Origin of the sequence: Schaalia sp. ORNL0103 (assembly GCF_019429565.1) — a bacterium.
Lineage (GTDB): Bacteria > Actinomycetota > Actinomycetes > Actinomycetales > Actinomycetaceae > Pauljensenia.
The window spans coordinates 56576-112365 of sequence record NZ_JAHXSA010000001.1 but is presented as its reverse complement, the minus strand read 5'-3'; the positions used below and the strand labels follow the sequence as shown (position 1 = coordinate 112365).

60 protein-coding genes (1 of these 60 cut by a window edge) are annotated in these 55790 nt (G+C 65.4%); 4 read left to right on the top strand and 56 right to left on the bottom strand.

Annotated features, from left to right (window positions below):
- From JJJ16_RS00585 to JJJ16_RS00510, 16 genes are all read right to left on the bottom strand, one after another.
- Positions 1-1181 carry the 5' portion of an alcohol dehydrogenase catalytic domain-containing protein gene (locus tag JJJ16_RS00585; RefSeq protein ID WP_219750969.1) on the bottom strand. The gene continues 421 nt to the left of window position 1, outside the view, so only the first 1181 of its 1602 coding nucleotides appear in the window; its start codon is at positions 1179-1181; its stop codon lies beyond the left edge, outside the window.
- Between the two features lie 99 nt (positions 1182-1280).
- On the bottom strand, positions 1281-2303 hold the full coding sequence (locus JJJ16_RS00580; RefSeq protein ID WP_219750968.1) for an SDR family NAD(P)-dependent oxidoreductase: 1023 nt from the start codon (positions 2301-2303) through the stop codon (positions 1281-1283).
- 27 nt (positions 2304-2330) lie between these two features.
- Positions 2331-3650 (bottom strand): PHP domain-containing protein, encoded by a 1320-nt coding sequence (locus JJJ16_RS00575; protein WP_219750967.1) that lies wholly within the window; start codon positions 3648-3650, stop codon positions 2331-2333.
- A 159-nt stretch (positions 3651-3809) separates the two neighbouring features.
- Positions 3810-6263, bottom strand: a complete 2454-nt coding sequence (locus JJJ16_RS00570) for a thiamine pyrophosphate-dependent enzyme (RefSeq protein ID WP_007587381.1) — start codon at positions 6261-6263, stop codon at positions 3810-3812.
- A 33-nt stretch (positions 6264-6296) separates the two neighbouring features.
- Positions 6297-7664, bottom strand: a complete 1368-nt coding sequence (gene lpdA, locus JJJ16_RS00565) for a dihydrolipoyl dehydrogenase (RefSeq protein WP_219750966.1) — start codon at positions 7662-7664, stop codon at positions 6297-6299.
- Positions 7665-7680: 16 nt separating this feature from the next.
- The gene (locus JJJ16_RS00560) at positions 7681-9024 is read right to left on the bottom strand and encodes a dihydrolipoamide acetyltransferase family protein (RefSeq protein ID WP_219750965.1); all 1344 of its coding nucleotides are present in this window, start codon (positions 9022-9024) and stop codon (positions 7681-7683) included.
- A 10-nt stretch (positions 9025-9034) separates the two neighbouring features.
- The gene (locus tag JJJ16_RS00555) at positions 9035-9784 is read right to left on the bottom strand and encodes a DeoR/GlpR family DNA-binding transcription regulator (RefSeq protein WP_007590149.1); all 750 of its coding nucleotides are present in this window, start codon (positions 9782-9784) and stop codon (positions 9035-9037) included.
- Between the two features lie 332 nt (positions 9785-10116).
- Positions 10117-10548, bottom strand: a complete 432-nt coding sequence (locus JJJ16_RS00550; RefSeq protein WP_034467793.1) for an RbsD/FucU family protein — start codon at positions 10546-10548, stop codon at positions 10117-10119.
- 13 nt (positions 10549-10561) lie between these two features.
- Positions 10562-11557 (bottom strand): LacI family DNA-binding transcriptional regulator, encoded by a 996-nt coding sequence (locus tag JJJ16_RS00545; RefSeq protein WP_219750964.1) that lies wholly within the window; start codon positions 11555-11557, stop codon positions 10562-10564.
- Complete coding sequence (locus JJJ16_RS00540; RefSeq protein WP_219750963.1) at positions 11532-12941, bottom strand: rhamnulokinase; 1410 nt, start codon at positions 12939-12941, stop codon at positions 11532-11534. The genes JJJ16_RS00545 and JJJ16_RS00540 overlap by 26 nt, the downstream gene beginning before the upstream one ends.
- 171 nt (positions 12942-13112) lie before the next feature.
- Positions 13113-14876, bottom strand: a complete 1764-nt coding sequence (locus JJJ16_RS00535; RefSeq protein WP_219750962.1) for an L-fucose isomerase — start codon at positions 14874-14876, stop codon at positions 13113-13115.
- 188 nt (positions 14877-15064) lie between these two features.
- Positions 15065-16132: an ABC transporter substrate-binding protein gene (locus tag JJJ16_RS00530; protein WP_219750961.1), complete on the bottom strand. Its 1068-nt coding sequence runs from the start codon at positions 16130-16132 to the stop codon at positions 15065-15067.
- 92 nt (positions 16133-16224) lie between these two features.
- The gene (locus JJJ16_RS00525) at positions 16225-17238 is read right to left on the bottom strand and encodes an ABC transporter permease (protein ID WP_413243677.1); all 1014 of its coding nucleotides are present in this window, start codon (positions 17236-17238) and stop codon (positions 16225-16227) included.
- Positions 17235-18752, bottom strand: coding sequence for a sugar ABC transporter ATP-binding protein (locus JJJ16_RS00520; protein WP_219750960.1), 1518 nt, complete (start codon positions 18750-18752; stop codon positions 17235-17237). Before JJJ16_RS00520 ends, JJJ16_RS00525 begins: the two co-directional genes overlap by 4 nt.
- A gap of 189 nt (positions 18753-18941) precedes the next feature.
- Positions 18942-19298 (bottom strand): MGMT family protein, encoded by a 357-nt coding sequence (locus JJJ16_RS00515; RefSeq protein ID WP_219750959.1) that lies wholly within the window; start codon positions 19296-19298, stop codon positions 18942-18944.
- Positions 19295-20470, bottom strand: a complete 1176-nt coding sequence (locus JJJ16_RS00510) for a hypothetical protein (RefSeq protein WP_318836532.1) — start codon at positions 20468-20470, stop codon at positions 19295-19297. Before JJJ16_RS00510 ends, JJJ16_RS00515 begins: the two co-directional genes overlap by 4 nt.
- A gap of 333 nt (positions 20471-20803) precedes the next feature.
- On the opposite strand from JJJ16_RS00510, the gene JJJ16_RS00505 reads away from it, so the two are divergent.
- The gene (locus JJJ16_RS00505) at positions 20804-21601 is read left to right on the top strand and encodes a tyrosine-type recombinase/integrase (RefSeq protein ID WP_219750957.1); all 798 of its coding nucleotides are present in this window, start codon (positions 20804-20806) and stop codon (positions 21599-21601) included.
- A gap of 54 nt (positions 21602-21655) precedes the next feature.
- On the opposite strand, the gene JJJ16_RS00500 is transcribed toward JJJ16_RS00505, so the two are convergent.
- The 26 genes from JJJ16_RS00500 to JJJ16_RS00375 all read right to left on the bottom strand — a co-directional run bounded on the left by JJJ16_RS00500 (position 21656) and on the right by JJJ16_RS00375 (position 44269).
- Positions 21656-22519, bottom strand: a complete 864-nt coding sequence (locus JJJ16_RS00500; protein ID WP_219750956.1) for a glycerophosphodiester phosphodiesterase — start codon at positions 22517-22519, stop codon at positions 21656-21658.
- Entirely contained in the window at positions 22512-23645 is a 1134-nt protein-coding gene (locus JJJ16_RS00495; RefSeq protein ID WP_219750955.1) for a hypothetical protein, read from the bottom strand. The genes JJJ16_RS00500 and JJJ16_RS00495 overlap by 8 nt, the downstream gene beginning before the upstream one ends.
- Before the next feature lie 2 nt (positions 23646-23647).
- The gene (locus JJJ16_RS00490; protein WP_219750954.1) at positions 23648-24049 is read right to left on the bottom strand and encodes a hypothetical protein; all 402 of its coding nucleotides are present in this window, start codon (positions 24047-24049) and stop codon (positions 23648-23650) included.
- The gene (locus tag JJJ16_RS00485; protein WP_219750953.1) at positions 24046-24597 is read right to left on the bottom strand and encodes a hypothetical protein; all 552 of its coding nucleotides are present in this window, start codon (positions 24595-24597) and stop codon (positions 24046-24048) included. Before JJJ16_RS00485 ends, JJJ16_RS00490 begins: the two co-directional genes overlap by 4 nt.
- Positions 24590-24958: a hypothetical protein gene (locus tag JJJ16_RS00480; RefSeq protein WP_219750952.1), complete on the bottom strand. Its 369-nt coding sequence runs from the start codon at positions 24956-24958 to the stop codon at positions 24590-24592. The genes JJJ16_RS00485 and JJJ16_RS00480 overlap by 8 nt, the downstream gene beginning before the upstream one ends.
- 1 nt (position 24959) lies before the next feature.
- Positions 24960-25790, bottom strand: coding sequence for a CHAP domain-containing protein (locus tag JJJ16_RS00475; RefSeq protein ID WP_219750951.1), 831 nt, complete (start codon positions 25788-25790; stop codon positions 24960-24962).
- Between the two features lie 189 nt (positions 25791-25979).
- On the bottom strand, positions 25980-26579 hold the full coding sequence (locus JJJ16_RS00470; RefSeq protein WP_219750950.1) for a hypothetical protein: 600 nt from the start codon (positions 26577-26579) through the stop codon (positions 25980-25982).
- Between the two features lie 7 nt (positions 26580-26586).
- On the bottom strand, positions 26587-27342 hold the full coding sequence (locus JJJ16_RS00465) for a hypothetical protein (RefSeq protein ID WP_219750949.1): 756 nt from the start codon (positions 27340-27342) through the stop codon (positions 26587-26589).
- Positions 27339-28463, bottom strand: a complete 1125-nt coding sequence (locus tag JJJ16_RS00460; protein ID WP_219750948.1) for a hypothetical protein — start codon at positions 28461-28463, stop codon at positions 27339-27341. The genes JJJ16_RS00465 and JJJ16_RS00460 overlap by 4 nt, the downstream gene beginning before the upstream one ends.
- The gene (locus tag JJJ16_RS00455; protein WP_219750947.1) at positions 28460-29908 is read right to left on the bottom strand and encodes a hypothetical protein; all 1449 of its coding nucleotides are present in this window, start codon (positions 29906-29908) and stop codon (positions 28460-28462) included. The genes JJJ16_RS00460 and JJJ16_RS00455 overlap by 4 nt, the downstream gene beginning before the upstream one ends.
- Complete coding sequence (locus tag JJJ16_RS00450) at positions 29908-33852, bottom strand: tape measure protein (protein WP_219750946.1); 3945 nt, start codon at positions 33850-33852, stop codon at positions 29908-29910. The genes JJJ16_RS00455 and JJJ16_RS00450 overlap by 1 nt, the downstream gene beginning before the upstream one ends.
- Positions 33853-33875: 23 nt before the next feature.
- Positions 33876-34124 carry a hypothetical protein gene (locus tag JJJ16_RS00445; protein WP_219750945.1) on the bottom strand — a complete coding sequence of 83 codons (249 nt, stop codon included), beginning with the start codon at positions 34122-34124 and terminating at the stop codon, positions 33876-33878.
- Positions 34125-34297: 173 nt separating this feature from the next.
- Positions 34298-34639 (bottom strand): hypothetical protein, encoded by a 342-nt coding sequence (locus JJJ16_RS00440; protein WP_219750944.1) that lies wholly within the window; start codon positions 34637-34639, stop codon positions 34298-34300.
- Between the two features lie 24 nt (positions 34640-34663).
- Positions 34664-34861 carry a hypothetical protein gene (locus JJJ16_RS00435; protein WP_219750943.1) on the bottom strand — a complete coding sequence of 66 codons (198 nt, stop codon included), beginning with the start codon at positions 34859-34861 and terminating at the stop codon, positions 34664-34666.
- Positions 34862-34948: 87 nt separating this feature from the next.
- Complete coding sequence (locus JJJ16_RS00430; RefSeq protein ID WP_219750942.1) at positions 34949-35614, bottom strand: hypothetical protein; 666 nt, start codon at positions 35612-35614, stop codon at positions 34949-34951.
- A 28-nt stretch (positions 35615-35642) separates the two neighbouring features.
- The gene (locus JJJ16_RS00425; protein ID WP_219750941.1) at positions 35643-36038 is read right to left on the bottom strand and encodes a hypothetical protein; all 396 of its coding nucleotides are present in this window, start codon (positions 36036-36038) and stop codon (positions 35643-35645) included.
- A complete protein-coding gene (locus tag JJJ16_RS00420) occupies positions 36035-36391 on the bottom strand; it encodes a hypothetical protein (RefSeq protein ID WP_219750940.1) in 357 nt (118 codons plus the stop codon). Before JJJ16_RS00420 ends, JJJ16_RS00425 begins: the two co-directional genes overlap by 4 nt.
- A gap of 3 nt (positions 36392-36394) precedes the next feature.
- Complete coding sequence (locus JJJ16_RS00415; RefSeq protein WP_219750939.1) at positions 36395-36721, bottom strand: hypothetical protein; 327 nt, start codon at positions 36719-36721, stop codon at positions 36395-36397.
- Between the two features lies 1 nt (position 36722).
- Complete coding sequence (locus JJJ16_RS00410; protein WP_219750938.1) at positions 36723-37301, bottom strand: hypothetical protein; 579 nt, start codon at positions 37299-37301, stop codon at positions 36723-36725.
- 9 nt (positions 37302-37310) lie between these two features.
- A complete protein-coding gene (locus JJJ16_RS00405; RefSeq protein ID WP_219750937.1) occupies positions 37311-37493 on the bottom strand; it encodes a hypothetical protein in 183 nt (60 codons plus the stop codon).
- Positions 37490-38335, bottom strand: coding sequence for a hypothetical protein (locus tag JJJ16_RS00400; RefSeq protein ID WP_219750936.1), 846 nt, complete (start codon positions 38333-38335; stop codon positions 37490-37492). The genes JJJ16_RS00405 and JJJ16_RS00400 overlap by 4 nt, the downstream gene beginning before the upstream one ends.
- 22 nt (positions 38336-38357) lie before the next feature.
- Positions 38358-38945, bottom strand: a complete 588-nt coding sequence (locus tag JJJ16_RS00395) for a hypothetical protein (RefSeq protein ID WP_219750935.1) — start codon at positions 38943-38945, stop codon at positions 38358-38360.
- A 183-nt stretch (positions 38946-39128) separates the two neighbouring features.
- Positions 39129-40496, bottom strand: coding sequence for a hypothetical protein (locus JJJ16_RS00390; RefSeq protein WP_219750934.1), 1368 nt, complete (start codon positions 40494-40496; stop codon positions 39129-39131).
- A gap of 2 nt (positions 40497-40498) precedes the next feature.
- Complete coding sequence (locus JJJ16_RS00385) at positions 40499-42070, bottom strand: phage portal protein (RefSeq protein WP_219750933.1); 1572 nt, start codon at positions 42068-42070, stop codon at positions 40499-40501.
- Positions 42071-42096: 26 nt separating this feature from the next.
- Positions 42097-43779, bottom strand: a complete 1683-nt coding sequence (locus tag JJJ16_RS00380) for a hypothetical protein (protein WP_219750932.1) — start codon at positions 43777-43779, stop codon at positions 42097-42099.
- Position 43780: 1 nt separating this feature from the next.
- Positions 43781-44269 carry a hypothetical protein gene (locus JJJ16_RS00375; protein WP_219750931.1) on the bottom strand — a complete coding sequence of 163 codons (489 nt, stop codon included), beginning with the start codon at positions 44267-44269 and terminating at the stop codon, positions 43781-43783.
- A 55-nt stretch (positions 44270-44324) separates the two neighbouring features.
- Between JJJ16_RS00375 and JJJ16_RS00370 the strand changes: the two genes are divergently transcribed.
- Positions 44325-44876, top strand: coding sequence for a hypothetical protein (locus tag JJJ16_RS00370; protein WP_219750930.1), 552 nt, complete (start codon positions 44325-44327; stop codon positions 44874-44876).
- 581 nt (positions 44877-45457) lie between these two features.
- On the opposite strand, the gene JJJ16_RS00365 is transcribed toward JJJ16_RS00370, so the two are convergent.
- The 13 genes from JJJ16_RS00365 to JJJ16_RS00305 all read right to left on the bottom strand — a co-directional run bounded on the left by JJJ16_RS00365 (position 45458) and on the right by JJJ16_RS00305 (position 52956).
- Positions 45458-45679: a hypothetical protein gene (locus JJJ16_RS00365; protein WP_219750929.1), complete on the bottom strand. Its 222-nt coding sequence runs from the start codon at positions 45677-45679 to the stop codon at positions 45458-45460.
- Positions 45676-46323: a hypothetical protein gene (locus tag JJJ16_RS00360; protein WP_219750928.1), complete on the bottom strand. Its 648-nt coding sequence runs from the start codon at positions 46321-46323 to the stop codon at positions 45676-45678. The genes JJJ16_RS00365 and JJJ16_RS00360 overlap by 4 nt, the downstream gene beginning before the upstream one ends.
- A gap of 140 nt (positions 46324-46463) precedes the next feature.
- Positions 46464-47891: an HNH endonuclease gene (locus tag JJJ16_RS00355; RefSeq protein ID WP_219750927.1), complete on the bottom strand. Its 1428-nt coding sequence runs from the start codon at positions 47889-47891 to the stop codon at positions 46464-46466.
- 346 nt (positions 47892-48237) lie between these two features.
- On the bottom strand, positions 48238-48777 hold the full coding sequence (locus JJJ16_RS00350; protein WP_219750926.1) for a single-stranded DNA-binding protein: 540 nt from the start codon (positions 48775-48777) through the stop codon (positions 48238-48240).
- Complete coding sequence (locus JJJ16_RS00345) at positions 48774-49199, bottom strand: hypothetical protein (RefSeq protein WP_219750925.1); 426 nt, start codon at positions 49197-49199, stop codon at positions 48774-48776. The genes JJJ16_RS00350 and JJJ16_RS00345 overlap by 4 nt, the downstream gene beginning before the upstream one ends.
- Positions 49192-49440 carry a hypothetical protein gene (locus JJJ16_RS00340; protein ID WP_219750924.1) on the bottom strand — a complete coding sequence of 83 codons (249 nt, stop codon included), beginning with the start codon at positions 49438-49440 and terminating at the stop codon, positions 49192-49194. The genes JJJ16_RS00345 and JJJ16_RS00340 overlap by 8 nt, the downstream gene beginning before the upstream one ends.
- Positions 49433-49681, bottom strand: coding sequence for a hypothetical protein (locus JJJ16_RS00335; RefSeq protein ID WP_219750923.1), 249 nt, complete (start codon positions 49679-49681; stop codon positions 49433-49435). Before JJJ16_RS00335 ends, JJJ16_RS00340 begins: the two co-directional genes overlap by 8 nt.
- On the bottom strand, positions 49678-50463 hold the full coding sequence (locus JJJ16_RS00330) for a hypothetical protein (RefSeq protein WP_219750922.1): 786 nt from the start codon (positions 50461-50463) through the stop codon (positions 49678-49680). The genes JJJ16_RS00335 and JJJ16_RS00330 overlap by 4 nt, the downstream gene beginning before the upstream one ends.
- The gene (locus JJJ16_RS00325; RefSeq protein ID WP_219750921.1) at positions 50463-52172 is read right to left on the bottom strand and encodes a ParB N-terminal domain-containing protein; all 1710 of its coding nucleotides are present in this window, start codon (positions 52170-52172) and stop codon (positions 50463-50465) included. The genes JJJ16_RS00330 and JJJ16_RS00325 overlap by 1 nt, the downstream gene beginning before the upstream one ends.
- Complete coding sequence (locus JJJ16_RS00320) at positions 52165-52326, bottom strand: hypothetical protein (protein ID WP_219750920.1); 162 nt, start codon at positions 52324-52326, stop codon at positions 52165-52167. The genes JJJ16_RS00325 and JJJ16_RS00320 overlap by 8 nt, the downstream gene beginning before the upstream one ends.
- Complete coding sequence (locus JJJ16_RS00315; protein WP_219750919.1) at positions 52323-52625, bottom strand: hypothetical protein; 303 nt, start codon at positions 52623-52625, stop codon at positions 52323-52325. The genes JJJ16_RS00320 and JJJ16_RS00315 overlap by 4 nt, the downstream gene beginning before the upstream one ends.
- A complete protein-coding gene (locus JJJ16_RS00310) occupies positions 52622-52792 on the bottom strand; it encodes a hypothetical protein (protein WP_219750918.1) in 171 nt (56 codons plus the stop codon). The genes JJJ16_RS00315 and JJJ16_RS00310 overlap by 4 nt, the downstream gene beginning before the upstream one ends.
- Complete coding sequence (locus JJJ16_RS00305; protein WP_176748692.1) at positions 52789-52956, bottom strand: hypothetical protein; 168 nt, start codon at positions 52954-52956, stop codon at positions 52789-52791. Before JJJ16_RS00305 ends, JJJ16_RS00310 begins: the two co-directional genes overlap by 4 nt.
- A gap of 387 nt (positions 52957-53343) precedes the next feature.
- On the opposite strand from JJJ16_RS00305, the gene JJJ16_RS00300 reads away from it, so the two are divergent.
- Together JJJ16_RS00300 and JJJ16_RS00295 are read left to right on the top strand one after the other, a co-directional pair.
- Positions 53344-54456 carry an IS1249 family transposase gene (locus tag JJJ16_RS00300; RefSeq protein ID WP_219750917.1) on the top strand — a complete coding sequence of 371 codons (1113 nt, stop codon included), beginning with the start codon at positions 53344-53346 and terminating at the stop codon, positions 54454-54456.
- Between the two features lie 222 nt (positions 54457-54678).
- A complete protein-coding gene (locus JJJ16_RS00295) occupies positions 54679-55167 on the top strand; it encodes a hypothetical protein (protein WP_219750916.1) in 489 nt (162 codons plus the stop codon).
- On the opposite strand, the gene JJJ16_RS00290 is transcribed toward JJJ16_RS00295, so the two are convergent.
- Entirely contained in the window at positions 55097-55687 is a 591-nt protein-coding gene (locus JJJ16_RS00290; protein WP_219750915.1) for a hypothetical protein, read from the bottom strand. The two genes, JJJ16_RS00295 and JJJ16_RS00290, sit on opposite strands and share 71 nt — an antisense overlap.
- Positions 55688-55790 lie beyond the last annotated feature (103 nt).

Here is a 55790-nt window from a genome sequence, read left to right as displayed (position 1 = left end):
ACCAGCGCCGGGACGGGCACGAGGCACGTCGCGTAGGTGTAGCCGTACTCCAGGGGCGTCGAGGAGGTGTTGACGATGTCCAGCGGCACGCCGTTCTTCTCGGCGGTCGGGCCAACAACCTTCGTCAGGTTGGCCAGGCGCTCATCCGATAGATCCGTGCCCACGACGCTGAGGCCGGGAACACCCGAGGTGACGGCGCGCATCGTGTGCATGACGCCCATCGGGCCGGCGGCGCCGACGAAGACGCAACGGTCGTTCTCGCGCAGATCGCCGTTGGCGGGGATCCAGGCGTAGCCCTGGCGCGGATCCGAGCCGGTCGTGCCGCAGAAGCGGGTGAAGTCGTAGTGGACGCGGCCGATGTCCAGGGACACCTTGCGCGAGATCTTCTCGCCGCCCAGGACGACACACATGGTGCCGCGGGTGCCAATCAGCAGAGCAGCCTTCTCGATCGCGTCGGCGTCCGCACCGAAAAACACGATGTCGTCGAACTCGCCCTCCACGCCCTCGATGGCGTCGGCGGCAACGCGCACGACCTCGGCGGGCTTGTGCTCGGCGGTCAGAGCGTCGATATCGCCCTCGCCGACAACCAGCAGGCGACCACCGTCAGCGACGTGGTTGCGCTCGGCCCACGCGTAGGAGCCCTCGACGGTCGCCCAGGGCTCGATGAGGCCGACGGCCGCGGCCGACGGGCCCTCCGACACGTGGATGAGGAACTCTTCCCCATCCGGGGACACGACGCAGCGCTCATCGACGACGACGAACTCCTCGAGGGCGCCATCGAAGTTGTAGCCGAAGGCACCGTTCGACTTCGCGGTACGCAGGTGCTTCCAGTCGGCCTGGACCAGCAGGCGGTCGCCAACCTTGAAGTGTGTGACCTTCTCGCCGACCTGCACGACGCGGACGACGGGCTCGTGACCGGGCGTCACGGCCTCCTGGTTGGGGTGGTAGGACGGGATGTCCTTGAGAGCATCCAGGTCGATACCCGCCACCACGTCCGACTTGCGCGGGTGGCCATCAAACTGGTGAAGCAGCTTCGTATCAGAGAAGCAAATGCCGCAGGCTTCGACCTCGAGCATGATCTGCGTCGGGCCAACGGGGTCAACGGGCTTCGCCGGGTTAACGACGAACTCTTCCTTGCCGACGATCTGAATCGCGTACTGGGTGGAGGGAATCTGGGTCATGACTGACTCTTTCACTGGAAAACTACTGGACGTGGGAAGAAAGGACGAGGCCGGGGAGCTCCGGAGAAACCCGCATGTGTCCCCGGCCTCGTGACAATGTCAGGAGAGCATCACCTGGCCGCCCGTGACGGGCACGGCCTGGCCGGTCTCGTATTCCTGCTCAACGATGTAGAAGATCGCGCGTAGAACGTCGATGCCCTGGGCGCCGCGACGCATGGGGACCTTCGCCTCGTAGAACTCCTTGACGTCGGCGACCGTCTTGGCGCCGGGGACCTTGCCGGAGTTCAGGTACTGGACGAAGAGGCCGCGGTCCGGGTCGGACCAGAGCGGGCCGTCGTAGAAGTTGCCGGGGCAGATCGCGTTGACCTTCACGCCGTGAGCAACCATCTCGAGGGCGAAGGACTGGACCAGGCCGATGCCGCCGAACTTCGAGCCCGCGTAGGCAGCGTTCTTGTTCGAGCCGACGAGGCCGGACTTGGAGTTGATCTGGATGATGTCGGTCAGCCACTCGGGTGCGGTCGAGTGCTGGCGGGCCAGGAGCTGGCCCAGGTGCTTGGTGACCAGGAAGAAGGCCACATAGTTGATGTCCGTGGACAGGCGGAACGCGGAGGCGTCCTGCTCGAGGACGGAGCCGGCGCGCACGATGCCCGCGTTGGAGACGACCAGGTCGAGGCCGCCGGTGACGCGCTCGATCTCGGCGGCCATCGCGGCGACGGATTCCTCGTCGGCAACGTTGACCGTGATCGGGTGGGCGACGCCTTCGCCGCCGAGTTCGGCCGCCTTGGCGGCCGCGCCCTCGCCGTTCAGGTCGGCGACGTACACGAAGCAGCCGGCGTCCACCAGGCCGCGCGCGATCTCCGCGCCGAAGCCCTGGGCGCCACCCGTCACGAGGGCGATGCGGCCGTTGATGGCGCGCTCACCCGTGGCGGTGGCGCGGACCTCGAAGGTCTCCTCACCGGCGCGCACGACGACGGGAAGCTCCGTCTCCTTCAGGGAGCAGGGGCACACCTCGGTGAGCGGGCCGTCGAAGGTGACGGTCGGCTCGGCCGAACTGGGGGCCACGATAACCGGGCGGCCGAGGGCCTTAAGGAAAAGCCCGCGTACCTCGGGGGCGTTACTCATGATGTCTCTCTTTCTCGACGAAACTCGTCAGTTAATCGATGTGGCTCGGGCGGCAACAGCGGCGGCGTCCTCGCCGTCGGCAATCGCGCGTCCCAGGGGTGCGTACTGGCTGATGCGCTCGGCGAGGGCCTCGGGGGTCAGGCGACCCGTGCGGCCCAGCAGGTGCAGGGAGGGATCCACGGAGGACAGGGCCTCGTGCGCAACGAGGGCCCACGTGGCCTCGTTGAGGTCCGCGAACTCGGGGCGGCGCAGCTCCTCGCAGGTGAAGCGCTGGCGCGGCTGGTTGATGTCGACGCCCGAGATTTCGAGCATGCCGTGGGCGGCCGCGAGCGCGTGGATGCGCTCGAGCTGCTCGGGGGTGTTGCGCGGGGGCATGTAGGTGACGGCGCGCAGGCCGATCGACTCCATGTACTCGAAGAGCTCGTCGAGGAAGTCATCCTCGAACTTCTCGGCCTTCTTGTCGCCGGTCGGCGAGGCCGACACGTCACCCAGGTAGGCGTAGGTGGCAATCGCGCCGACCGAGTCGGCGAACTCGACGACCTCGGCGGCGCTGGGCAGCTCGTCGGTGGGCTGGATGTAGATGCGATCCAGGTAGTTGGCCTTCAGGACGCCCAGCAGGTCGTACATGAGGTGCGGGTTGTCAGCGTCGGACAGGACGCGCGCAAGGGATTCGGGAATCTCGACGCCCATCGAGTCCAGGCCCTGGACCAGGGCGGGACCACGGCCGAAACCACGGATGAGGGCCGAGGCCATGGCGGCCAGCAGGTGGCGCTCGGTGATCCCACCGCCGTTGGCATACTGGGAGATACCGACCATGTCCGCCTGCGGGTCGAAGGGCTTCAGGCCCAGGTCGGTGAGGATCTTGTTGGCGCGCTCGGCCATGGCGAGGGTGCGCTCCAGGCGTGCGGCGCGCTTGGGGGCGAGCCACTCGGTGACCTTCTCGCGGGCCGGGGCGGGCACGCCCTGGACCGTCATGTAGGCGACGCCCTCGGAATCGGGGTTGTTGAGCTTGCGCTGCGCGAGCGGCGTGCCCTCGCCGAAGCGGGCGCGGATCTCGAAGCCGGTGACGGAACCCATGCCCAGGATGCGGGTCGCCTCGCTCATCTCAGCGGCAGCGCCGATCGAGTCATGGTCGACCGAGCCAACGACGCGCAGGCCGTTGCGGCGCGCCAGCAGGGCGGCGTGCGTGGGCGTGTAGGGGCTGAACGAGAAGCACGTGTGGATGTGGTTGTTCGACTCGGGCACCCAGCTGGGGAAGTGCTCGTCGGCCACGCCCGCGCGCAGCGCCTCGATGCGCTGGGCCGGGGTTACTGCCGGGTCGTTGGTGATGTCCATGGGTTCTGCCATCTCTTCGTTGGGTGGAGAAAAACGGTATTGAAACAAGTATGTGGGCGAGGCCGGGGCACGGTGAGGAGGAGTGTAGCCCCGGCCTCGCGGGCTCGCGTCAGGGAATGCGAGCCGAGGACGGGGGCGGGCCGGAAAGGGGAACGGCCCGCCCCCAGCGCCTCAGAGTCCCGCGCGGTTCAGGCGCGCGATCTCGGCCTCGGTCGCGTGCTTCGTGGTGGGCACGTGGCCGGGCAGCGGGAGGATGCGCTCGTGAATCGCGTCGAGGATCCAGGAGACCTGCGGGAAGAAGTACGACTCCATCTCGGGTCCGGGCGTGATGCCGTTGCGCGAGGCCACGACCGCGATCGGCGCGTCGAGCGCGTCGAAGGCCAGGGTCTGCACGTTGGCGGCGACCGTGTTGAGGAAGGAGCCACGCTCGACGGCGTCCGAGGTGAGGACCAGGCGACCGGTCTTCTTCACGGAGGCGATGAGCTTGTCGTAGTTGAGCGGTGCGACGAAGCGCAGGTCGATGACCTCGGCGCTCAGGCCGTACTTCTCAGCCAGGACGTCAGCGGCCTCGAGGGCCTTGTACACGGTCGCACCGTAGGCAGCGATCGTGATGTCGGTGCCCTCGCGGCGGATCGCCGGCTCACCCTCTTCGGTCTCGTAGTAGCCCTCGGGCACGCCGCCGGGCTCGAAGTCCTCGCCCTTGTCGTAGAGCTTCTGGCTTTCGAGGAACACGACCGGGTCGGTTCCGGCGAGTGCCAGGTTGAGCATGCCCTTGGCGTCGGTCGGGGTGGTCGGGAAGTAGACCTTCAGGCCCGGGATGTGAGCGACGAGCGCGCTCCAGTCCTGGGAGTGCTGAGCGCCGTACTTCGCGCCCACGGACACGCGCAGGACGAGAGGCATCTTGAGCAGGCCGGCGCTCATCGACTGCCACTTGGCCATCTGGTTGAAGACCTCGTCACCGGAGCGGCCCAGGAAGTCGCAGTACATGAGCTCGACGACCGCGCGGCCACCGGCCATCGCGTAGCCGACGCCGGCGCCCACGATCGAGGCCTCGGCGATGGGCGAGTTGAACAGGCGACGGTAAGGCAGGGCCTCGGTCAGGCCACGGTAGACGGCGAAGGCGCCGCCCCAGTCGCGGTTTTCCTCGCCCCAAGCGGCCATCGTCGGGTCGGTCTTGAAGCGGTGCAGCATGGCCTCGAACAGGCCGTCACGGAACTGGTACATGCGCATCTTGGAGACGGGCTTGCCGTTCTCGTCGACGGAGGTGCGCACCTTCTTGGCCAGCGCCTTGACGCGCGGGTTGTCCTCGAGGTCAATCTCGGGGGTCGCGTCATCGAAGGCCTCGACCTTCTCGTTGGAGAACATGACGGAGTCGATGTAGCCGTCGGCGACACGCGGCGTGGCCTCGTCGTCGATCGAGAGCTTGAGGACCTTGACGAGCTTCTCGGTCAGCGAAGCCGTGTAGCCGTCGATCTCGTCCTGCGTGGTCAGGCCGTTGGAGATGAGCAGGTTGCTGTACTCCTTGATGCAGTCCACCTGCTCCCACAGCTCGACCTCTTCCTTCGTGCGGTACGAGGAGGCGTCCGACGGCGAGTGGCCGGAGAAGCGGTAGGTGATGGTGTCCATGAGGACGGGGCCGCGGCCCTCCTCGAGGATCTTCTTCTTGCGGGTGGTCGCATCCGCGACGGCCAGCGGGTTGAGGCCGTCGACGCGCTCGGCGTGCATGGCCTCGGGGTTGAGGGCCGCACCCACGCGGGCGAGGATCTCGTAGCCCATGGTCTCGCCGAAGGTCTGGCCGCCCATGCCGTAGAAGTTGTTGAAGAAGTTGAACAGGATCGGCGGGTTGCCACCGTCCTCTTCGCGCCACAGCGAGCGGAACTGGTCCATGGCCGCGAAGTTCATGGCCTCCCACACGGGGCCACAGGCCATGGCGGCGTCACCGATGTTGGAGATGACGATGCCGGGCTTGCGGTTGATGCGCTTGAAGAGGGCCGCACCATTGGCGATGGGGGCGGAGCCACCGACGATCGCGTTGTTCGGGTAGGAACCGAAGGGCAGGAAGAAGGTGTGCATCGAGCCGCCCAGGCCGCGGTTGAAGCCGGACTTGCGGGCGAAGATCTCGGCGAGGGCGCCGAAGAGGATGAAGTTCTCGGTGAGGTCCTTCGTGTCCTTGTAGTCGATCTTCTCGGCGTAGGACAGGGTCTCGCCGCCGAGGAAGCCCTTCATGATGCCCTCGAGCTGGCTCTCGTCCATCTGGTGCATGGCCGAGTAGCACTTGGCGAGGATCTCGCCGTGGGAGCGGTGCGAGCCGAAGATGAAGTCATCGGGCGACAGCACGTAGCTCTGGCCGACGTAGGCGCTCTCCTGGCCGATGCCCAGGTGGGCGGGGCCGGGGTGGTTGTACTCGACGCCTTCCCAGGCGCCGGTCTTCTTGATGGAGTCCAGCATCGACTCGAAGGTGCGCACGACGATCATGTCGTGGAGCATCTGGACCATGCCCTTTTCGCCGTAGCGGGCGATCTCGGTGTCACGGTCGAAGGTGTACTGGTTGACGGGGACCTCGGGGAACTTCACGTACCCGGGGCGACGCACCTCATTGGGGTCGATGATAAGAGACTGAGTCATTTTTCTACTCTTCCTTGACGTAGGGGATGTTCGTTAGAGCTTGACGGCCCACGCGGCTTCGCGGATGACCTCGGAGACCGTGGGGTGCGGGAAGACGACCTGGCGCAGGTCCTCGACGGTCAGTTCCATCTCGAGGACGGCCTGAGCGCCCCAGATCATCTCGGCTGCGTACGCACCCAGGACGTGGATGCCCAGCACCTGGTGGGTCTTGGGATCGACGAGGATCTTCGCCTCGCCGGGGGCCTTGAAGCCGTTCTCCGCGATGAAGCGGCCGGACATGAGGGCGGGCACCTTGGCGACGAGGACCTCGCGGCCTTCGCGCTTGGCGGCGGACTCGGTCAGACCGACGCCGGCGGCCTCGGGGATCGAGAAGACGGCCCACGGGACGGTGTGCCAGCGCATGACCTCGCCGCGCTTCTTAGCGGTCGGGTCGAGGATGTTCGCCGAGGCGATCTCCGCCATGCGGTAGGCGGCGTGCGCCAGGAGGGAACGTCCGGTGACGTCGCCGATGGCCCACACGTTGGGCAGGTTGGTGCGCATCGTGTCGTCGACGACGATGCCGCGGTTGATCTCGAGGCCAGCCTCTTCGGCGCCCCAGCCCACCGTCGCGGGACGGCGGCCAACGGCCATGAGGACCACGTCGGCCTCGACGCTCAGCTTCTCCTCGCCCTTGGAGTAGTGGACGGTGCCTCCGTCGAGGGACTCGACGCGGCAGCCCAGCTCGAAGGTCACGTCCTTCATGGCGGCGCGGGCCTTGGCGGCCAGGTCGTCGTCCATGAAGGGCAGGATCTCGGGGGCCATCTCGATGACGGTCACCTGGGAGCCGAGGGTGGAGTACAGGGAGGCGAACTCGACACCGATGACGCCGCCGCCGATGATCGCGAGGCGAGCCGGGACCTCGGGCAGCGAGAGGATGCCCGTGGAGTCGACCAGCGCGGGGTTATCCTGGGTGCCGGGCAGCGGGGGCATGGCCGGCACGGAGCCCGTGGCGATGATGACGTGATCCGAGGTGTAGGTCGTGCCCTCGACGGTCACGCGACCGGGGGCGTCGAGGTGACCTCGTCCGTTGATGACGGTCACGCCCGCCTTGCGCTCGGTCGCTGCGACGCCGGCGACCAGGCCCTTGACAACCTGATCCTTCCAGGCCTGCATCTGCGTCCAGTTGACGGCCACGCCCTGGGCGTCCACGCCGAACTGACTGGCTTCCTTGGCGTGCAGGTAGTTCTTCGCGCCGTTGAGCAGGGTCTTGGTGGGGATGCAGCCCACGTTCAGGCAGGTGCCGCCCAGGTACTGCTCCTCAACGAGGGCGACCTTCTTGCCCGCGTGTCCGAGGCGCTCGGCAGCCAGGTAGCCACCGGGGCCCGCACCGAGGACGATGACGTCAAAATGCGTGTCACTCATGAGTATTCCTCTTTCCTCAGGCCAGAACGGTCACGTCGATGTTTTCGATGGCGGCGACCAGGTCGCGCAGGAAGCGCGCGCCGTCCGCGCCGTCGATGACCTGGTGGTCGATCGTCAGCGACAGGTTGAGGCGCTGCTCCACGCCGATCGAGCCATCAGCGGCCACGGTCGGGCGCGGGGTGATCGCACCGACGCCCAGGATGGCCGTCTGGGGCAGGTTGATGACGGGGGTGAAGGTCTCGATACCGAAGGAGCCGATGTTGGAGACCGTGAAGGTGCCGCCGCTCAGGAACTCGGGCGACAGAGAGCCGTCGATCGCTCCGCCGGCGAGGCGCTTGGCCTCGTCGGAGAACGCCTTGAGGCCCAGGGCCTGCGCGGAGCGGATGACGGGGACGAGGAGGCCGCGCGGGGTGTCGCACGCGAAGCCGAGGTGGACCTGCTCGAACTCGGTGAGGACGCCGTCCTCCAGGTGAGCGTTGAACACGGGGTACTTGAGCAGGGTGCGCGACACCGCGAAGCAGACCAGGTCGTTGAGCGTGATCTTGTTCAGGCCCAGGGCCTCGTCGGCGTTCTTAACCTTCTTGCGCATCGCGAGGATGCCGGCGGCGTTCGCGGTGGTGTTGAGGGTCAGCTGCGCGGTGGAGGTCAGGGACTCCATCATGCGCTTGGCGACGACCTTGCGCACGCCCTTGAGCGGGGCGGAGGTCGAGGCACCGGGGAAGTCGGCGGCCGCGGCGGGGGCGGCGACAGCGGCGGCGGGGGCAGCCTCGGCAGTGCGGCCAGCGTCGGCGACGGACACGCGTCCACCGATGCCGGTGCCTTCGGTGGCGCTCACGCCGGCGGCGCGCGCGGCGGAGGTCAGGACCGGGCCGGCGGCGATCGCGGCGGCGACGTCACGCTCGATGACGCGGCCGTGGGGGCCGGAGCCCTCGGTGATGGCCGAGGCGTCGACACCGTTCGAAGCGGCGAGGGCGCGGGCGCGCGGGGAGACGGCACCGGTGGCGCGCTCGGTCGCGAAGGCGGGGGCGGCAGCCTCGGGGGCAGCGGCGGCCTGCTCGGCGGGAGCGTCGGCTTCGGCGGGGGCAGCGTCGCCACCGGGAACGAGGCCGGAGATGTCCTCTCCGGGCTCACCGACGATGATGAGCGGATCCTTCACGGGGACCTCGTCGCCTTCCTCCCACAGGAGCTTCAGGACGGTACCCTCGGCGGTCGAGGGCACCTCCATGGTCGACTTGTCGGTCTCGATGGACGCGAGCGTCTGGTCGACGGAGACGGTGTCGCCTTCTGCGATCATCCACTCGACGATGATGCATGACTCAACAGAGTTGCCCAGCTGGGGCATCACCACGATGGTGGCCATGTAATTCCTCCTAGACGATGCGCAGCTTCGTGCGCTCGGCCAATTCCTTGATGGATTCTTCGGGGATCTCATCGTCGGTGATGATTCCGGTGACCTCGTCGATCCCCATGAAGCTGACAAAGCCGGCTTCCCCATACTTGGAGGAGTCAGCGAGCAGCCACGTCTCTTGTGCGCGGGTACGCATAATGGAGCCGACCTGTCCACCTTCTACAAGCTGGGTGGTCAGGCCCCGATCAACGCTGAACCCGTCGGTCCCGAGGAACGCGACGCGTGCGTTGAAGTCATTGATGGCGCGCTCGGCGACCGGCCCTACGAGGGACTCGGACTCGGCGCGGAAGTGCCCACCCGTCAGCGTGATGTTGAGGTTCGGGTTGGAGCGGGCGTTAGCGAAGACAAGCACGGAGTTGGTGAGAACCTGAACCCCGCGCTTGCCGGTGAGGTACTTGACGATGAGGGCGCAGGTGGTGCCGGCCTCGATCATGATGCGATCGTCGTCGTGGATCATGTCGGCGGCAGCGCGAGCGATGCGCTCCTTGATCTCAACACGATCGTTCTGGCGCAGGTGAATGTTGCGGAAGGTGGTGGGACGCGCCCCTCCGTGCGTGCGCACGAGGTAGCCCTGCTCGTCGAGAGACTTCAGCGATGCGCGCACGGTGACGGGTGAAACTCCCAAATCGGAAGCAAGCTGCGCCACGCTCACCTCACCCTCCCGGGCGAGGCGATCCAGGATGTAGTTCGTGCGTTCTTCTGCACGTCCCATGGGGCACCTCTTCGCGGAATCAGCGACTATCTTTGTCGCTTTCTCTTTCGTTAAGAACAGAATAGTCACTAAAACGAAAGTATGCAACATCACGAGAAGAAGATTCACGCAGGTGCACACTGGGCGCACAAACGTTCAGAGCAACGCTGCCCATCCTTCACTATTCCGTGATATCGCAGGGATAAATGCGCTGGTGGGCGGCTCTCTCGAGCCGCCCACCAGCTATAAAACTACCTCACCCACCCCGGAGTCATCATCCAGTTGAAACGAAAACGAAACGAAAGTGTTCGTCACCGATGCAACAAGGCATGCCCTGGGGCGGCAAACGGGTTTTACTCCCCGGGCTGGCGCACGCCGACCGTCAGGAGCAGGTTGCCGTACAGGCGCTGCTCGCCCGTCGCAACGATGATGCCGACGTTCTCGTCGCGCGCGGCATCGTAGAAGTCCCAGCGGGAAATCTCGCCGAACTCCACACCGGGCAGAGCCGCGCGGAACTCGTCGTGGATCGGGATCTCCACCGGATCGGCGTCGGGGGCGGGGGTCATGATCTCTGCGCGCTCGATCGGAATCGTGCGCTTGAGGACGTCGAGGACCTGGCTGACATCCAGGAGACCCGGGGCAAGGTTGAGCGAAATGAGTTCGCAACGCGGGTTCACACCCGTCGTGTGCGGGTAGTTCGCATCCGCCAGCAGAATCTTCGAGCCGTGGCCGGCGGCCGCGAGCGCGCGCAGGAACTGCGGGTGCGTCATAGGTCCATAGAGCATGAACGTGCCTTTCTTACAGGTGTGAACTGGCCCGGATGACCAGCTCGGGGTCGAGGACGATGTCCTGTGAGGGACCGCCGCCCATGAGCGAACGCACGAGGCGCACGGCCGTGCGTCCCAGGCGATCGAAGGGCTGGTGGATGGTCGTGAGTGGAGGTGCGTAGGAGTCCGCGCCGTCGATGTCGTCGAAGCCGACGACCCGCACGTCGCGCGGAACCACTCCCCCGCGCTCGTAGATGTAGCGCATGGCGCCGAGGGCCAGCTGGTCGTTCGCGGTCTGGATGCCCTCGGGCAGACGGCCGGCCGCGCGCATGACGTCGTAGCCATCGCGCGAGTCCCACGAGTCGGGCTGAAGCACGACGGGCTCGATGTCGTAGGACGCGCACGCCTGCTCGTAGCCAAGCCGGCGCATCTGGGCGTCCGACCAGCCGGCGGGACCCGAGACATGAACGACGTCGGTGAGCCCCTGGGCGAGCAGGTGCTCGGTGGCCAGGCGTGCCCCGCGCACATTGTCGACGGCGACGGTCGAGATACCGTCGAGGCCCTTTTCGCTCGTCAGAACGAGGACGGTCGGGAAGCGCTTACCCGATTCAATCGCAACGTCGATCGTCGGGTCTTGGCCTCCCAGGATGATGACGCCGTCGACGTCGAAGGGAGCGAAATCGTTGCGCAGCTGCCCGTCCGGCCCGTACGCGTAGGACATGGACACGTGGTACCCGGCCTGCGCCGAGGCGTTAAGGATCGACAGCAGCACGCGCCCGTGTCCGTGGAACATGGGGGCGGCCAGGACGACCTGCAGGACGTTGGTGCGCTTGGCCGCGAGCGCTCGCGCCGCGTAGTTGGGCACGTAGCCCAACTCCTCGACGAGCTTCGCAATGCGCGCGCGAGTCTTTTCCGACACCTCGGGATCCCCGCGCACGACGCGCGAGACCGTGTTGGTCGAGACGCCTGCCCGCCGCGCGATGTCGGCGAGCGAGACCTTCTTAGCTGCGGGTCGGGACGTGGACATGGGTTGCTGCACTGGCTGCGATGACGGTGGCACGGTCTTCCTCGGCGAGAGCACCGATGGTTTCGAGCTGGGCGAGGAGGGAACCGAATGTCGATGCCTCGATGGGGCCTCGCACGACGGTCACTCCCGAGATCTGGGCGGTCAGGTCGCACAGGAGTCGGTTGCGTGCGCCGCCGCCCACGAGATTGAGCTGGTCGGGGGCCTTCCCCGTGGCCTCGGTCAGCTCGCCGATCGCACGAGCGTATCGGCGCGCGAAGGACTCGATGATGACGCGCACGTAGCCGGCCATGGAGTCGGGACGTGCCGCGCCCTGGGCGTCCAGGGCCTCGTCGATCTTGCGCTGCATGTCACCGGGGGTGGCGAATGCTTCCTCGTCGGGGTCGAAAACGCCGGAGGCTGCGGGCAGTTCGCGAGCCTGGGCGACCAGCTCATCGGTGTCGGTGGGCGTGCCCTCGCGCTCCCACTGGCGCTGAATCTCCTGGAGGATCCACATGCCGGTGATGTTGAAGAGGGGGCGCACTCCCCCGTCGGTGCGGCCCTCGTTCGTGATGCCCAGGTCAAAGGCCGCGTCGCTCATGAGGGGCTGGTCCTCGATGGCGCCGAGGACGGACCAGGAGCCGCAGGACAGGAAGTAGGCGCGCTTACCTTCCTCAATGGGCAGGCCGTGGACGGCGCACGCAGAATCGTGGGCACCGCCGCGCACGACGGTGAGGGTTTCGAGGCCGGGGACAGTGCAGGTGCCGACGACGGTACGGTCTGCGGCGAGTTCACCGAACCAGCCGCGCGGGATACCGAGACGGTTGAAGACCTCGTCGTTGAAGTCGCCGCCGCCCGGGGTGAGCAGGCCGGAGGTCGAGGCGATCGTACGCGACCAGCCGACGACGCCGGTGAGGCGGTACGCAAAGTAGTCGGGCAGGAAGAGGGCGGCAGCGACGCGCTGTGCGTCGGCGGGGTTTTCCTGCAGGTAGGCGAACAGCTGGTTCGCCGTGTTGATGGTGGCCGGCTGGTTGCCGGTCAGGTCGAAGAACTCGCGGTCGCCGATGCGATCGCGGAAAGCATCGAGGGTGCGGGAGGTGCGCTCGTCGCGGTAGGCAATAACGTCGCCAACGAGCTCACCGTTCTCGTCGAGGGGAGCCCAGTCCACGCCCCATGTGTCAATGGAGACAGCGCGGGCGTCCGGGAACTGTTCGAGGGCCTTCTTCAGGCCGGTAATCGTCTCGGCCTCCATCGTTGCCACATCCCACGTGAGGGTGCCATCTTCGCGGCGGCGGGCCTCGTGCTTAAAGCGGTGGATGTCCGTGACGTCGAGGCGTCCGTCGTGCAGCGTTCCGGCGAGGACTCGTCCGGATGCGGATCCAAGGTCAACAGCAAGTACGGTGGTCATTGAAGGTCTCCTGCTCAAAACGCCCTCGCGCGGCGCGTCCCGTCGTTGGGTTCTCGTGCGGCTTTCCTCATCGGCGAGGCCGGGGCCGGATCCCGGTATTGGTGCCCCGCGTGGGGGCGAGCCCGGCCGGGCTCGGGGAGAGAGGACACCCGAGCCCGACCGGTGGTTGCATCAGCGGTACATCGGACCGAAGGTCTCGCAGGCGCGGAAGTCCGCAGCCTCGAGGGACTCGGTGCCGAACAGCGACCACGCCTTGGGGCGGAACACGCGCTCCTCGGGGACGTTGTGCATGTTGACCGGGATGCGCAGCATCGACGCCAGCGTGATGAGCTGGCCGCCGATGTGGCCGTAGGAGATCGCACCGTGGTTGGCGCCCCACGCGTTCATGACGTCGTAGACGCTCTTGAAGGCGCCCTCACCCGTCAGGTTCGGCACGAACCAGGTGGTGGGCCACTCAATGTTGGTGCGCTCTTCGATGGTGAAGGCCACCTCGTCGGGCAGCTCGACCGTGTAGCCCTCGGCGATCTGCATGACCGGTCCGAGGCCGCGCACCAGGTTGATGCGGCACATCGTCACGGGCATCTCGCCGGAGGTACGGAAGTGGGTCGAGAAGCCGCCACCACGGAAGTAGCCGGTCGAGGCCGGGTGGAAGGTCGTGGCCTCGAGCGTGGCCTCGCGGTCCTCCTCGGTGAACTCGTACCAGGGCTTGATAACGTTCTCGCCGTCGCGCACGGCCTTGCCGGCGCCGTCCAGCGTGGTCGAACCGGAGTTACGCAGGTCGAGCAGACCCGCGGCCGCGCGGCCCTCGGGCTTCCAACCGGTGGCCTTCTCGATGGACTCGGGGCTCCAGTAGGTACGCACGTCGGAGAAGATCTGCGGCGTGTTGGTCAGCAGGTAGCCGAACAGCATCGAGGCACCGTTAAGCGAGTCGTTCTCGGTGGCCACGACGGAGGGCTGGCGGATGCCGGTCCAGTCGAAGTTCGTGTTGAGGATGGTCTCCAGAACGTCGCCATTGGGGAAGTGGTCGGTCCACTGACGCTGACCCTGGAAGCCGGCCGCGATGGCGCCGTGGCCGCCGGCCTCTTCCTCGAAGCCCAGCTCGGCCAGGCGCGGGTTGCCGTGCATGAGGTCGCGGGCGATGATCGTCATCTTGGTGACGAACTTCCACCAGTCCTCGTGCTTCTCGGGGTACTGCCACTCCGGCGGGTTCCAGTCCTTGCCCTGCTTGAAGTTCTCGCGGATCCACTGGTAGGCCTGCTCGTACTCTTCGGGATCGTAGATGCCCTCTTCGATGCGGCGGGTGAACTCGGTCATGTCGATGTACTCGTTGCGCATGCCGAGGTAGGAGCCGAAGAAGTCGGGGTCGACGACGGAGCCTGCGATACCCATGGAGACGGAGCCCATGGACAGGTAGGCCTCACCCTTCATCTGCGCGACGGCCAGGCCGGCGGTCGCGTAGTCGAGGAGGCGGGTGCGCACGTCCTCGGGGATGGAGGTGTCGTCAGCGTCCTGCACGTGCTCGCCGTAGATGCCGAAGGCGGGGATGCCGATCTGGGCGTGGCCGGCCAGGGCGGCGGCGAGGTACACGGCGCCGGGACGCTCGGTGCCGTTGAAGCCCCAGATGGCGTGCGGCATCGCGGGGTCCATGTCGGTGGTCTCGGTGCCGTAGCACCAGCAGGGGGTGACCGTCAGGGTCAGGCCGACGTTGTTCGCGCGGAACTTCGCGGCGCAGGCCTGGGCCTCGTGGACACGGCCGATCGTGGTGTCAGCGATGACGACCTCGACGGGGCTGCCGTCCGGGTAGCGCAGGTTGGAGGTGAAAAGCTCGGCGACGGACTTCGCCATGTTCATGGTCTGCTCTTCGAGCGACTCACGAACGCCCTTGCGGCGGCCGTCAATAGTGGGGCGGATTCCGATGCGGGGGTGGTTTGTCATTATTCCTTCATCCCTCATGGTGACGTCGATGTCGGAGCGCGGGGGCGCTCGCCCCCTCGGATCCTTTGAACAAAAAGTGCCGGGTCCGCAGGTCCCACCCCACTAGTGCGGAGTGGGACCCACGGCGGGCCACCGGGTCAGTTTGTCACTTCCCCAGCCCCGGCCTCGTGCCCGATGGAGCTATCGGCTCACTCGTACAGGTTCGCCTTGATCTCAGCGTTGTCGATGTTGGTCTTGTCGTACCAGGCGAAGCCCGAGTCGATGACCTTGGGCAGCTCGCCCTTGTTGATGGCGACGACAGCGGCCTTCACCGTGTAGTAGCCGATCTTGACGGGCGACTGGGTCACGGCGCCTGCCTCGGAGCCGGCCTTGATGGCGTCGATCTGGGTCTTGCCCGAGTCGAAACCGACGACGGTGACGTCCTTACCGGACTCAGCAACACCCTGGACGATGCCCGAGGCGGCAGCCTCGTTGGAGCCGTACATGCCGACGATGTCGGAGTTGGCCTGGATGATGGACAGCGAGGTGTCGGCGGCCTTGGTGACCTCACCGGCAATCTGCTCGTCGAGGAGCTTCAGGTCCGCGGGAGCGTTGGCCTTGAAGTACTCCTTGAAGCCCTCGCAGCGCTGCTTGCCCGTGGTGGAGGTCGAGTCGTGGCAGACCATGCCGACCGAGCCCTTCTTGCCCTTGAGCAGCTCGATCATGTGCTTGGCGGCTTCCTCGGCGGCCTTCTTGTTGTCCGTCTGGACGGTGGTCACCGGGATGTCGGACTCAACACCGGAGTCGAAGGCGACGACCGGGATGCCCTTGCCCTGGATCTCGGTGAGCAGGTCGGCGGCAGCCTTCGAGTCGAGGGCGGCGAAGCCGATGGCAGCCGGGCCGGAGTCCAGAGCGGACTTCAGCTGGTCGGTCTGCTCGGTCACCTTGGTCTCGTCCTGCGGGCCGACGAAGTTCACCTTGTAGCCCAGCTCCTCGCCAGCCTGCTCGGCGCCTTCCTTGACGGCCTGCCAGAAGCGGTGCTGGAAGCCCTTGGAGACCAGGTAGATGGTCTTGGTGCCGTCGCCCTTGACCGCGGCCTTCTCCCAATCCTGGGCGTCGCCGGAGGTGTCAACCTTGGCGGAGCCGGAGGACGCGCTGGGCTTGGCGTCGGAGGAAGAGGATGAGGAGGAGGAGTCCGTTGAGGTCGTGCAGGCAGCCAGGCCCAGGGCCATGGAGCCGACGGCGGCGGCGGCGAAGATACGTCCGATGGGGCGCATTGGTTTTCCTTTCGTGGGGGGCGGGAGTGTTCCCGCCTTTCTGGGGGGTGAACCAGCGTTGGTTCACGGGTGTAATTGGGATGGATGAAGGATCAGGCTGCGTTTTCGCGGATGCGACGCAGGTTGTCGATAACGACCGCCAGGAGCAGGACGATACCGGTGACGACGAACTGCCATTCGGCGGCGATACCCATCATCGTCAGGCCCTTCTTCAAGGTCTCCATGAGGATCGCGCCGACCAGAGCGCCGGGGATCGAGGCGCGGCCACCCGACAGGGAGGTACCGCCGATGACGGCCGCGGCGATGACGTTGAGCTCCATGCCCACGCCCTCAGCGGGCTGGACGAGGCCACCACGGGCCGAGTAGAGGACCGCACCGATGGCCATGAAGGCACCCGCGACGACGTAGATGATGATCTTCCACAGACGCACGTTGACGCCCGAGAGACGCGTGGCCTCCTCGTTGGAGCCGATCGCGAGGGCGTAACGGCCCAGCAGCGTCTTGTTCATGAGGAAGGTAGCCAGGATCGTGAGGATCACGAAGATCAGGACAGCGTTGGCGACGTAGGGGATGATCGTGCCGCTAGCGATGAACTTGTAGCCCGGGTTGGCGATCGAGATCGACGCCTTGTCGGAGATGATCAGCGCGAGGCCTCGGGCAACCATCATCATGGCGAGCGTTGCGATGAAGGGCGGCAGGCCAAGGATAGAAATATTGAGGCCGTTCACGAGGCCGATCGCCATACCGACCAGCAGCGTCAGGATCAGGCCAGCGCCCAGGGGCAGGTTCATCTTGTCGCCCGCCAGGAAGACACCGGCCATGACGGCCACGAGGCTCAGACCCGTACCGACGGAAAGGTCGATACCGGAAGTAGCGATGACGAAGGTGGCGCCCAGGGCCATGACGCCCGTGTAGGCAGACTGCAGGACGATACCCAGGTACACGTCACGATTCACGAACGCGAAGTTGGGCACTGCAAAGCTAAAGAATGCCAGAACGACCAGCAGCGCCAGCGTCACGAGCAGCAGCTGCATGTTGTTCTTCATGAAGGTCTTGAAAGGCGACGGCGCCTCCAGGCCCTTGTTATCGACGACGGCGGTGCTCACGCGTGTACTCCGTTCGCTTCCTCCTGGCCGACGGTGGCCAGTTCCATGATGTTTTCTTGGGTGGCTTCCTCGTTGTCGAGGGTGCCGATGATGCGGCCGTGGGCCATGACGGCGATGCGGTTCGCCAGACGCAGGACCTCGGGTAGCTCCGAGGAGATGACGATGATCGCCTTACCCTGCTGTGCCAGGTTTTCGAGCAGCGTGTAGATCTCGTCCTTCGCGCCCACGTCGATGCCGCGCGTCGGCTCGTCGAAGATCAGGATGTCGGTGTCACGCTCCAGCCACTTGGCCACGACGACCTTCTGCTGGTTGCCGCCCGAGAGGCTACGGACCTCGACGTCGACGCTGGGGGTACGCGTGCGCAGCTTCTCCACGTACTGCTGGGCAACCGCACGCAGCTTCCTGGTCGCGACGACCGAAGCGTTCGTGAAGTGATCCATGGCTGCCATGCCCGTGTTGAAGGACAGGTCCTTGTCGAGGAGCAGGCCGTACTGCTTGCGGTCCTCGGACAGATAGCCGATGCCGTTCTTCACAGCGTCCGTCGCGCTCTTGATCGTGACCTTCTTGCCATGGACGTAGATATCACCCGCGGTATGGGGGTCAGCTCCGAACAGCGCGCGTGCGACCTCGGTGCGGCCGGCGCCAACCAGGCCCGCGAATCCGAAGATCTCGCCCTTTTTGACCTCGAAGGAGACGTCGTGGACGGCCTTGACGGTCGAGAGGTGCTCGACGCGCAAGACGGCCTCGTCGGAGAGCGGCTTGGTGGTGGGACGCGCGTCCGCGGGGACCTCGCGGCCGACCATCATCTTGACGACCTCACTCATGGGGGTCGAGGCCGTGTCCACCGTGCCGATGTACTTGCCATCGCGCAGGACCGAGATGCGGTTGGTGAGCTCGGTAAGCTCGGGCATACGGTGCGTGATGAAGATCAGGCCGGTCGTCGGGCACACGAAGTCGCGCACCAGCTCAAACAGGGACTCCGTCTCGGTCGTGGTCAGAGGAGCCGTAGGCTCATCCATGACCAGGATCTTCGAGTCGAAGGACAGCGCACGCGCAATTTCCACCATCTGCAGACGCGCGACCGGCAGGTCGCGGCAGTAGGCGGTGGGATCGATGTCCATGTTGAGGCGCTCGAACAGCTCGCGCGCGTCACGAACCATCTTGCGGTCGTCGACGTATCCAAACTTGGACGTGCCGGGTCGACCGATGTACAGGTTCTGGGCGACGGTCAGGTCAGGAACGATGTTAAGTTCCTGGTGGATGATCGACAGGCCGAGGTCACGCGCGTGCTCCGGCGACTGAATGTCGACCTTCTCTCCCTGCAGCCAGATCTCGCCGCCCGGGTCGGACTTGTGGATACCGGTGAGCACCTTCATGAGCGTGGACTTGCCCGCTCCGTTCTCACCGCAGAGACCCAAGACTTCACCGGGTCGAAGGTCGAGGTCCACGTCGGACAGCGCCTTCACACCGGGGAACGTCTTTGAGATCCCCTTTAGCTCTAGTAAGTTCGTCACTTCTCACCCCTTGGGTACCAGTAACTTCTCTGTTTCTGGAGTTTGCTCCCCCGGCTTCGTTAACGCTAACGGTCACCGTTCCGGAGAATCGCCCTCTTCGGCGTCCCCTTAAGAGTAGAGCATCACAGTGATCTGCGCGAGCTAAATTCACTCACGCGTAACCAAATCGTAATCGAATTTCGAGAGGGTTCAGTCTGACAATTCCGCATTATTCTGCAGGTTTTCAATGACGGAGTGCGCGACACTATCCAGCCACTCCTGCTCCACCACGCACTCTTTGATCAGCACTTTCCCGCGTGTCGGATCGTGAGGTATCCCCTCTCGTTCCCACTCAAAAAATCCCTCACCTCGTACAGTTGTTGGAAAAGTTCCGTGAACGTTCACGACGCGCCACCACGGGACCCCACCGCCCCAGTCGTGCATAATCCGCCCGACGACGCGCGGACCGGTACCAACCGCACGCGCGATCATGCCGTACGTGGCCACACACCCCTCGGGGATTTCCTCCACGACCCGCAGGACAGCCTCGACGAGTTCTTCCCTCACAGCTCGATCATCTTTTCCACGGCCCACAGAACCTCTCGCGGATCAATCGGGACCACCGCGAGATCCGTGTCCGACAGCGGCTCGGGTTCGCGGTCGGGCAACTCAGAGAACTCCGGTTCTGCAACCTGCTGCTCATCACAGCCGGTCACAACCGTCTCCTCGGCCGCGCTACGCCTCCTCCTCAAACTGCGGCGCCTGGTCGGGCGGCCACGGCCTCGTCGAGAGGCTCCAGCTTCACGCCCATCGCCCGCCCACGGCGAGGACACACCCCCCTCTCCAGGAGGCACCCACCGCGCATCATCTTCCTCCTGCAAGAAAGCATCACCGACCTGATAGGTCACGCCGGAACAATCCAGAACGCGCAAGTGGGCACAGGGCTCTTTCCACGCGCTCTCAGCACGGAAGGCCACGAAGGCAAAGGCATGGAAGTCCGCAGCATTCAGGGCATCGGCGACGGTCGCCCCCTTCGGAGCGACGCAGGAGATGTCGCGCATCACGCGGAACGTGTGCCACAGGGGCTTGTCCCCCAACTCCATCGTCTCGGCGGGTAGCCAGCGCAGGCCATCCACCGTGCCGGTGCGCGGGCCCAGTCGGGTAAACCCGCGAACGAAGCCGACGACCTCGCTGGGGAGAATCTCGTCAACCTGGACAACGCGCGTGCGGTGCAGCTCCACGAGCGCACGATCCCTACTGAGCCACACGCGCATGAGACGGGGCTTCTGGGCAGCCTTAGAGTGCAAGGCCCACACGTCGAGACGCATTGTCGCCCACGACGTCGGGGCCAGCTCGTGCCTCGGTTGGACGGCGTCGACGGGCGCGTCCAGCATCGCCAGGTAGCTGCGCTTATCGACCGTGACCTTGCCGAGCTGACTGTCATGGAAGCGCCGAGGGAAAGGAGCCCGTGCATCCGGGCACCCCCAGAGGCTCGCGGCCGTCACGAGGCGATCCTCATCGCCTTGCCCGCGCGGCTGCGCGCTCCATTCCTGCCAGCGCGTCCCAAACTCGGCGTAGCGCCGCCGCATACGCTCCTCGCGCTCGACCGCGCTCTCTCTGGGGGCGCGCGGGCGGGGCTTCGGCTTACGAGGCGTGCGCACAGCCTCAACGATCCCCGAGACAACGAAGAAAGCGACGACGGCGATAAGCAACGCGACATAGGGATGCCCTGCGATCACTCCCAATGAGGTCCCCTTCTCCGTTCAACAAAAAGCCCCGAGTCCGTGAGAACTCGGGGCATCTGCTCCTGCGACTGGATTCGAACCAGTAACCGTCCGGTTATCGGCTTGGTCACAATGTTACCTTTTTATTTCCTTCGCGCCCGAGCTGGGATAACACCGACGATCTTCCTTCCATCGCCTAGATTACGGCATCTTTCCGGTGGACACGCTCGCACCGTCGCGAGACAGTGAATCACCCACCAATACTTACCCCGCAATGGTCGCAACAGGGGGCCTGCTCATCCCCCCTCCCGCGAGCGCGGGGCGCTGCGAGAGAACTAGGACACACAGATGACACCCCTCTGGGACTGGGACACGGCCGTCGCAGACTGGACGACCGCTATGCAAGCTGCTGGCCGTTCACCCCGGACGATTCGTCTTTACACCTGCCACCTTCGCAAGGTCATCCGCGAATGCCCCGATGGGCCTGCCTCCGTGACCTCGACTGACCTGCGCTACGTGCTCTCCGCGGGGTCGTGGAAGCCGGAGACACGCAAGAGCGTGCGCGGTTCTGTCACGGCGTTTTTCCGATGGGCTCACGGAGCGGGCTTCATCCCCGTCGACCCCGCGCATGGGCTGGCGGCCGTGCGCGTGCCCGCCGGTGTCGCTCGGCCCGTCCCTGACGACGTGCTCCACGACGCGCTCGCACGGGCTGATGAGCGCGACCGCACGATGATTCTCCTCGGCGCTTACGCGGGCCTACGCTGCATGGAGATCGCGCGCGTCCACTCCCGTGACTGGGACGGGACCGGCCTGTACGTGACGGGCAAGGGCGGGAAGACCCGATATGTTCCGGTTATCCGCATGGACCTGCGACGTGCCCTAACCGCCTGCCACGGCTACCTGTTCCCGGGGCAAGACGGCGGGCACCTCTCGGCTGGGTACGTATCGAAGCGACTCGCTCGGGCGCTCCCTGCTGGCTGGACCGGGCACACCCTCCGGCACCGCTGCGGCACCGCCATGTATGCAGGTACCCGTGACCTCCTGGCCGTCGGAGCCGTCCTTGGACACGCAAGGCCAGAGACAACCCGGCGTTACGTGCGTCTGCCCGACGACGCACTCATTAGCGCCGTGAAAGCCGCCGCATAAACACGAAAGACAGCCCCACACCCTCAAATTTGGGTGCGGGGCTGCCTTCATCTTCTACGGATGGACGAGGGAGGGATACGAGGCCATCAGCCCCGTCGCTCCCTTCGCGAGCGCTTGGCGCGCCTGCGAGTCGTTGACAATGATGTGCGCGATCGTCGGCTTGCCTGATGCGTTCAGGCGGTTCCATACGTCCGCGCCGGCGCTCCATTCCATCCCGATGACATCCCACTGGGACAGGTCCGAGGTCGCGACCTCGTTCGGGTAGAGCATCGCCATGACCTTGTAGCCACGGGTCTTCGCGCGCTTCGCGCCGGTGCCCTTCGCGAAGACCTTCCACAAGACCCTGCGCTCAGGGTGCCCACCGAACGTCGTGTCCAAGTAATCGAACAGCTGCTCTTCGGCCGCCAGGTCACCCGGATTGCGCTGGTCCTCCGAAGACGTGGTCTTGTGGTCGATCGCGAGCACGATGTCATCCGGCACCTGATCGATAATATCCGTCAGCCGCATGAAGCCACCCGAGGCCTGGCGGAGCGTGCGCAGCGTCGACCACGGGGTGTTCCAAATCTGGTAGTCGGTGCCCGGCACCGTCCTCGACGTCTTCCAATCGTGGATAGCGACGAACTCGCCCGAGGAACATCTCCTCACGGACAGCTCGAGCGCTTTAAACCCGGCACGCAACGAGGCAGTGAGGCCTGCCTGCGTGAACTCCGGGAATTCGGTCCCGCCCATCCGATGACTGATGTAGAACGGGCGCCGCGACAGGAAGGCCGTCACCACGTCTTCGCCTGCAGGAATCACCGGCGTCGCCGGCGCACGCCTCGATAGGCTCACATCCCCGCCTGCGCGCCGGCGCACGCGCACGACGCCCGCCCTGTCACCGCCTGCGCGCCGGCGCTCGTAAACGACGAGGTCAGGCATGCGCAATCACCTGCACTGCAAGACCGTTAGAGCCCTGCGGGTTCGGATACGTGACAACGAGGTCCGCAGGCTGCGAGCCCGTGCGACGCGCCAACGTCACCGTCTGATAGTTGAGACCCTCCTGCGACGCGAAGGCGAGCTTTTCCCAGCCCGCAGAGACAGCCACCTGCTCCGAGGACTCAACTGCACTCGTCCGCTCGAACGCGAAGCCCAGCACGACGCCAGCACCCGCGAGCGCGGGAGCCGTGCAGGTCGTGGTCTCGGTCGGTGGGGCCTGGCGCTTCTTGACGTCGCCAGCCTTGATCGTGGAGGCTCCTCGGATCGAGGCGGCAGCCCAGCCGATCTCCGCGACCTGGCTCAGCGTCAGCGTGACAGTGGGCGCCCATGGGCCGGTGATGACGACGGCGCGCATCGTGCCGACCCAGTACGGGGCGACAATCTGGTCCCAGCCCTGCGGGACGGTCAGGTTCGCCGGGGTGCCCTGGGCTTTCTCGTTCAGGCCGATCACGATCTTGTCGCCGGCCTTGCCATCGACCTTGATCGTCACGGTCTGGCCGACGACCTGACCGGCTGCGCTGGCGACGAGCGTCGGGCCAGCTGCGGGGGCAGGCCCGGGAGTCGGGGACGGAGCGGGGGCAGCGCCAGAGACGAGGAAGTAAAGCGTGCCGTCCGGGAGTGACTGTGCTTCGGCCTCTGTCGAGCAGACGGTGATGCCGACGCGCTTCAGGGCTTCGGCGAGCTCGGCCTTGGTGGCCAGGCCCGTGAGATCGCTCGTATGGGCGACGCCCGCCACGTCGGCCTTGGTGGCCAGGCCCGTGAGTTCCGCCTTTGTGGCCAGGCCCGTGAGATCGCTCGTGCGGGCGACGCCCGCAACGTCACTCTTGGTGGCGTATCCGGCGAGGTCGGCGCGGCTCGGGAGGTCAGCGACCTGCTGGCGTGTTGCGTAGCCTGCGAGGTCGGCTCGTGTGGCAAGTGGAGCTAGGTCGGTGCGCTTGGCGTATTCGCCGAGGTCGACCTTTCCGCCTGCGGAGGCTCTGGCGAGTTCTTCCTTGGTGGCGAGCGGTTCGATGGCCTTCGCGATCGCTTTGTCTGTGCCTTGCTTCGTGTAGAGCGTGGGCTTTGCCATGGTTAGCCTCCGATTGTGATTGTGTCCCCGTCGTCAGAGACGACTCCGCTGATGGTTGCTGTGTCCCCGTCGCCCGAGACATTCACGTCTGGGGTCCCGGTCTGGGGTGCCGGTGTGGGCGTCGCCTCGCCGGAGAACACGCTGTCGAGCGTGTAAGCCATGCCAGGCTTCAGCATGACTGTCGCTTCGCGCAGTGTCCGGCCGGGGACGCTGAGGCGCAGGTGGACCTGCGTCGGTTCCGTGAGGTCGAGGGGCAGCATGATCTGTCCGCGCGGGTTCGCTGCCCGCGAGACGGGGCCGACTGCCATCATGGACGTTGTCTCCCCTGTCTTGGTCTTCAGGGTCGCCGTGATGTAGGCGAGGTGCTCAGGTGAGCCGTCGAGGCGCGTGACGTTTCCACTCACTGTCGTTCCTCCCATTTATCTACCTTCTCCTGTAGTCTGTCGAGGCGCTCATGCAGTCTGGCGTGAGCGTCGTGAGCGTGCTCGTCAATGGTGCGCTGCGAGGACTCGCGTGCTGTCCGCTCGTCGTGGAGTTCGGCGGCCATCTTGGAGCCGCGCTCGTCAATTCGTCCGACGCGCGCTTGCACGGAGCTGAGGCTCTCGCTGTGCGCGTTGAGAGTGGCCTCCATTCGGGCGCCCTGATCGAGGAGGCCCGTCACCTGCTTTGACAGAGCGCCGATCTGATCCGAGACAACCCAGACAGTCTCAATCGCCTTGTCGAGGTCATCGCGAACATTCGTGTCGTGATTGTTCTTGATTTCCTTATCCGCGCTCTTCGCAGCATCACGGGCCTCAGACGCGGTCTCCGAGATATGCGCGAGCCGCGCGTCGAACAACCTGCCGACGTACCGTAGACCCGCAACGACAGCCGCGGCGGCAGCGCCAATGATGGCAACAACCGCCGCGACAATCGCTGTGACGACCTTCGGGTCGGCAATAATGTCAATCACGTGCGCTGTCCGACGTGCCCGTCAGCTCATCGAGCGGCTGCCCGCCCGGAGTCGCGGCGCCCACCCAGTCAAGGATGCTCGCTCCATTGATTCGGACTGCGGATAGCATCGTGTACACCGACCACGCGACGCCCAGGAACACGCTCATCTGCGTGACCAGCAGACGCCACGTCGCCGGGTACGAGCCGGAGACCCACACGACCGCAGTCGTGACGAGAGCGACCGCGACGAGGAGCACCACGCGGCGGCGGCGCGTCCACCACGGCTTGTCCAGCGCAGCCTGAACCATCGGCCAGACGAGGCCGATAACCACCGTCGTGATGAAGGGGTCCGATTGAAGCCCCATCAACAGCTCATCCATCTCATTCCCCCTTCTCCGCGCCCGCGAGCGCCTGGTTGATTGCCGCGTTGGTGACGGCTCCGTAGTATTCGTCAACCTCGACGCCGACCGCGCTTTGCAGCTGGCCGACCACGCGGTCGTGGGCCTCGTCAGACTCTTCACCCCAGATGCCGTCCGGGTCGGCCCCAATGACGGACTGAACGTACTCGACACCGAAGGGGAACTGGCGGCCACCCCAGGAGCTGGCCGCGACCACGGCGTAAATACGCTTAGTCGTATCGGGGCCGATGACATTGTCGGTAGCAGCACCAACTGCGGCCTGCAGGGCCGTGATATCGGTGTATCCCTCTGCGGTGGTCGCACCGCCGTAGTGAGGTCGGATGACAGCGCAGACTGCGGACCAGTCTCGGGTGCGTCGCCATACTCCACCGCCGTTGCTCTGCGAGCCCGCGACGCCAGACGACGTGTTGAACTCGATGGTCTGCAACCAACTGCCGTAGTTGGCCTCAACAATTCCGACGTGGTCGGCGATACCATCGTCGTCCCAGTCGAAGCAGACCAGGTCTCCGGGTGCGGCCTGTGTCATCGGTGAGACGAGCTGGCCTTCGCGGGCGGCGGCGTTGATGCCGTAGGGCACGTAGGCAAAGTCACCTCCTGGCAGGACGGAATTCTTCTCCTCGTCCGTTGCACACCACGACGCGCCCATTGCGCAGAAGGGGACGCCGGAGGTGCCGTAGTATGCGCCGTGTTTCTGGGCATACCAGCGGCCATACTTCGAGCCTTCCTCGGGGTCGTCCCATCGGGTGTAGCCGATTTCGCCGGCTGCCCAGCCGAGGACATTCTGTGCGGTCATGCTCATCGAGAGGCCTCCGTCTGCTCGTAGGGGATGTAGATCGGGGTGACGACGTCGGGCGGCGTGTCCGTCGCGGGCGTCATCGAGGCCATGAGCTCTTCGATTGTCAGTTCCATATGTCTCTCCTTAGTTGGGTAGACGAAACCCCCCGGACGGGCTTGTCCGAGGGGCAGGTTCAATTGGTGGCTGTCAGTAGCCGAGGGCCATCCACGCGAAGGAATGGCGTTCCTGTGAGGTCACGCCGGGGAGCATCGGCCTGAAGCCGCTCTTGTCGAGCACGTCCACGCAGAACTGTCTGCCGTTCTTGAAATTCCAGCCGGCCGGCCCCGATCCATACAGCGGCGTAATGGACACCGACACACACTCGTGCGGGAACGGGGTACTGAAGTTCACGCGCGGCATGTAGAGATTCCCGAACGCGACCTCGGCGCTGGACACCGCGACTCTGCCGCCCTTGATGAGGCCGGGCTGGACCGTCGGACTCAGGCCCGCTCCCACGGGCATATCACCGACCGCCGAGAGTTCCATCTGCAGATTCGACTCTGCCGCCCATGCGCGACCATCCCACACCCTCACGGCGTTGAGGTCGGTGCGCCACACGTACACCGGCTGCGCCGCCGAGGCCACCAGGCCCGCAGCCGCGAGCGCGGACACGTACTGTGCCGCCGCCGTTTCGGAGGCACACGCCTTGTAGGAGGGGATGGACAGGGACAGTGCCAGCAGGTCCTGGCGCTGTGCGGGGTCAGTGGGTGAGGGGACGCGGTGTCCCCGCTGATCGAGGTAGCTCATGAGTGTCCTATCGGGAGGTGTAGGTGATGCGGATCGAGAGGCTGTCTCCGGTGGCCTGGACGCCGCCGTATGTCTGTCCAACGAGGGCGAGGCCAGTCCCCGGAGTCAGGAGCTGGGAGGCAATGCGCGTGATGTCGACGGTCAGGGAGGTTGCCCCCACCTGGACGGGGACGCTGATCGTCGCGCCCGCCTGGACGGGCCCGGTGTCCGAGTAGGTTGCGGCCGCGATCTGTGCTGACCATGCGGCTGACGTCGAGTGTGGGCGGAGTGTCAGCGTGGCGGCCGTGACTGTGATGCGTCCGAGTGCCTCGGCTTGCCGGCCGTATGTGGCGAGCCCTGTGAGTCGTGGGCCGCCTGTGTTTCGCTGCCAGGCTCCGCCGCCGCCGTGCCGTGTCCACGCTGTTCCATCCCATGTACCCGCCCACTGCGGGATCAGCACAGCTTCGCGCACGCTGCGTGTCGGTGCGGTCAGCTGTTCCCACTTGGGGAGCGGGTTCTCTGGTTTGGGCGCCGGCCCGAGCGCGTGCAGTGCCCGTCCCGTGTCGGGGTCGAGCAGCACGTGCGCGGTCTCGACGCCGGTCCAGTTGACAGCCGTCGCTGAAATCTGGATCGGCGGGCCACCGTACAGGCTGACGTTGAGGGCGCGGCCGCCCTCGATGAGGCTGACCACGCGCGCGATCGCCGTCGGCGCCCTGTCCGACCCGTATCGGGGAGGCAGATCATCGGGCACCGTCGAGATCAGGTCCATCACGGGGCTGCTCACACGCTCACCTCCACGTCGGTCTTCTGTGTGCCCCTGTAGGTGAGGGGCACCTCGTATGCGGAGACGGTCCCCCACATCGTCTTCGTGGACGCAGCGTCCACGGGCCGCGTCGCTATCTCGACGTGAGCGTCCAGCTTGATGCGTGGGTCCGGGGCGTGCTGCACGGGGACCTTGATTTTCTTCCTGACTGAGTCTGCGAGCATGGCCTCGGCTGTGCGCTTGGCCTGCTCGTAGCTCGTAATCAGCGGAGATGAGAAAAACCTGGGCACGGTGCCGTAGGGGCCATCGACGCGCATCGGCCCCGTCAGCTGATCGGCGATCGCCTGGAACGACGGGGCGCCCTCGTCAGAGCTTTGCTGCCCCCGGGCGACCACGCGGTTGTAGACCTTGTCTCGGCTCACCGAGGCCGCCACCCCGACGACCGTGCCGTCCTCCCCATCCGAGAGGCGCAGCGCCGGCCGCGAGGTGGGCGGCGAAGTCGGTGGCGACAGATACATGATTCCGTCCCCGCCCTCGCGCACGGTTGCAGGCCAGGCTTTCGCGATCTCGTAGACCGCATCGATGCGGCTCTCGCCCCAGGACATCGACGGGCATGGCCTGTCTCCGAGCGCTGGATCGATGATCACGCCGATACGTGCGCCGACCAGGCGGCGCAGCTCTGACGCGAGCGTGCCCGCTGGGTCGGGAGCCATTGGCTCCGTCAGCCTGTCTTCCTCGAGTCGCTGCATCAGGCTCTTGCCCGTCACCCTGACCGTGGACGGTCCCGGCTCCACCGAAGTGATGAGGAATCTCCCCATCGGGATCGTCCACCAACCAGCGCCGACGAGCGAACCGACCGTCATACTCACGTGCAGGACTTGCCCGTAGCAGCCAAGCGGGTGGGCTGGGTCTACGGGGTCCCAGTCTCGCCAGTCCTGCCCCTGCGCTGCGCCCACACGGGGCACCGTCAGGGACAGGGTGCCCTGAACCTGCTGGCCGGCATCCCACGACACCGACCCGTCCTCGACGGGGACCTCTCCCAGGTACTGCGACCCCAGCCATGACTCCACGGTGGCAGAAACCGTGTAGCCGGACGTCAGCAGGTCTGCGGGAATGTCCTCGGCTCCGGTCGGCATGCTCATGCGTCCTCCTGCCACACGGTCCTGTCGAACTGATCCCAGGGCCACCGACGCGCATCCAAGCCGCTCCACGTCAGGCGCCGCTTGTCGAAGTCGTTCCACGTCGACAGCGTCAACGGAGTGTTCGGCTGCGGCAGATCGACGATCGTGCCCTTCAGCTGCCAGATGCGCTCAGCGGCATCGAGGCGAGCTGCGCGCTCCATCGGTGCCGACGTGACCGACACCAGCGTGACTAGATCGACGTCGCACGTTCCGCGCTTGCATTGGACGCAGTGGAGCGGATTGTGGAAGATCGCGACCGGCGTCGGAGACGCCAGGAGCGTCTTCATAGCTGGGGTGTCCTGCAGGTTCGTGCGAGCCGTGAGAGACACCGTGCCGCGCCCCATCGTTGGCGCATACACCACCAAGGGCGTTGCCCGGCCCGGCACTTCATGCTCCGTGAGGCGGAACTTCATCTCACGCTGGTCCGTGCCCTGCCACAAGAAGTTCACCGGCTTCAGGCCCGCCGCGTCAGTCATCAGCGACAGGCCACCCCACGAGCGGATCACCGGCTCCGACTCGACCGTGACGCCCCTCGACGTCGTCAGCCTGTACCTGATCGGCACGTTGATCGGTGCGAGCGGGTCACCAATAATGCGCTGCAAGCCTTTGCTCTCCCACACCCCACCGCGAGGAGTCCACGTGAAGCCCGTGTCCGTGACACCCTCGACATAGCAGGATGCCCCAGCAGGCACGGCCGCAGGCGGAATCACGACCTGGACCCTGGGGGCCTGCCCGCCGCCCACAATCGCGACAGGCAGCGACGACATATCGACATCCGCCTCGACCTCACGCGACGTCGAAACACCGCGAGCGCCGGTCCACTGGTGCGTGAGCGCCCTCGAGGAATAGCCGATGCGGCTCGGTGGGGTGTCTCCGTCGAAGAACTCCCCCGCTGCTGCCTCGAGTGCCTCGCCCGGGGTGGGCGCCGCAACGATGAGGACATCATCGACGTACACCCAGCCCGGGAGAGTGCCGCGCTCGGCCGCCGAGGTCGTGCGGGCCTCGAACCGAAGCCGCACGGCCGTCGCCCCAGATGGGGCCGTGAACGCCCAGACGGGGCGAACCACATCCGCGCTGGCGGCCAACAGCGCCGGAGTCTTCTCCGTGACGCTGCGGCCGCCCACGGTCCACTCCGGGGAGACAGCAACTGCGAGGCCGGAGCTCGTGCGCACGAGCGCCGAGATCGCGACCGTCTGCCCGCCAGCGACAGTGACTGCCGTTGGCGCGGCAGCCGGCCCCTGCACACCGGGCGGCACGTCGATGGCCAGATACTGCGGAGACTGGCGAGCGTGCCCGCCCCACGAGTCAGTGTCCGATCCGATCCTCACCGTGGCCGGAGCGATCTTCGCCCATTCCCGCAGTAGATACGCGAACGACGGATTGCGGCAAAGATTCTCACGAGCCACTATCTGCTCCTTCCAGCGAGTTGCTTACGGCGAACCAGGACGCCGGTGCTGATCGACTCGACATGCGCGCGGAACGCCTGCCCGTCGTCGAGCACAAGGTTGAGCTGCGCGCCATCGAGCGACGGCATCGCGTTTGCTCCGCTGGCCGCGAGCGCACTGACGTCTGCCCACTGCCTCGCGGTGAGGATTGCCTCCCTCGTGCCCGTCTGGTTGACGGCTGCGGTGACTCCCGTGGGCAGCCATCCGCCGCGGTCGTATTTGCGAGCTCCGCCGTAGCGGCCGACGGTCGGTGAACCCCAGATGCCGGTGTGCCTGGCGTTGAGGCCGGGCTTTGGCTCCTCGATCATCTGGCCGCCACCGGCGTAGATCGCGATGTGGTGGGCAGGTGCTCCCCAGAACAGCAGGTCGCCGGGGGCGGCCTGCGTCCAGGGGACCGGGGTGGAGCCGGACTGGTATCCAGCTGCCGTGAGGCGCGGCCACCCCAGACCAAGCTGCTGGGCTGCCCAATACACGAGGCCCGAGCAGTCCAGGCCGGGCGGGATGGCTGAGCCGCCCCACACGTAGGGGACCTGCATCTGTACGGCTCGCATTGCGGCGCCCACGAGTCCGGCCGATGAGGATTCCTCGGCCTTCTTCTTGAAGAACGATCCGACTCCTGCGAGGAGGGACTCGACGCCGCCTGCGCCGAGCTCGCCGATGACTCCGGGGGCGATGCCCTTCATGAGTCCTCGGACGGGCTCGGTGATGAGCTGCGCAATAGAGCCGAGCGGATCGCGGAAGAACTCGCTCACGCCGCGTGCTGCGTCGGCAAACCATCCGGCGATGCCGCCGCCGGCGAAGTGGGCGATGCCGCCACCGGAGAAGCCAGCGGGGGCCTTGCCGGGGGTGCCGCCTGGGCGGCGCTTCGAGGCGGCGTAGTTCGCGGCAATGATCCTGCTCGGGCCGATCTGTCGGACGAGCTCGGGAACGAGGATGGCCTCGCCCGGGGAGAGCATCGCCGGGATCGTGTCGTGCCCGGGACTGTAGCCGGGGACGATGCCGCCGCCGGCGTACTCGGCGATCCTGGGGACCGTCGGCAGGGTGAGTGAGAGCCCGATCTTCGAGGCGACCGTTTCCACCATGGATTTCAGGCCGTTGGTGTAGACGGTGTCGATGATGAAATTCACCGGCTTTGCCGCGACGCTCTTCACCTTGTTCCACACGGACTCGATTGCTGAGCGCATCCCATCGAAGGTGGACGAGACGCCGCTCGACATGGACGAGAACACGTTCGTGACGCTGTCGTAGACCCACTGCACGGCCGCACTCGCCGTGGACTTGATGGACTCCCAGACGCCCGAGACCGTGGAGGAGATGCCATTCCAGATCGAGGAGACGACGCCAGCGACCGTCGTGAACACCGTCGAGACGATGTTCCACACGGTGTTGATGTACCAGGTGACGCCCGCGACGATGAGATTCCACGCGGCCGTCACTCCTGTGGAGATCGCCGTCCACACTCCCTCGAGGAATGAGACGATGCCGCCGAACACCTCTGTGGCTATTCCGGCGATCCACTGCCACGTGTTAGCGATCTGCTCGAATACTGGCTTGATGACGCTGTCATACGCCCAGGTGAAGGCCTGACAAATCGCATCCCACACGGGCTTGATGACGTTGTCATACGCCCACGTGAAGACCGCTACCCATGCCTGTATGTAGAGCTTGATCGGCGTCAGGACGATGCCGACGATGATCGCGAAAGCGGTTTTGAAGACCATGACGATGCCGTCCCAGACGGCCGTGATTGCATCCCATGCCGTCTGCAGGGGCTGCACGACGTAGGTCGAGAAGAAGCCCGAGACTCCGTCCCAGGTGCCCGTCCACCAGGAGGAGATGGACTCCATGGCTGACGACCACGCCGAGCTGATCCAGTCCACGAAGCTGTAGAAGGCCTCAGTGATCGCCGCCCACGCCTTCCGGCCTGTCTCCGTCTGCGTGAAGAAGTAGACGAGGCCTGCGACGAGTGCGGAGATCGCCGTGACGATCGCGCCGATCGGGTTCATGTTCATGACGAAGTTGAACGCGACCTGCGCGGCCTTCGCGAGGTTCGTCGCTTTGACGAACTGCAGCAGTCCGCCGGCTGCCTTCACGGCGTTCACGGCACCCATGGCGGCGCTCATGCCCTTGAACGCGGCCGTGCCAGCGACGACCGCAGTGACGAGCGGTGCAACAACGTCGGTGTTTTTCCCGACCCAGTCGAGTACGCTCTTGAGTGCCTCAGCGGTGCGCTGAATCATCGACGGGCCATCCCCGCCGAAGGCTGTGACCATGTCCCACACGCTCTTGGCGAGCGGCGCAAACGCGGATGCTAGGTTCGTTGCTGCGTCCCAGCCGGACTTGAGCATCTCCCAGGCCGCCATGCCAGCATCACGCAGGTTGAACAAAAAGTCAACGAGGCCGCTGTCCTCCTCGAGACCGAAGATCGGCCCCGAGAAGTTCCCGTTGGCGAGGACATCCCAGATTCCCTGGATCGAGGGCACGCCCACGTCCTTGATCCACGCGAACCCAGCGCCGAGCGTGTCTGACATCCAGCTCATGAAGTCGGTCAGCTGCGGCTTCGCGAGGTCGATCATGTCCTTGAAGCCGCCGACAATCGTCGCCTGCAGGTTGCCGGCCGCGTTCTCGATGCGCGACACGTCCGACGCGGCCGCGACCGCGACGTCATCAAAGCCCAGCTGCAGAAGCGCCTGGTTGAACTCTTCCGCAGAGATTTGGCCTTCCGACATGGCCTCACGGAAGTTGCCTGTATAGGCGCCCATATCGGAGAGGGCCTGCTGAATCTTTCCGCTCGCGCCCGGGATGGCGTTGGCGATCTGATTCCAGTCCTGGGTCTGCAACTTTCCGGCCCCGTTGACCTGGACGAGGGCGAGCCCCAGGCTCTTGTACGTGTCAGCCGTTCCACCGGAGACCGCGTTCAAGTTTCCGGCGGCCTCGGCAAGACGGTCGAAGCCATCGACCGAGTTTGCGGCGAGCTGGCTCGTGATGCCCTGAATGTCCGCGAGGTCGTACACGGTGCGGTCGGCATACTCCTGAGCGGATGCCCCGAGGCGCTCAATGGTCGAGTCATCGACGCCGGCGAACCGCAGCGTGTCCGCAAATTTGTTCGTTGCATCTGAGGCCGCGATTGCCTCGGACGCGAACCCGCCGATGCCGACAGCCGCCCCCAGCAGCGCGAGAGGCCCTAGCGCCGAGGTCACGAGTCCCCCGAGCGAGGTCACCCCGGACCCGACAAGGCCGAGCGAGGAATCAACCTCGCGGGCTTCATGCTCGACGTTGTCGGCCTCGCGCACCCAGCCCTTCAGCGACGTCGTGAAGCGCTCCCAGTTGGACGGGGCCTTCGAGATACGCTGGTCAAGCGCCTCTGTTGCCGCCTTCGCGCTGTCGGACGCTGCCTTCTCCTTGCGGAGTGAGTCCGCGTGGTTAGCGGACGCCTGGTCGGCCCTCTTGTTCGCTGCCGCTGACGCTTCTCGCGCCGAGGCCAGCGCCGACTCCGCGCGAGCGACCGCCGCCGAGTCAGCAGATGAGCTAGAACGCGCGGCCGCGAGCGCACGCTCGGCACGCTCCACCGCAGTCGCTGCGGTCTCTTCCTCGGCGCGCGCCTTCGCGAGCGCTGAGGAAGACTTCTCCACCTTGGCGTGCGCTTCCTGCAGGGCTGCCCCAGCCTGCGCGGCCTCCTGCCGCAGCCGCGCCGTGGACTTGCCCAGAGGATCGGCGATCGCGTTAACGAGGTCCTTGCCCGACGCGGAAACCTGCTCCTTGAACTTCTCCGCGTACTTCTTTCCCGCATCGCCAGCCACCTGCGGGAGCTGCGTGGCCGTCGCATTCTCGATGCTCTTAAAGAACCCCCGCATCGAGGGGACCACATCGACATAGACAGTGCCTGCCTGATACACGCCAGCCACGCAGACCTCCTACAGGTAGATATTCAGGTTTCTTGCGGACTCCACCCCGGCATGAGAGCCGCGAGCGCCTCGTGGGCGCTGCGGTCTCGGACGCTCGTGCGCGCGTCCTCGAGTGCGATCGCGGTGAGGCTCTCGGGTCGTGGGTAGGTTTCTTTGCCTCCGAAGGCAGAGACCAGCAGGTCGAAGATGTCCTGCAGGACTCTGACCTCGGGGGTTTGTGTTCGGAGCTGTGCCTCGGTATCGTCGTCGTCGGGGGCTTCGGCGATCGCCATTGCCGTTTCGATTGCGACCTCTGGGTCGTTGAGAATCGCTGCGACGGTTCGGCTCGTTGAGGGCAGCTCGTCGATCAGAGTCAGGAGGAATCGGTATCGGCGAGCGCGGAACAGGCTGTATGCGTCCCAGCCCTGCTCCGCGAGGTCCGCAACGATCTGCCTCTCGTACCGCGTCAGGCGGTCGTAGAGGCGCGCCCTTCCCCCAGGGACCCGAGCGAGGCCTCGTAGTGAGTGGATGCCTGTCGCAGGAGGAGCAGCATCTGACGCAGCGTCAGATGCTTGGTCACGAATGCGGCGTCTTCCTCCGAGAGCCACTTGGAGATGACCTCGGTGGCGCGCTTGCCGCCGCCAAGGTCGAGGAGGAGGTCTTCGCCGGCCTCGGGGCTCAGGCCCAGGGGGTCCGGGAAGGTCACGACGCGATTGCTGAGCCCGAAGGTGAACGGGGTGGCTGCTGCCGCGCCGTCGAGGTCGTTGAGGGCGGCTAGGGTCAGGGTGGGGGTGATCTTGTCTGCCATTGGTGTTCTCCTAGTTGCTATTTGTCAGTTGTCGCGGCGCTGGGTGCTGGCGGGCGGGGCGGGCAGCGTCGGCGTGGAGTCTTCCTTCTGTGCGGGCTGGGCTTCGGCCCATCCCTGTGTGCGCAGAGTGTTCGCGTCGGCGGCGTCGTCGGTGACTCGCGTGAGTACGAGGTCGTTCCCGTCGTCCGTCTTGATCGTCTTCGTGAAGGTCAGCTGTTCCATGGTTGTCCTATCGACTGTGTTCTCCTGGGGGTGGTAGCGGGCAGAGGCCGGAGGGAGAACATCCCCGGCCCCCGCCCGCAGTATGTGTCAGACGCTGAAGCCCGTGATGTCACGGTGCTTGAGCATCGCCGAGCCGCCGTAGTAATTACGGCAGGCCGTGCCTGCGGCCTCGTCGGCGAATGCCTTGAATTCGAGGTCGCCAGTAATCGGGTCCGTTGCCTTGAGCCCGATCGTCGGCATTGAGACGAGCTTGGCTCGCGTGAAGCACCAGCCCATCAGCCACTCGTCATCGGCAGGGCCGTCGGCCGCGACGAGCAGCAGACGCTTCTCCGGGATGGAGGGAAGAAGCGGATCGTCGAACACCACTTCTCCCGTGGTCGCGTTCGCCTTGACCTGCGAGAGGTCAATGCCGTGCGTCAGGCTCAGCATCTCCTTGCGGAACAGCTCGAAGATGTTGAGCTTGATCGTCTTGGTTGCCTTGGTCAGGTCAGAGCGCACAGGCTCTGCGTAACCCAGGCCATCGACGTCGTCCACGGACACGTCAGGCGTGATCTCTCCGCCATCGGTCGTGAAGATTCCCAGCGGAGTCCAGTCCGCGGAGAGTTCCTTCATCGCGCCGCTTGCGCCCGTCAGCGCGTCTGGGACAGCGGTCGTGATCGGTGCGACGAAGGCCAGAACGTTGAGCGCCTTGCGCACGTTCTTCGCCTTGTTGTGCTTCTTCTTCAGCGCTTCAATGGTCGTGGTGTCGGCCATATCGGTTTCCCTTCCAGATCAGAGTTTGTTAGTCGGTGGGACGTTGAGTGACTTCCACGCTGAGGCCCACCACCTCAACGACGCCGTATGCGGCGCGCACTCCCAGGCGGGACGGCACAGACGCCTCATCCACCCACCCAGAAGCCCCCACCACAGGACGAACTGACAGAGCATCCACAACCTCATCCGCGAGCGCCTCCGCGCCGACGACGCCTGGCCCTGTGGGGGTCGTGGCGTACACGTCGACAACAAGGGAGGTGATGCGCTCGAAATCGAGGTCCTGGGATTGGGTCGCGTAGACATGCACGAGCGGCATCGGCCATGTGTCCGGGAGGCTGCCCTCCTGGATCACCCGTACTGTCTGCGCCCCCGTTGCTGAGGCGATCGCGTCTCGTAGTACCTGGACGGGGTCCGTGTACTTCATGACCGGCCTCCTCGTCGTGCGCGCTTAGAGCCCGCGAGCTTGCCGAGCGTGTGATGCCCGGGGACGCGGCGCCCGTCTCTGGCGAAGTGCCCGAACTCAACAGGCACGGCGTGTGGGGCATCGTTGACGACGCGACCGACAGCCCTGCGAGACGAGCCGTTTCGGCGCGTCTTCACAGTTGCCGTCACAGCCTCGACCCTGTACGCGTCGGTGAGTACGCGGTCCCGTTTCGGGGCCGCTGCTGCCGCCGCCGCACGCAGCGATTCGGCTTCACTGACCATGGCTTCACTGATCGACGCAGACTGTAGAAGCGCCTCGATCGCGGCCGAGCTGACCACGAACTTGACTGCCACGTGTCACCTCCGAGAGATCACGACAGACGTGCCGCGCGGCCACGGTGAGGATGGCTCCTCGACCCTCCACGTCCCGCCGAGAGGATGCTCCGCCGGGACACGGATGACATCCCCGACGCGCAGCGTTATCCCCCTCGGAAGGTAGAGCGTCGCTGTCTCGTCAGCCCGCTCAGAGGCTGCCTGATCGAGGAGCCCCGGCACAGTGAACTGTCCCGGCGCGATCAGGCAGCCCCCGATGAGGCGCGGTTTGGATTCCTCGACGAGGTAGCCGTCCCCGTCACGATGGACGGTCCCTTCTACCTGAATCGGGGTCTTCCATTCCTCCATCACGTCAGGCCCCTCCCATCACCCACACGTGCCCAGCGCGTCGCGGGCGGTACGCATCCGCGAGCGCCTGGTCATCTGGGGAGAGGATGGCTTGGCCTCCTACTGCCCATGTGGCGTACTGGCGGGTCTGCGTGAACGGCCCCGTCGTCTCGGTCATTTGGGTTGCCCCTTGTGCGGCGGCGTCGGGGATGAGGAGGATACGTCGCACGCTGTCTGCGAGCTGTAGTCGTACCGCTGCGGGGACCTCGGAGAGGCCTGCCGCGTAGGTGACGACAACGAACTCGTTCGCGGGCGATGCGACTTGGATGAAGCCGTGCCTGACGGTGTAGGGGATCGCCTGTCCGTCGTCGGTCGTGACAGCTTCGACGGAGATGAGCGGCGCCCGTGTGGGGACGACTCGTCCGCCCGCGTCGACCTTCAGGCGGTGCGTGTATGCCTCGACGGTGAACGTCTGGCGTGCGCGCGCCTTGAAGGCCTCGGCGAGCTTGTCAGCGATGAACGTTGCCCGCGCCGACTCCGAGTCTGTGAGGGGTCGGCCGAGAGCGGCCTCGATGTCCTCGACAGTTACCAGCGGAACAGGCATCGTCCCCCCCTACTTCTTGGACTTCTTCGAAGTCTCCTCAGCAGTGTCGCCCTCGTCGGCCGGCACGGCTTCACTGGACGGCGAGGCCTCATCGGAGGTGGTCTCCTCGAGGATGCCTGCCGTGATCATTGCCGTGGCGACCTCGTCCGCGAGCTCGAACGTGATCCCGTTTTCTCCCTTGACCTGCATCATGCCGCCTTGAAGACCTGGATCGCCTTGGGGCGCAGGACTGCGCCGCCGTAGACGTGAAGGCCGCGAACGCGATCTGCGAAGGTCTGCTCCGCGCGCATCGACTCGGTCTTCTCGACCTGGGACACGTAGGCCACGGACGGCTTGTGGAAGGCGACGGCCATCGGCTTCGTGTTATCGAGCCAGGGGCTCGTGACCACGTCGAAGCCCAGGAGACGGCCGATCGTCGCCTCGCGGAGGCCATCCGTCATGTTCGACTTGTCGAAGCTGGTGAGCTTCGAGCCGTCAGAGAGGAGGAACTCCTCGAATGCCGCGTTGATCAGGAGGACGCGGTCCATGGCGGGGACCTTCTCGGCCGAGAGCTTGCCGCGCAGCTTCAGGATTGCGCCGTATGCGGTCTCCCAGTTCGTCGGGTTCGCGATGCCCGTGACCGCCGTGCCCTTGGAGGTCAGCATCGCGGTCAGGAAGGTCTCCGCGTCTTCGACGAGTGCTGCCGCCGCCGACTTGGTGTACGCGTCGAGCGACTGGTTCGCCTGCGCGGCGTCGATGTCATCGACCAGGAAGTCGAAGCTCTTCTCCTGGTCAATGGTGATCTCGATGCCCGTGGACTCCACGGCATCGGGGACGGTCGTGCGCGGCACCTTAGTGCCGCCGGACGCAGTCACCGCGCCGGTCTTGTAGTCCTTCACCTTCACATCGACGATGCCGGGGATGTGAATCTTCGAGCCCGCGGTGAAGGCCTTCTCGTATTCGCGGTTCGCCATCCCGACGAGCACCGTGTCACGGCGGAAGTTCTCGAGGATGCTGGCCGACCACAGTTCCGGAATGAAATGCGTGAGAGTCATTGTGTGTCCTTTCTCGGCTCGCTTATGCGATGCCCATGATGTTGTTCAGTTGCCCGTCCTGACGGGCCTTGATGATCTCTGCGGGAGACATCTTCTTGAGGTCTTCCCGGGTGAGCTGCCTGGCAGCCCTGATCTCGTCACCACGAACCCCCGCGTCCGTCGCGGGAGCACCCTTGGGGACCTGCGCGCCTCGCCAGGCGAGGAGGCGCTCAGCAGATGCCCTGAGCTCGTCCTCTGACGAGCCAGACAGCAGGTCTGCGTCCACGCCCGTCGCTGCCGCGACCTTGGCGCGCAGCGCCTCGGCCTCCATCGCCGCAGCTCGCGCCTCAGCCTTCGCTGCCGCTTCCTGCGCCTTCTGCAGCTCGGACTTGCCCTGCTCCTGAGCCTCGTCATAGAGGCGCGCCTTTTCGGCGTTTTCCTTCATCCGAGACTCATTCTTGCGGGACAATTCCTTCCATTTCCGGGCCTCAGCCTCCCAGTCAACCTGCTGGGCCGTAGCCTCAGCGGCGGCTGCGGGGGTTTCCTGTGCGGCCGGCGCGTCCCCTCCCGTTTCTGCGGACGGGGCATCGACGAAGCGAAGGTAAGGACGGTGCGTCAGGTGGTTCTTCATGGTGGTTCCTCCCATTCCGGGTAGACGAAAGCCCCCACGCCGTTACGGCTGGGGGCTGGTTGGGGTATCAAAAACCGACCCGGGCATTGCGCCCATGGCCGGTGAATTTGAGCTATATGAAGTGAGGACACCTGGGCTGCCCGAAGGGGCTGCCGGGATGTCCTCACCATTAGGGTACCACGCTCAGGGAATGCGGACAATATTTCCTGCGTGATCTATGACAATTACTTGGGTAAGATGACGACCTTGCATCCCCGGCCGAATCTCCCCGATCGATTCCTTATCGTCGAGTTTGCTACGGCGCAGATCGAGGACCAGGCGTTCAGTCTGTTTCCCCGCTCGCTTCATCTGCGAGTCGATGGTGTTCTTGCCTTGCCCCGTGGGTGCTTTGAATTCCCAGACCTGCTGATTCATTTCCGCGTCTGGGTTCTTCGCGCCTTTTTCGCGCGAATCTATGCGGAACAGCACGTCTGTTCCTTCTTCCGCGAGGCGCAGCGCCGTGAGCACCTCATGCTCACTGGGCGGTTTTCTGGCCGAAGCTGCCGGGATAAACACGCGGCCACTTCCTCTCTCGGGATACAGGAATTCTCCGGGAATCCCTGTCACGTCCCCACCCTCGTACTGAAGCGTCTTATGCCATTTTTTGGCAGGAACGCTCATCAGGCGCTTTAAACGATCGGAGCCGTCCGGCGGTTGTGCTGTGGTCTTCTTCGGGGGCTTGGGAGGCTTAGGAGGCTCGGCCTCCCCCGCCTTGGTCTTAGGCTTGGCCTTGGGCTGCGCCCACGACAGCGTTGGCCCATACTCCCCATGCTCACTGACCGTCAAGAGCTTCCGATAATCCGGTGTACGCCCACCCCGGTCAGAGACACCGAGACGGTCCGCCGTGATCTGGTGGACCTGTTCGAGCAAATCCTCATCAATCACCTGATTGACCGCCAGGCCCGGAGGAAGCGGCTGCACTCCACAGTCACACCCCGGGTGAATCGGCAGCAGGTCCCCACGGTAATAGCGCTGTGTAGAGGCGACCACACACAAGGCGCAGTTCTCTCGCCCCGTGAGGACACGCCGATAGAACTGCCCCTCCTCGGGGTAGCCCCGCATTGACTGCCGCGACGCATGCACCTTCGCCAGCTGCATGTCCCCACCGATCAGCTGCGTGAGCCGCAGCCGTCCCTCAGCTGCAGCCTGCGGCAGAGGCTTGCCAGCCGCGAGCGCGGTGTACACGTCGACGGCTGGGCGACGATAGACGACGCGCGGGTCTACGCCGCGAGCACCGCGAATCTCGTCCTGGTCGATGGGTGGGAGGACAACCTTCCAGCCGAGCTCGCGTGCGCACTGGGCGAGGTACGCGCGAGTCAGGTCGGCTATGCGGAGCTGGCCTGCGGTCACTCGGGGAGTGATCGCTTCGATCATGTCCTCGACGGCGCTGGCCCTGTAGTGCGGTAGCGAGTCCCAGTAGGCCTGCCCAAAGGCGGTGATCTGCTGTCGGATTGCGTGAACCTGTCCGTCATACGCCTCAGTAAGGCGGTTGAGCGAGTCCAGGTCCGGCATCGTTACTTCTCCTCGAGTGTCGCTGACTGTGTCTCTGGGAGCCTGAGTGCGACGGGGACGGCGCCCGTGAATCGGATTCCGTCGAGGCCGACGACCTCCGACGCTGATTCAGGGGCGACGCCGGCGCGGATCGCCGTGCCGAGGGCGTCAAACCTGAGTTTCAGGTCTGCTGGGTCTCCCCCCCCCGTACCCGGGGTTGCGGCCTCGTCTGTCAGCTGCGGCTGCGGCTTGTCTTGGAGCGCGAACGCCAGTGCGAGTTGCTCCTCAGCCCTACGCTGCTTGTCCTGTGCGATCTGCTCGGGGCTGTACCCGAGGATGTTGCGCTGGATCGTCTCCAACGCTTCGCCGGCGTTGCGTGCCTGGACGGCCGCAGCGTATTTCTCCGTGAGTGAGACAGCGTGCGGCGGGACGAACAGGACCTCCACGGTCTCGGACTCGCCAAGGCTGTATCCCTCGACCGCGAGCGCCTTGACGATGAGGTAGGCGAGCGCGGGCTTGAAACGTTCGATCCGGTCGCCTGCCTTGGAGAGGAGTGCCTTCTGGGGTTGCTCAGCTCCCGCCGCCGACTGGTTTGCGGAGTCCGGGAGCATGATCGAGAGCGGCGTTGAGGTCTCGGCGGCCAATTCGCGCCAGTCGTCCTTGGTCGCGTTGAGAATCTCGGTGATCTGGGTTTGCGAGGACTCCCAGATTTCCACCCCCGGGGGCAGCTCCCAGAGAGCTGCGGGCGAGGGCTCGAAGATCGCCTGGTAGTCGATCGCGTTCCCGGACTCGTCCTCGGACGGCAGACCTGCCGATCCCTCAGCAGACTTCAGTGCTCGCTGTCGGAAGGCCTGCATCGAGATAATGACCAAGCGCTGCAGCGTCTGCCAGTTGATTCGGTCGATAAGGTCAAGCACATGCTCGAACTCGCCCATCCCGAAACGGTTCTCGAGGACCACAACCGGGGGCGCTCCCTCGAAGGGCTGGACGCCACCGAGGTCGAGACGCCAGTCCCCGGACACCCGAGAGATCAGCTGCCGCGACTTGTCGTAAGCCGATCGCGTGTAGGACATGCGCAGACCCGGCGTCCACATCACGAGGTGATCGAGGCCCGCCGCCTGGTCTCGCCATACCTTCACGGCCGCGAGCGCACGCCAGGGCCGAACAGGGTCAGGCTCGACGTACATGTGTTCCGGCCGCTCGTAGGTGACACAAGCTCGTCCGTCTTCGTCCTGGGTGACCAGGAGATAGCCGTGGCCGAGGGTGGCCGCGTCCCAGATTGCGTCCGCGAAGACCACTTTGAGGCGGTTGTCGCGCCAGATGCGCGCGGCCGCCTGAGCTGCGGGGCTGTCCTCGCTGGCTCCGACTGTCACCCCGTTGGGGATGAGTCGATCCGCGAGCGCGGACACGACGAGTTTGCCGGGGTTGGTGCGCGCACGCCGCTGGAACTTCAGCCATGCCTTTGCGAGATTAGGGCCCATCTCCGGCAGGGGAGATGATCCGTTGGTGTATGAGCGTAGGAGGTCCGTTCGTGGACGCTCCTTGTCCATCTTTGCGGTGAGGTCGGCGAGCCATTCCTCGGGCGTTTTCGTCATGAGGTGGGGCCTCCTCCCCCAGTGTGTTAGTAGAGCCGCCTCGGTGCGCGGCGGCTGGTTTGCTTGGCTGCGCCCTTGCCGACGGCGTCGAGTCCGGCCGTGTAGGCGAACATGGCGCCCCAGGCGGCGTCAATCTTCGAGTAGTCCTGGTCGTCCGCAGGTTTGACGAGGACGTAGCCCGATTGCCTGGGCGATTTACGGGCGTTGAGCAGGTGCGCAGTGATCATCGGGTCACCGTCATACGTGATGCGTTCCTGGTGGATCGCGGACAAGAGCTGCGCGAAGTTTTCGCAGGTCTTGGCAACGTTGCGCTGCGGGTACCGGATCGGCTCGGACGCGCTGATCTTGGCGCGCAGGCGGCGCGAGTAGCGCGCCTCCCAGCCCTTCACATCCTGAGCCCAGCCAGCCGACGGGTCCGCGTAGAAGCCCACGACGTTGAATCGCTCGAAGGCTTCTCGGACGGTTTGTTCCACTTCGAGGCGGGGCGGCTGCCAGCCTTCGCCTGCGGGGCCGTCTGGCTGGCTCCAAATCCCGACCTTGAACAGGTGCCGTTGCGTCACCGAGTAGCCGATCAGGACCGTGGCATCTGCGATGCCGATCTTCCGGCCTTCGGAGCCGTCGAAGCCGAGCGTGATCGGCTCGGTGGAGCTGATCTGCTTCGTGTGGTCTTCGATGGCTCGCAGCTCGGGCATCGTGAGCCATGCGTCCGACGCCGAGGTGATTTGGTTCAGGAAGTCCGAGCACATCCCCGCGGGATCGTTATCCGGATGCCAGAAGCTGTCCGCGATTCGTTCCAGGTCCACCCAGCCGGGTTCGCACTCGGGTTCGTGGATTGCGCATCCGCGCGGGTCGGCTGCCGAGTCTCCGTAGGCGATACGCAAGCCGTTGAGGAGCGATTCACGGTCGGAGATGTCGGTGTCGAGCGGTGCCTCACGGTGGTCGTAGTACAGACCACGCGCGGCTTCAGGCTTGACCTTCCCGGCCTGGATCATCTCGTAGAATCGCGCCGTCGTTTCCGCGACCGAGCGCTCACCGACCGTGTAAGCGTTCGGGGTCTCGATCGTGAGACCCCCGAGCTTGTCGGCATTCGAGCGCAACGTTTTCGCCAGCTTCGGGCCACCGTTCGACGGCAGCCAGGTTTCTGTCTGGTCCATGACCGCCATGACAGCCTTCGCGCCCTTGACGGATGTCGCGGACGACGTTCGTTTCTCGATGCGGCCGCGCCTCAGCGCCACGAACGAGTCCATCGGGTCGAGGCCGTACTCCGATTCAGCCGGAGAGCCGCGCAGCATTTCCAGGAGCGGGTCCCAGGTGTTCGCCGTCTGATCGTCCGTCGTTGCCGTGACCTGCACGATAGGGGTACGCCGCGTCGACCACGGGACACCGACCGGCTGGCCATCTGAGTCCCACCCGTCGCACAGCACAGGCCCCATAGCCTCAGCGCAGCAGATCGCTGCGAGAAACGGGCTTTTACCCCACCCACGCGGACGCGAGAGCACCGCGCGCTGCTTGACTCGACGGCCCGTGTCCGGGTCCAGCTCATACAGCCTCGCGAGGAACTCAATCTGCTCCTGCGTCGGCACGAACGGGATGTGTTCCTCGCTGTCCTCGTCACGGTCTGGCATGAGGAGGAACTCCATCATCCAGTCCGCAACGTCGTAGCCGAGCGTCGGGAACTCGTCGTCCTCGTCGATCGGTTGCCAGGGCACGCTACACCGCCCTCAGCTTCTTCTGCCGTCTGCGCGCCCGCGCAGAAACGGGCGCCACATCATCAATGGCGCTGTCGGCGTCGTCTTCGAGATTATCGGCCACCGCGAACTGAATCCTCAACCTGGCGCGGTCCTCGGGTGTGGCCCCGAACTTAGCGACGCGCAGCCTCAGTTCGCCGGCAACTCGATATTCGCCCTTCCAGTACAGGGCGTGCAGGTATGCGGTGTCGAGCAGGAATGACCAGTCTGTTTCCGTGTACTCCGCGCTGAGCGGGGATTCTCCCCACATCTTCCACCAGCGGCGAGTCACCGTCGGCCACGTGAAGCGCTTCTTCCTCGGCTTGCCGTTCTCGTCGAGGACAACTTGCTCGATGACCGGCAGCGACGGCTGCTCGACCGGCTGCGCCGTGATGATGCGCAGGACTTGGGGGTCCTTATTCCGGCGAGCTCGCGAGCCCTTCGGCTTCGGCGCGGGGCCACGACCAGCCATAACCACCCCCGCCTATCCGCAGAATACCAACGAATTATCCGTTACAATAGGAGACGTGAGGACATGCGAACACTGCTCGGCTCCGCTCAGACACTGGGCGCGCGCCGACGCGCGCTTTTGCTCGACCCGATGCCGAGTCGCTCACCACCGCGCCGCACAGACGCATGCCCCGCGAGCGCTACCCGCCGAGCTCATCAACCGCCCCCGATGGGTCAACCACATCGACAAGCGCCCTGTGTGCTCGCGCACCGGGCGTTGGGCTTCAGTTACTGACCCGAGCACGTGGAGCACTCATGCGGCCGCGAGCGCGACTGGCGCTCCCCTGGGGTTCGTCCTCGGGGATGGCATCGGCTGTATCGACCTCGACGGGTGCCTCGATGAGCATGGCATCCCCAACGAGGCCGCTCGCGTTCTTCTCGCGTACTACGAAGGCTCCTACGTTGAGGTCTCGCCGTCTGGGCGCGGGCTGCACATCTGGGGGACGGCCGTCCCTCAGCGTGGCTTCAAGCGCATGTGGCGTGGGCAGCGGATCGAGTTCTATTCGCAGGGGCGATACATCACCGTCACGGAGAATGTGTACCAGGACGGCAACCTGGCACCCCTCTAAATTCCCCTACGCCCTCACCCCGCCGCCCGGTGTTTGCGTTGCTAGTTCAACGCTTGTGGGTAGTTGTAATTTCCCCAGACCCGTACAAACAAAAACCGACAGCTCTTGACGGTGTCTGAGCTGGGTGGGGAGGGGGTCCCTGGTGGGGGTCTAGTCGATGAGGCCGGGATGCTTGCGCTTGCGTGGGGCGTTTCGTGCCCGCTCTGCGGCTAATGCGGCCGCGGCTTCTCGCTGAGTCTTGCGCTTGTGATGCCATGAGCACAGCCACTGCAAGTTCGTCGCTCGATGATCGTCACCAGGCTCGACGTGGTCGCACTCGGCACCAGCTGCAGGGCATCGTGTCCCGTCATGCAGGAGTGCTTCGCACCTGCCGCCTGCGCGGGCGCGGACGAAGGCGCGGCGCTCGTCCCAGTCAGGCGGGAGCCGCGATGCGCGATCGCTCGATGACCAAGCCATGACGCTTCATCCTCTCGGAGCTCGCCGGTCCGGCGGGTACGCGAAAGCCCCGGGCGGCAACCACCTCGGGGCTTGTTCGACACTTCTGCCGTTGGCACAGATGTTACAACTGCCCTGCGGCTCTGTCAATCAACCTTCACCTGGTTCGCGTGTCGTGTCGTGCAGCGTCGACGCGACGAGGCCGCAGCCGCCAACACATCCTCGACGGCAACCCATACGGAGCCGCCGACCTTGACCGACCGCACCCGGCCCGCAGCCGCCCACACCCGGACCGTTGACGCGGGGAGGCCCGGCACATGCTTCGGCACATCGCACTGTCGTTCCCACTCCTCCCCCGCCACGATCATGCCGAGGTCTCCTCGGCCTTGGCTGACATGCGTGCCACCAGGACCGACCAGGCGCGCAGTCGTTCCCAGTCCTGGGAGGACAGGACACGCCCGCAGGAGATGCGCGAGCAGGTTACCTGTTCTTGCCCGCCGACGACTCGGACGGGCGTGACCACGAGCGAGTAGGCGTTGCACGACGGGCAGGCGATGTCCTGCACGCGCCGCTCTGGTTCCTCGACTGCCCACCTCGCGCGTGCGCCGGCATCGAGCCGGGACAGGTCGGCAAGCATCTCGGGCGCCCACGGGGCGGCCGCGACACGGTCGAGCAGCGGGTCAATCCAGCGGACGAGCTCAGTCAGCGCCGAGGCAGATCGGATGCCGACCGGCTCTGCCTCCACGAGGTACGCCTCGCCCGTCTCCGAGTCGATCTTGCGACCAGGAGCAGACCACCACAGGCCGGACGGCCGAGGAGCCTCCACGCCGATATGCTCGCCTGCCTGAATACACCACGAGGCCAACGCCGCCGCGAGCTCGTCGGCAGCTGCCCGCTGCTGCGGATACAGCGAGGACGAGCCAGGCGGACGACCACCGCCAGACGATGAGACCGCCGAGGGCGCATCATCCCCACTCATCAGCTCGTCGACGAGCGCCGGCATCGTGCGCACGACAGCCTGCAGTCTCCCCCAGCACCGAGCGCACAAGACACCGACGTAAGCCGGACTCGGCGCGCACCCCCGGCACGAGTCATCCTGGCAGTCAGGAAGATGCTCACCAGGCGATGCACACCCAGACGAGCACACGCGGTTCAGCACGGCTCCTCCTCAAGGCAGAAACGACAGGGCACGTCGGCCCCATGGATCGGACACGTGGCCTCATCGTCCACCGGGGGACGACCTCGCCACTGGTACCAGGGCGACCCCCACTGTCCACCCACCTGTGGGCTAGGAGCATCCCCTGCCAGACCAGCAGATGAGGGGTTGGGCATGGACTGAGAACCTTCAGGGGAAGCGCCAAGATTTCTCACCTGACGTTTGCGCCGTGGCCTGCGCCTGCGGGGTGAGGCAGGTTCACCCTGCCCGGCCCCGCCAGTCTCCCAGCCAGACCCTTCCCTATCTAGTTCCCTGCCCTGCCCCTCCCTGCCCTGACACGCGCGTGCGCGCGTAGACACCCGCTTTGCTGCCGTCGCGGCAAGATTTTCCTGCGCTGCGGCTGCCGCTGCGGCAGGATTTGTTGCCGTCGCGGCTGCCGCTGCGGCTGCCGCAGGTGCCGTCGCAGGTCGGAGAGGGTTTGCGCGGCGCAAGCTGGGGGCGGGTTCGACCTGACCCGAGGCGTTAGCCTCGACGGGATCCTCGCCTCCCTCGCCTGCTGCCTGCCCCCAGTCGAGCGCGTGAGCGTCCGGGAGATCAACGTCCGTGCCGGCGGCGGGGCTGCTGGGATTCCAAGGGAGGGAGGATTCGACCTGACCCGAGGGCGTCCCCTCGACGGGATTCGCGTCCCTCCCGGCTTCGACCATGACAGCTCCGCCGCGACGCGGCGTGTCCTCGACCGTGTTCCGCTCAGCGCTCTTCGGAGGCGCTGACCAGTCCGCCTGCCCGGGCATCCACCCAGGGCGATGAAGCACCATGCCCGCCTCGGCAGGCGTGCGCTGCTGCTTCTGTTTGTTGCAGTCCGTGCATGCGATCACGATGTTGGCCGCGCCAATGTACTTGGTCGGCTCAACGTGGTCGTACTGCCACGTGCTGCGGTCCTTGCGCTGCACCTTCGTCCCGCAGTATCGGCACGGCGCAACCATGTTGCCGCCGCGCTCGACACCGCCGACGCGATCGCGCAGCCACACAGCATCTGTGATCTTCCTGTTTTTCAGCTCCGCACGCTTTCCCCTCGTGACTCGCACGTCTTCGCCACGGTCGTAGCGAAGGTCGAACCAGTCATGGAAGATGAACGACCCCTGCGGCGGCTGCACGCAGCGTTCGCACGAGTGTCCAGGCGCGTGCCACAGGCCCTCTTCGACGAGCATGCCCGCCAGCCGCGTCGCGACTTCAAGATTGAGTGTGTCCGAGACGAGCGTCTCGACCGCAATCACTCCATCAGTGAGCGCCTGCTGGCAGGCCGTTCCCGCGAGCGCCCACATGCCGAGTGCGGCGAGGCCGCTGAGGTCCCCGGTCATGGCGCGGCGGGCGAGGCGTTGAATCTTCGGGTTGCCCCGGAGCTCGTCTCCAAGTTGGAAGAACATGTGTGTCGCTTTCTAGTCTGAGCACCGGCATTCACCGGTGACGGGGTTGATTGCGCCGCCGCATGAGTCACACACGCGGGGCGTCCAGTCGTTGCAGGTCATCTGGTCACCTCCTCTTGGTCGTAGTCTTCGGGGAACAGGCTGCGGGGCCTGTAGTCGGGGTAGTTCCTGGTCATCCAAGCTCGCTCCGTGAAGGCGCGGCGTTGCTGCTCGGCCCGGACATAACAGGGGTGGCACAGCGCCCGGCCCGGGAGTATCGGAGCCTCGCATTTGGGGCAGCGCCGGGGGTTCTCGTCAAGCTCGGCGGGGTTGATTCCCCAGCCTGCGCGAGCGTGAGCGGTGGCCATCAGAACGGCGGCTCCCAGACGGGTTCCTGCTGGGGTTGGGGTGCCCAGGGGTCATCTTGGACGATCTGGCGGGGCGCGGGCTGCTGTGTTGCCTGCGGGGCCTGCTGCGGTGTCTGGGCGGGCTGGGGGGACGCAGGTGGAGGCGGGGGCGGGTATCCTGCCCCGCCGTCGGCTGCGGGGTGCCTGGTGACCTGTGCGCGGGCACGGCGTAGGGAGGGGCCGACCTCGTCGACCTGCATCTCGACGATTGTGCGTCGCTCGCCCTGCTGTGTTTCGTAGGAGCGTTGCGTGAGGCGGCCGAAGACGATGACGCGCATGCCCTTACGGAGGGACTCGGCGACGTTCTCAGCGACATCGCGCCACACGGAGCAGCGCATGAAGAGCGGGTCTCCGTCGCGCCACTCACCGGCGTTGCGGTCGTAGGTTCGCGGGGTTGAGGCCACCGTGAAGTCAGCGACGGCAGAGCCGGACTGTGTCCAGCGGAGTGTGGGGTCGGCGGTCAGGTTACCGACGAGGGTGACGAGTGTTTCGCCGCTCATTGGTCTTCCTCGTTTTCTTCGTAGGGCATGACGGTGAATCGGATCGAGCACATGGGGATGCCCATGCGCTTGCTGGTGTGACGGGGATCGAGGCGCATGTCCGGTCCCTGCAGGTGACGCGCATCGTCGTCCGGGAGCAGACCGGCGTCCACGAGGCCGTCCACGAGGGCCTTCAAGGTGGGCATGTAATTGTGGAGGTCGCGGCGGCGGCCGTCCGGGAACCGAACCCACGCGACAAGTCGTGCTCGCATGAAGGTCGGGCAGTGGGCCGCGCGGGCCATCACACGGGCCTGCATGCGCAGGGTCCGAATCCGCGGGGAGAGAGTGCGGCGGTCGGCTCGGCCGTTGAGCGAGAGCATGTCTGACTGGGGCAGATCGAATGGGCCGATCTCCCACAGCGGGGCTACAGTCGCGTCATTCATCGCGTTCATCTCCTGCCTGCGGGTAAAGGCCGTCGATGAGCTCGTCGACGACGGCCCCGATGGTCCTGCGGATGCTCATGCGCTCCTCGGGCGTCTGCGCATACTTCTCGGCAATCGCAGCGCCAGCATCGATCAGGTCGGACGCTGTTTTGATCGCATGCGCCTGAACCCTGGACAGCTCGCGCTCAAGGGCATGGACGTGATTCGCGCACTCGATCTTGATGAGGTCATCTTCAGTCATCGCCGAACCTCCTCACTGAGCGCGCATACATGTCGCGCGCGCACTCGACGAGGCCACGCCGCGACAGAGGCGATCCCTGGCCTTCACACAGCCACGCACTCCGGTCCTTGCCGTCCTCCGGGGCGATGCTCTCCGCGACGAGGACCCAAGACCCCACCACACAGTCCGGCCCGTGCTTTTCGGCAACCATGGCAGACACAGCGTCTTCGAGAGCACTGAACACAGTGTTGTCGTTGTTCACGAGTCCTCCCCACCTTCGTAGACTCGCAGCCCCGCTGGTAGGCCAGCGCTCCCCACGAGCACAGGCGGAAGCAACGCCTCCTCCAGGTACGGGATCGACGGCCCGTCGTACAGGAGCTCACCCGTCACAGGGGCCTGAAGCAGCACTGACCCGGCGGACCAGCCGAGGCACGCATCAGTGCCCCAGATGAACGAGGACCGCCCGTAGCCATCACCGACGCGGACCCGCAGAGGAATCTGCCAGGCCGCAGCCGACGCCGCGAACGTGCGGACGACCGCAGGGTCCATCTCCACGGCCGCATCCTGATAGAGGACTCCATGCGCTCCATCCAGCAGGAGACGCGCCGCGTCAACGCGGTCCTCATCCATCGGCTCCGCAGCCGGAGCAACACGCGCCATCTGAGGCCCATACAGGACGCCCGTCTCCTGGACAGTGACGCCCTCCCTCTCATCGAGGAGGAGGCTCACCCGCTCGACGGGAGACCCCGCGAGGAACGTCGCCAACGCCTCAACAGCAGAGCGACGCAGCCACATCGACTTCACACCATCGCTGTAGCTATCCCCGTCCAAAACGGTGAACCGCACCGCGATCGCGCGCTTACGATCAATCGCCGAGGCAAGCACCATCACGCAATCCTGTACAACGGCCAGGCGCAGCAGGCCCGCACCATCGTCCGGGGCATCCTCGGGAATCTTGCGCGCCACATGCGGCAGGGCCGCACGCAGCGCCCCCTCCAACGCAGCCCGAGCCACGACCACCAGCGTTGAATCCTCGACGCTCATCAGTACACCTCCCCAGCGCGCGGTCCCCAGGTGATGATTGCGGGGGCAGCCTCGACCTTCTCGCAGAACGCCTCCTCACCCTCACCGAGGGGGTATCCCCAGCGCTCTAAGGTGCGCAGGTACAGCTGAACGAGGCTGTCAAAGCGCTCACCGTTGCGGCTGCGCCAGTAATCACGGCCCATGCCACCCTCGAGGACACCGATACACCACGCGAGGCGCGCCTTAGCCGCCTGCGCGGCTGACATCGTGAGCCCGAAACTCAAGTCATCGAAGCCGATCAACGCGCGGCCCTTCGCCTGCGATGCGTCGGACACCTGGGCTTGGTTGTAGATGACGGGCATTTCCAGGAGCGCCGTGTCCTTCGGCAGAGGGCGCTTCAAGAGCACATCCTTAATCCAGGCGCGGCGCACTTCGCCTTCCTGAGCCGCCTGACGGTTCGCCTCGACGGTCGCTGCGCGATCGGCTTCCTGCGTTGTCCTCGCCCTGTCCTCACGGGTGAAATGCCCATGCGAGGCGTAGTCCAGGCACACAAAGCGCGTCTGCACATTCGTGTAGTCGCCCGAGCCGATCACCGAGACATACGCCACGTTGCCGGGGCAGTTGTCGTGCGGCTCAACCGAGTTGCCGTATTCGTCGACCAGGTTCCACAGAAACTGGTTGCTCTTCGGAAACCCGTCGTAGAATTCGTCCTCGCGGATGACCTTGACGCCCTGCTGGCGCAGCTCGAGGACCGCATCCTCATACACTCGACGGCGGCGTGCCTCGTCGCGGGCGCGCTCGAGGAAATGATCGATCTTGCCGGGGGCCTCGCGAATCTCCTCGACGACCATGCCCGCGATGTCCTCGGGGAGGTCAGCCTCAGCCTCAGCGATCTTCGCGAGATCATCGAGGCCGAGACTCGCCGACTCCCCAAGGTCCGCGACCTCCTGCGAAGCGTTAGCGACGCGGCGGGCCAACGTGGCCTCGCTGGCCTTCACGCCGCGCTTGCGCAGCTCGGAGGCCGGGAGACCCATCAGCACCAGCTGATTAATGGCGCGCGCACGATCAACAGTCGACGTGTGCGCATGCTCGTCATTCTCGGTGAGCTGCAAGCCGATGCGGTCCAGGTCGTTCGCCACGTCGACGATACGCACCGGCACCATCTCCAAGCCCGCCTCGATGGCCGCGCGGTGGCGGCGGTGCCCGTCGAGAACCACCAAGCCCGTCAGCGTCGGATACACGTCGATGTCCTTCAAGACACCGAGGCCGGCGATCGTCTCCACGAACTCGGGGCCGACACGCAAGTCAGCGCGGATGTTCGAACCGGCCTGCAGGAGCGTCGGGTCGATCAGCCACCGCTGGCCAGGCTGGACGGCCCCAATCGGGTCCGCCGCGACCTCAGCCGACAACACGCCAGTGCCCGTCGAGGCCACGGCCTCGGGTTCTTCGCGGCGCGGCTTCAGGCCGACCGCCTGCGCGACGGCCGCCAGGTCCGTCAGGTCGTAACGCGCGGGCGCGTTCGGCGTTGCCTCACGCACGACGCTAATCCAGTGCGCCTCACGCAGGCGATCAAGGGCACGACGCAGCGTCCGCGCAGACAGACCAGTCAGGCGAGCCAGCTCAGCCTGCGCGACCTCGACATGACCATCATCAGCAACGAGGCCGAGCATCGTCTCCGCGACAGTACGGGCCTGCACATCATCAGCGGCAATCGCGATAGCCTCAGTCATTTGTCTCACCCCTCTGACGGTCTTCCTGCATCTGCACAAGGCGACGACGCATCTCGCGGAACTCACGTGTGGTCGCGCGCCAGTCCCACCACAGGTACGCCGTCACCAGCGCCAGCAGCTCGAGGACAAAGATGCCCATCAACGTTTCACTCACTTCTCTGCCTCTTCCTTCTCTGGCTGTCCTGCCGCGAAAATCGTCGTGCCACAGTTCGGGCACTCGAACGTCGGTGCCGACGGCGACGGCGGCGCCCAATCCGGCTTCTCCACGACAGCCGCACGCACCTCGACAATCCGGCGCGCGTGCATCACGGACGGGCTCGGCGGCGACATCAGCAGCAGCCCCTGACGCTCAACCTCCTCTACGAACGCGGCGTTAGCCAGCCCCAGCAGGTGCGGCATCGGCAAGTTCGCGTCCTCGATAGGGAACTCAACGATCATCTCGACGGACCTCATGCCCGACGCTCCTTCCACGCGACGTAGACCAGGCGCTCGGCGAGCGCCGTCGGGGGCAGGATCGCGGCCGCAGCCACCACCCACCCATCAATAAGGGACCCGAGCCACCACGCCAGCACCAGCAGGGCCAGCGCCACGAACAGCCTCGCAACATTCATCGCGTTCACCGCTTTCCTCCCTGTGCCTCACGCGCACGCGAGCGCGCCAACGCAATCCGCTTCTGCGCGGCCGTCTGACGCTTGCGCAGCTTCATCACCGCATCGAGGCGCCGTAGCGCTTCTAACACCGGCGCACTCAACGCCACTGTCTCGGTCGTGTTAACCTGATTCATGACTGATAGTCCTTTCTTGGACTGCCCCGGCCGACCCCAATCGGCCGGGGCGCTTTTCTTTTCAACTGGGGACCGTGGGGCCGGGCGGAGACTCGCAACCCACCAACACTCAAACCCGGCCCCACGGAGCTAACCTCGCCGCACCCCACCCTCGGGACGCGCGAAAATCTTGTACCTCGACACCTGAACGGTGTGGCCTGCCGGGGTTATAGGACAAAACGTGTTGGTTTTGTAGTGACTTTTCGGCTTGTTAGTGCGGAAAAATCGGTATTGAAGTTGGTGAGAGCCAACTTGAAGGATGGACAAAACGTGTTGGTTTTGTAGCGACTTTTCGGCTTGCTGGTGCGGGAAAATCCACATTGAAGTTGGTTGTTTCATCGTGGGGGTATGAATACCCCGAAATGCCCGGCGTGCGGGCGCGTGATGACCAGGTATGGGCACTCAGCGTCAGGGGCGCAGCGATGGCGCTGCTCCCTGTGCAATATCAGCCAGGTCAGCCGCATTAATTCCACGGCGAAGCATCTTGATGAGTTCTTGGCCTGGCTGCTCAGTCGGCGCCGTCAGGCGGATTTACCTGGTGGGGGACGCTCGTTTCGCAGGCGCTGTGAGCCATTGTGGCAGTTATGGCCGTTTAGCCCGATCGTCGATGAGGTTCATGACGTCATCTTCGTTGACGGTATCCACCTGGGCCGAGGTGCCGTGGTTCTCATCGCCCAAACACCTGATCATGTGCTGGGTTGGTACGCGGCTAGGAGCGAGAATTCCCGTGCCTGGGAAGCGCTCATGAGCCGGATCGCGCCACCGGCCCTGGTTGTCACTGACGGGGGCAGTGGGTTCGCGAAAGCCTGCAAGAGAATCTGGCCGACCACGCGCATCCAACGCTGCACCTTCCACGCGTATTGCCGTATTCGCCAAGCCACTACAACGCGCCCCAAACTGGCGGCCTCACAAGGTTTATACGCTCTTGGGCAACAACTCTTGCACGTGGAGGGCCGAGAAGAAGCTCAGGAATGGATCGGTGCCTACCAGGGGTGGTGCACGCGCTGGAAGGACTTCTTGGAGGAGAAAACACGCAGGCCTGACGGAGGATGGGAATACACCCACGACAGGCTTGTACGGGCTCGTAACAGTCTCAACAAGCTCATCAGGCAAGGCCTGTTGTTCACGTACCTGGACCCCACCTGGGACCACCCGATGCCTGCAACAACCAACCAGATCGAAAGCACGAACGCGCGCCTACGCCAGATGCTGCGCGATCACCGTGGCATGCGCCTAACCCGACGCATGAAAGCCGTGTTTTGGTGGTGCTACACCCACTCTGCGCACCCACAGCCAGCAGCCCGCATCCTCGCCACCATGCCCACCGACGCAGACCTCGAAAACGCCTGGCAACAAGCCGCGCAAAACCACCAAGCCACCGCCATCATCCCCGGCTGGGGCGACGCAATTTGCTGGAACGAACTCCACCACACCACCCCCTACCACAACACCTGGGACTAACCCCTCAACCAACACGTTTTGTCCTATAACCCGCCTGCCGGGGTATGAGCACTGGCCCCCGGCAGGCCACGGTCTCCCCCAGCACCGCAGGAGTAAGCGGAGGAAGATGCTGAGGAAGACGAACCATCCGCACCACGGATGGCCCCCTCCTCGGTAAGGTGGGTAACACCCGCCAGGCCGCACGAAGCAGTGCGGCACCCACACCTCACCGAGGAGGAAGACTTGGAAACAGCAGCAAACGTCGTCATGGCGGTGTGCGCCATCCTGACGCTCATCGGAGCCGCCGTTTCATGGGTCCGATCGAACGTCTCGAAGCAGGCCAAAGCCGCCGCAGAACGCGCGCGAGACGAAGCACAACGCACAGTCGAAGCCGCTGAACAGACCGCCGCAGGCGTACAACGCCTCGCCGACACCCTCGCCGAAGCCAACGCAGCGCCTCCATGGGAGGTGAAGTGGGAGAAAGGCGACATGTACGCTCTGGTCAACACCGGGAACGCGACGCTAACCGACGTTGAGGTCGACATCGACACTGACAACGAGATTTTCACGCCTCCACCGGCAGGCCCGATCGATGCCAAGTCATCGGCCCTGTTCATGTACTCGAGACACCACGGGAGCGAGATGAATGTCTGCATCGTCGTCACCTGGACTCAGCCTGACGGCACTCGGCACACGTGGAGACACCCGATTCCCCGGAAGCGTGGACTCTGAGCCCGTTCTCGACGTAGCTGCAGTATTTCTCTGCTACAACGCAGGACATCCTCATCAAGCTGTGCTGTAGCTGAGAGATTGGAACGTCGTCGCCCAGCATGACTTGAAGCGTCGGGTAACCCAGCGCCTCAACCGCCCTGTTCAAATCTTCGGCGACCGAAAGGAGAATAGACTCCGCCATCTCGCCCCTGTCAGCTGGCACGATCACGCGCGAAACGCCGATTGCCTTTTGCAGCGCAGACGCTGCTTCGAGGAGACGACTCTCCGCGTACACCTCATGGTCACGGTCCACAGGCAAAACCTTGCAGGGCTGCGCATCCTCACGGATGTTCGACTGATGAGTGTTCGCGACGTCGGCGGCCGAGGCCACGCGGGCAGCAGCGCCGCCCACCGCCGAGCGTTCACGGCTCTCGAAAGTACTGAGGAACATCTCTGCTTCGTACAGGTCCGTGCAGGCCTTGATGACAGCCTGACAGGCCTCCTCGACAGCCTCGCGGGCCTTTTCTTCTCTGCGCATCATGCTGCATCACCGCCGACCACGGCCTCCTCCACAGCGGGGTGGACGCAAATGCACATGCGGGTCCGTACCATGCGCGCAACGCCCGTTTGAGGGCGTTTGAGTT

Excerpts from the sequence above, each read along its gene's own strand:
- JJJ16_RS00570 (WP_007587381.1), bottom strand. The coding sequence starts at position 6,263 with ATGACTCAGTCTCTTATCATCGACCCCAATGAGGTGCGTCGCCCCGGG.
- JJJ16_RS00560 (WP_219750965.1), bottom strand. The coding sequence starts at position 9,024 with ATGGCCACCATCGTGGTGATGCCCCAGCTGGGCAACTCTGTTGAGTCA.
- JJJ16_RS00405 (WP_219750937.1), bottom strand. The coding sequence starts at position 37,493 with ATGATGCAGGTCAAGGGAGAAAACGGGATCACGTTCGAGCTCGCGGAC.
- JJJ16_RS00500 (WP_219750956.1), bottom strand. The coding sequence starts at position 22,519 with ATGCCTGACCTCGTCGTTTACGAGCGCCGGCGCGCAGGCGGTGACAGG.
- JJJ16_RS00340 (WP_219750924.1), bottom strand. The coding sequence starts at position 49,440 with ATGACTGAAGATGACCTCATCAAGATCGAGTGCGCGAATCACGTCCAT.
- JJJ16_RS00430 (WP_219750942.1), bottom strand. The coding sequence starts at position 35,614 with ATGGCCGACACCACGACCATTGAAGCGCTGAAGAAGAAGCACAACAAG.
- JJJ16_RS00365 (WP_219750929.1), bottom strand. The coding sequence starts at position 45,679 with ATGATCGTGGCGGGGGAGGAGTGGGAACGACAGTGCGATGTGCCGAAG.
- JJJ16_RS00375 (WP_219750931.1), bottom strand. The coding sequence starts at position 44,269 with ATGGCTGGTCGTGGCCCCGCGCCGAAGCCGAAGGGCTCGCGAGCTCGC.
- JJJ16_RS00345 (WP_219750925.1), bottom strand. The coding sequence starts at position 49,199 with ATGAATGACGCGACTGTAGCCCCGCTGTGGGAGATCGGCCCATTCGAT.
- JJJ16_RS00550 (WP_034467793.1), bottom strand. The coding sequence starts at position 10,548 with ATGCTCTATGGACCTATGACGCACCCGCAGTTCCTGCGCGCGCTCGCG.
- JJJ16_RS00300 (WP_219750917.1), top strand. The coding sequence starts at position 53,344 with ATGAATACCCCGAAATGCCCGGCGTGCGGGCGCGTGATGACCAGGTAT.
- JJJ16_RS00325 (WP_219750921.1), bottom strand. The coding sequence starts at position 52,172 with ATGACTGAGGCTATCGCGATTGCCGCTGATGATGTGCAGGCCCGTACT.
- JJJ16_RS00305 (WP_176748692.1), bottom strand. The coding sequence starts at position 52,956 with ATGAATCAGGTTAACACGACCGAGACAGTGGCGTTGAGTGCGCCGGTG.
- JJJ16_RS00495 (WP_219750955.1), bottom strand. The coding sequence starts at position 23,645 with ATGGCAAAGCCCACGCTCTACACGAAGCAAGGCACAGACAAAGCGATC.
- JJJ16_RS00475 (WP_219750951.1), bottom strand. The coding sequence starts at position 25,790 with ATGACCGCACAGAATGTCCTCGGCTGGGCAGCCGGCGAAATCGGCTAC.
- JJJ16_RS00355 (WP_219750927.1), bottom strand. The coding sequence starts at position 47,891 with ATGTTCTTCCAACTTGGAGACGAGCTCCGGGGCAACCCGAAGATTCAA.
- JJJ16_RS00440 (WP_219750944.1), bottom strand. The coding sequence starts at position 34,639 with ATGGCAGACAAGATCACCCCCACCCTGACCCTAGCCGCCCTCAACGAC.
- JJJ16_RS00390 (WP_219750934.1), bottom strand. The coding sequence starts at position 40,496 with ATGCCGGACCTGGACTCGCTCAACCGCCTTACTGAGGCGTATGACGGA.
- JJJ16_RS00410 (WP_219750938.1), bottom strand. The coding sequence starts at position 37,301 with ATGCCTGTTCCGCTGGTAACTGTCGAGGACATCGAGGCCGCTCTCGGC.
- JJJ16_RS00315 (WP_219750919.1), bottom strand. The coding sequence starts at position 52,625 with ATGAGGTCCGTCGAGATGATCGTTGAGTTCCCTATCGAGGACGCGAAC.
- JJJ16_RS00385 (WP_219750933.1), bottom strand. The coding sequence starts at position 42,070 with ATGACGAAAACGCCCGAGGAATGGCTCGCCGACCTCACCGCAAAGATG.
- JJJ16_RS00545 (WP_219750964.1), bottom strand. The coding sequence starts at position 11,557 with ATGTCCACGTCCCGACCCGCAGCTAAGAAGGTCTCGCTCGCCGACATC.
- JJJ16_RS00575 (WP_219750967.1), bottom strand. The coding sequence starts at position 3,650 with ATGGCAGAACCCATGGACATCACCAACGACCCGGCAGTAACCCCGGCC.
- JJJ16_RS00580 (WP_219750968.1), bottom strand. The coding sequence starts at position 2,303 with ATGAGTAACGCCCCCGAGGTACGCGGGCTTTTCCTTAAGGCCCTCGGC.
- lpdA (WP_219750966.1), bottom strand. The coding sequence starts at position 7,664 with ATGAGTGACACGCATTTTGACGTCATCGTCCTCGGTGCGGGCCCCGGT.
- JJJ16_RS00555 (WP_007590149.1), bottom strand. The coding sequence starts at position 9,784 with ATGGGACGTGCAGAAGAACGCACGAACTACATCCTGGATCGCCTCGCC.
- JJJ16_RS00290 (WP_219750915.1), bottom strand. The coding sequence starts at position 55,687 with ATGATGCGCAGAGAAGAAAAGGCCCGCGAGGCTGTCGAGGAGGCCTGT.
- JJJ16_RS00350 (WP_219750926.1), bottom strand. The coding sequence starts at position 48,777 with ATGAGCGGCGAAACACTCGTCACCCTCGTCGGTAACCTGACCGCCGAC.
- JJJ16_RS00395 (WP_219750935.1), bottom strand. The coding sequence starts at position 38,945 with ATGAAGAACCACCTGACGCACCGTCCTTACCTTCGCTTCGTCGATGCC.
- JJJ16_RS00425 (WP_219750941.1), bottom strand. The coding sequence starts at position 36,038 with ATGAAGTACACGGACCCCGTCCAGGTACTACGAGACGCGATCGCCTCA.
- JJJ16_RS00460 (WP_219750948.1), bottom strand. The coding sequence starts at position 28,463 with ATGAGCATGCCGACCGGAGCCGAGGACATTCCCGCAGACCTGCTGACG.
- JJJ16_RS00445 (WP_219750945.1), bottom strand. The coding sequence starts at position 34,124 with ATGGCGATCGCCGAAGCCCCCGACGACGACGATACCGAGGCACAGCTC.
- JJJ16_RS00535 (WP_219750962.1), bottom strand. The coding sequence starts at position 14,876 with ATGACAAACCACCCCCGCATCGGAATCCGCCCCACTATTGACGGCCGC.
- JJJ16_RS00400 (WP_219750936.1), bottom strand. The coding sequence starts at position 38,335 with ATGACTCTCACGCATTTCATTCCGGAACTGTGGTCGGCCAGCATCCTC.
- JJJ16_RS00505 (WP_219750957.1), top strand. The coding sequence starts at position 20,804 with ATGACACCCCTCTGGGACTGGGACACGGCCGTCGCAGACTGGACGACC.
- JJJ16_RS00540 (WP_219750963.1), bottom strand. The coding sequence starts at position 12,941 with ATGACCACCGTACTTGCTGTTGACCTTGGATCCGCATCCGGACGAGTC.
- JJJ16_RS00435 (WP_219750943.1), bottom strand. The coding sequence starts at position 34,861 with ATGGAACAGCTGACCTTCACGAAGACGATCAAGACGGACGACGGGAAC.
- JJJ16_RS00330 (WP_219750922.1), bottom strand. The coding sequence starts at position 50,463 with ATGAGCGTCGAGGATTCAACGCTGGTGGTCGTGGCTCGGGCTGCGTTG.
- JJJ16_RS00530 (WP_219750961.1), bottom strand. The coding sequence starts at position 16,132 with ATGCGCCCCATCGGACGTATCTTCGCCGCCGCCGCCGTCGGCTCCATG.
- JJJ16_RS00480 (WP_219750952.1), bottom strand. The coding sequence starts at position 24,958 with ATGGATGAGCTGTTGATGGGGCTTCAATCGGACCCCTTCATCACGACG.
- JJJ16_RS00470 (WP_219750950.1), bottom strand. The coding sequence starts at position 26,579 with ATGAGCTACCTCGATCAGCGGGGACACCGCGTCCCCTCACCCACTGAC.